The organism is Stenotrophomonas sp. STEN023 (assembly GCF_056760135.1).
In genome coordinates this window covers 1-53,889 of record NZ_JBRREF010000028.1, presented here as the reverse complement: position 1 = coordinate 53,889, position 53,889 = coordinate 1, and the positions used below count along the sequence as shown (strand labels likewise).

Sequence of the window (53,889 nt, the reverse complement as noted above, 5' to 3'; positions counted from 1 at the left end):
TGGTGTTGGGGGGGGGCTTGGGCAGTTTTAACCGCTACCACCGCGCCGGTCTCCACCCTTCAACCCCCACGCGGCTGTTTTGCCATGGCCGGGGCTGGGGGGGCCAAAGGGGGGTGGTCGTGACCACGCACGCCTGGCCACATGCAATTGCCTTGCAGGTGCAATACGGCTGTTACCGCTGATGCACACACTTTCCGCATACGCAGCGCCCGCACGCGGCGCCGGCCGATGTACGCACCGGGGATCCGCTGCATCGGCACCACTTTCCGCATTGAGAAGCCACTGATGTCTTCAAATCTTCCGGCGCTGGCTTGGGCGCCGCTACCGTTCTTCCTGTTGTGCGTGATTCCGCTGGCCAGCGCGCAGAGTACTCCCGCGACCACGGCGGATACGGCACAAGCTGCAGCGCCTGTGGAACCGGCGCCGGCCGCCCGGGTCACCATCAACGAGTACCTGGTGCGTGGCAACACCGTGCTGCAGGCGCGTGATATCGAAAAGGCGGTGACTGCCTATCTTGGCCCTGGCCGCACCATGGAGGATGTGGAGGCCGCGCGCAATGCCTTGCAGCAGGCCTACCAGGGCAAGGGCTACCAATCGGTCTATGTCGATCTTCCCGAGCAGCAGGTTACCGCTGGTGTGGTGATCCTGCAGGTCACCGAGACCCGCATTGGCCAGGTCAAGGTGGTCGGTGCCGAGCACAATGACCCGCAGCGTCTGGCCGCCCGCGTGCCGGCCCTGCAGGCGGGTGCGGTTCCGGATTTCGAGCGCGCGCAGTCGCAGCTGACCGAGCTCAACCGCAGCGGCAAGCGCCAGGTGGTGCCGCTGGTCAAGCAGGGTGCTGCCGACGGCACCATGGACGTGGAGCTCAAGGTCGATGACAAATCGCCGTGGCGCTACAGCGCGACGGTGAACAACGATCACAGTGTCGATACCGAGCCGCTGCGCAGCATCCTGACCGTTGGCCACGACAATCTGTGGCAGCGCGAGCACACCGCTTCGCTGACGTTCTTTGCCGCGCCGCAGGATCTGGACCAGGCCAATGTCTGGTCCGCTGCCTACGGCATGCCACTCGGCAGCCCGGACTGGATGCTGGAGTTCAACGGCTACCGCTCGGACAGCAACGTCGTCTCCACTGGCCAGACGAATGTCACCGGCAAGGGCCATGCGCTTGGCGTCAAGCTCAGTCATACCTTGCCGATGACCGGCGCGTGGTGGCACCAGCTCTCGGCCGGAATCGACTTCAAGGATCTGGACGAATCCGTGGCGATGGTGGGCCAGGCCTCGAACTTCGCGCCGCTCAAGTACGCACCGTTGACGCTGGCCTATAGCGGTTTCCGCCAGGGCGACAAGCATCAGCTCAACGTCGGCCTGCAGGCGGTGTTCGGTGCACGCAGCATGTTCGGTTACGGCAGCAGCGATGATGAGTTCGACTGGAAGCGCGCCTATGCCGATCCCAGTTTCTTTGCCCTCAAGCTCGAATTGAGCGACACCTACACGCTGGAAAGCGGCGCGCAGTGGTATGCGCGGTTGTCGGCACAGATGACCGACCAGCCCTTGGTGTCCGGCGAGCAGTTTGCCGCCGGCGGCATGTTCACCACCCGCGGTTACCGCTCGGCCGAAGGTATCGGCGACTACGGCGCGCTGGCCACGCTGGAGTGGCGTACCCGGCCATTGGGCCTGTGGGGCCTGCAGGACTGGCGCTTCTACGGCTTCGTTGATGGCGCCTGGCTGGGCTTGCGCCAACCCTTGCCCGAACAGGCCGACAGCGCCTCGATGAGTGCGGTCGGCGTGGGCAGCAGCCTGCGCATCGGCCAGCACTACAACCTCCGCTTCGATTACGGCCGCACGCTCAGCGACGGCCCGACCACGACCAAGGACGCCAACCGGCTGCATATCAGCGTTGGCGCCAGCTACTGATCCCGACATTCCACGACTTTCCGGAGATACCTTCAATGCAACGCTTCATTGCCCTGTTGTTGTTCTGCCTGAGCATGTCCATGCTCAACGTCGCGCATGCCGAAACCAGCTGGTGGCAGGCTGACTGGAAGTACCGCAAGCCGATCACCGTGGATGCCGGCCCGAACGGTGCTGCGCTGGGTGGTAATCTGGGCCGCACGCCCGTGCTGATCCGCCTGCATACCGGCAATTTCGCCTTCGACGGCGTTGCGCCCGAGGGCAAGGACCTGCGCTTCATTGGCGCTGATGGCCATACCGTGCTCAATCACCAGGTCGAGCAGTACGACGCGGATCTGGGCATGGCGCTGATATGGGTCGACGTGCCGACGATCAGCGGCACCGCTGCGCAGACACTGTGGATGTATTACGGCAACCCCGGCGCACCGGCTGCGGGCAATGGCCAGCGCGTGTTCGACCCGGACTACAGCGCGGTCTATCACTTTGCTGACAGCGCTGCCGAGGCGCGTGACACCACCGCCTACGTGAATACCTTGAGTGGCGAATTCAAGCCGGCCGACGGCGCCATCATCGGTCGTGGCGCACAGCTTGGTGGGGCGCCGCTGCACCTGCCAGGTGCGCCGTCGCTGGCCATTGCCGCTGGCGGCGCAATGACGTTCTCGGCGTGGATCAAGCCGGACCAGCTTGGCCCGGACCAGGCCATCTACGCGCGCCGCGAAGGCGGCAATGTGTTGCTGGTGGGCGTGGACAACGGCGTGCCTTATGTGCGGGTGAACCAGCAGCGCAGCCAGCCGGTGCCGGCACTGGTGAATGGCCAATGGGCGCATATCGCGTTAACTGCCGCCGATGGCGTGGTGACCCTGTATGTCGGCGGCCGTGAGGCAGTGCGGATGGACGCAGCCTTGCCAGCCCTGGCCGGTGAAGCACTGCTCGGTGGCGACGCCGTTGCTGCTGACGCGGTCGGCGACGCCGCTGCTATTCCCGCCGCGCAGCCGTTCATTGGCGCGGTCGATGAAGTGCGCGTGTCCAAGCTCGCACGTCCGGCAACAGCCTTGTTGGCCGATGCCACTGCGCAGGGCGCCGAGTCGCGCCTGATCGCCTTTGGTGAGGACGAGCAGTCGGCTGGCGTCAGCCACTTCGGTTTCATCCTCAAGGCGATGCCGGTCGACGCCTGGGTGGTGGTGATCGTGCTTGGCCTGATGCTGCTGCTGTCGTGGGCGATCATGATCGCCAAGAGCCGCTACTTCGGCACCGTGGCCAAGGCCAACGAGCGCTTCACCTCGCAGTACAAGAAGGTCACCGGTGCACCGGTCGCCTCGCTGCAGGAGTTGGAGCGCACCGGCACGCTTGCACCGGAGATCCGCGAAAGCTCCACGTTGTGGCGCCTGTACCGCATTGCCATGGACGAAATGGACGGCCGCGGTTCGCATCATCACGGTTTGACTGCCGCTGCGATCACCTCCATCCGTGCATCGATGGACGCCGAAGTGACGCGCGAGACCGAGCGCATGTCCAAGCGCATGAACTGGCTCTCGACCACGATCGAAGGTGCGCCTTACATCGGCCTGTTCGGTACCGTCATCGGCATCATGCTGGTGTTTGCGGTGGCTGCCATGGCGGGTGCGGTGGACATCAACTCGGTGGCGCCGGGTATGGCCGCTGCGTTGCTGTGTACCGCAGCCGGCCTCGGCGTCGCCATCCCGGCGCTGTTTGGCTACAACTGGCTTGCCTCACGCGCCGAAGCCATTGCCGCCGACATGTCGGTGTTCGTCGACGAGTTCACCGCACGCCTGGCCGAAGAGTTTGACCGCAGCACGCCGGCGACCGCGGCACGTCCGGTCCAGGGCTGAGGAGATCATCATGGCCAGGGCTAAGCGGTTCGGCATCAAGAAACGCGAGAAAGGCATCAACGTCACCCCGTTTGTCGACGTGCTGCTGGTGGTGCTGGTGATCTTCATCCTCACCAGCAACGCCACCATTCCAGGCATCGAGGTCAACCTGCCGAAGGCCAGCTCCAGCATGGCGCTGGAGAAACCCAAGACCAAGGCGATCACGGTCGACAACGCCGGGCAGATCTTCCTGGATGCCTATCCGGTGAGCCTGGCCGAGCTGGAAGACCGCCTGCGTACCGAGAAGGCACTGAGCCCGGACTTTCCGGTGATCGTGCGTGGCGATGCGCAGGTGCAGTACGCACGCGTGGTCGAGGTACTGGACCTGCTGCGCAAGATCGAGCTGACCCAGGTCGGCCTGGTCACCGGCAAAGTGCAGGGGTGAGGGCGTGACTTCCCTCCACACCCACAGTGATGGCGCGGCACCGGCGTGGCGACGCTGGTGGCCGCTGCTGGCGGTGATCGGCGGCATTGGCGTGCTGGCGCTGCTGGTCTGGTTGTTGCTGTTCAAGAACACCGCCAGCACCCGCCGCCCGGTAGCCGATGTGCCGATGGTGATGCTGCCACCCCCTCCGCCGCCGCCACCGGAGCCCGAGCCGGAACCGCAGGACACGCCGGAAGAGGTGATGCCCGAGCCGGAACCGCTGGATGAGGTGCCCAAGCCCAGCGAGGAAGCGCCAACGCCCGACACCGCCGATCCGGTGACGATGGACGCCGACGCGCAGGCCGGCAGTGACAGCTTTGGCATCCAGTCCGGCAGCGGCGGTGGTCGCAGCGGTACCGGTGCCGGTGGTGCCGGCAATGCCAGCTACGGCCGCTATCTGGGCTACGTGCTGCAACAAGCGGTCGCCAGCGACGACAAGGTGCGGCGCCTGGCGTTCCAGCTGATGGTCAATGTATGGCTGGACGAAAGCGGGCAGGTGACGCGCGTCGAGCTGGCCCGCGGCAGCGGCAACGGCGAGGCCGACGAAGCGGTGCTGCAGGCGATCCGCGCGATCGGCCGCATCGACGAGCGCCCGCCGGCATCGCTGAGCTTCCCGGCGCGGGTACTGGTGCAGGGGCGCCGACCGGCCGGATGAGCATCCCGACTTCTTTCTTTCCCGATTCCTCCTTTCTGCGAGCAAGCCGATGACCTGTTCTACCTTCCGTTCCGCGCTGCGCGGATTGCGCACCACCACCCTCGCCACCGGCGTCGCGCTGGTGCTTGCCAGTGGCGCTGTGCACGCCCAGGCCGGTGCCGGCGACAGCACCATGATCAAGTTGATCCGTGGCTTGATGGACAGCGGTGCGCTCAAGCCCGAGGTTGGCGCCGCGCTGTTGCTGGAAGCACAGCGTGAAGGCGCACCGGCAGCTGCCACTGCCACCGCGGTGGCAGCGCAACCCGGCGATGTACGCGTTCCCTATATTCCGCAGAGCGTGCGCGATGAGATCCGCGAGGAGGTCAAGGCCAGCGTGATGGCCGAAGCCAGGGACGAGCGTTGGGCCGCACCTGACCAGGTGCCGGAGTGGACCCAGCGCCTGAAGGTGCAGGGTGATGTGCGCGTGCGCAACGAAAGCCGCCTGTATTCCCAGCGCAACAGCGACATCGAGGTGGACTGGGCGCGCATCAATGCCGGCAATGGCTATGACGTCAACGGCAATACCAACCTGGACCTGCCACCGCTGCGCAACAGTCGTCAGGACCGCAACAATTCCTGGCGCATCCGTGCGCGTCTTGGCGTGGTAGCCGAGCTGGGTGAGCACACCCGTGCCGGCGTGCGTCTGGCGACCGGCAACGACAACGGTCCGGTGTCCACCACCCAGACACTCGGTGGCGGCCTGGGCAAGAAGGACGTGTGGTTGGACCAGGCGTGGCTGTCGTGGTTGCCGCTGGCGGGCCTGGACATCCAGGGCGGCCGTTTCGGCAATCCGTACTGGTCCACCGATACCCTGTTCTCCAATGATCTCAACTTCGACGGCATGGCGATCAAGTACGCGCATTCCGTCGGTGGGGATGGTCTTTCACTGTTCGCAACACTGGGTTTGACGCCGCTGGAGTATTCCTCCGACAGCTTCCCCAGCACCAGCCAGAACAAGATGAAGAGCGAGAACAAATGGCTCAATGGCCTGCAGGTGGGCGCGGACTGGCAGTTCGGTGATGCGCAGAAGCTGCGCGCCGCAGTGGGCTACTACGACTTCCGCAATATCGCCGGTGAGTACTCACAGCCCTGCGCGCTGTATGCCGGTGCCGACTACTGCAGCAGCGACTGGACGCGCCCGGCATTCATGCAGAAGGGAAATACGCTGATGCTGCTGCGTAACATCGCGGTCAATCCGCTGGATCCTGCCAACACGCCGATGCCGCAATACGTGGGATTGGCTTCGGAGTTCGAACTGCTCGACCTCAACCTGGCATGGGAAACGCCGCTGTTCGACGGCATGGGGCTGCGCGTCGAGGGCCACGCCATCAAGAACCTTGCCTACGATCCCAAGCAGATGTGGAAGCGCGCACAGGGCGGCATCGTCACCAATCTTGGCGCGCCGGTGAATGGCGTGGCGGGTCCGCAGGACATCCGCAGCGGTGACATGGCCTATATGGCACAGGCAACGTTTGGCCAGCTGGCACTCAAGCAGGCCGGCGATTGGAACCTGGCCCTGGGTTACAAGCGGCTGGAGGCCGATTCATTGCCCGATGCCTATAACGACTCCAACTTCCATCTCGGCGGCACCAATGCCAAGGGTTACTACCTGGGTGGCTCCTACATGTTCGACAAAAACGTGTGGTTGACCGGGCGCTGGATGGCGGCCAAGGAAGTGACCGGCGCACCGCTGTCGATCGATGTCTTCCAACTGGAAGTGAACGCAGGCTTCTGATCCGCGTCCGCACGCTCTCAATCGGGGCAGCAGCTTCTGCTTCCCCGACATCACAACTGGAAGGACCTGCAAGATGACGACCGATACCGTACTCGACCAAGACACGACCCCGCCTGCAGATGCGCCGGCAGCGCAAGTTGAAAGTGATGCCGGCAGCGCGCCTCCCGCCTGGCCGATGCTTTACCGCAACCCGGTGGTGCTGTCCTCGCAGGCACATGGGCATTGGCGGCTGCGCGCTGGCGATGCCGCATTTGCCGCTGGCAGCCATTCCGTGCCGCTGATGATCGGCGAGTTTGCCGCAGCCTCGCGCGCCTACCCGATGGTTTTCGCCGGTGCGGAGCACTTGCCGGTGGCCGTGCTTGGCCTGGAAGCGGAGCAGAACCGCTTCGTCATTGCCGACCAGTGGCGGCCGGAAACCTATGTGCCGGCGTACCTGCGGCGCTATCCGTTCGTGTTTGCACGCACCAGCAATCCGGATGGCTATGTGCTTGCCATCGATGCAGATGCGGACATGCTGGTGCAGGAAGGCGAGGAAGGCCAGCCGCTGTTCGAAGGCGACCAGCCCACGGCGATTACCCGCCAGGCCCTGCAGTTCTGCGAAACCTTCACCCGCGAAGATGCCGCCACCCGCGCGTTCAGTGCGGCGCTGGCCGAGGCGGGCGTGCTGGTGCCGCGGCAGGCCGATGTAGCCCATGCCGATGGCCGCAGGCACAGCCTGCAGGGCTTCCATGTGGTCGATCCGGAGCGTTTTGCGGCCCTGCCGGACGCCACCGTGCTGCAGTGGCATCGCCAAGGCTGGCTGGCACCGGTGCACTTCCACCTGGCCTCGCTGGCGCGGTTTGCCGATCTGACCACGGACTGATCCTGTTCACGCGTGGCGCCGGGCAGCTGCCGTCGCAGTCCTTGTCGATTGCAGGCGACGAGGTTGACGGTGGTTGCCCGGTGACCACGCCCTTGCTGTGTATGCGTGGTCTTGAAGAAGTGCCTGCAAGCCTTCTTGCATGGTTGCTGGCGGCGGGCAGCCCGTCGCACCCAGGCGTGATCCGGGAGTGTCGAGGACATTGCTTGCACAGCACGCATGCAATGCTCGCAACGCCAGGGTCCGCTGGCCGCAATGCGTCCAGGCCTTCGACTCGAAGGCGACGCCGTTGCTGGATCGCCAGCAGATTTGACCCGCCCGCGCCACAGGTGCAAGCTCGGGCACAGTGCTGCGCAACTCAGGAGTCCCGATCATGACTGCTGTCGGTTCGATGAGTACCCCGGGCGACAAGTCGCCGCCCTCACATCTATGGCGCGTGTTCTGGCTGCAGGGGGTGATCCCCAGCAACCTGTTATGGGCCGCCGCGCTATGGGCGCTGGCGCAGGGCAGGACCAGCTTGCTGCTCGGCCTGTTCGCCGTATTGCTGCTCTACACCGGTTGGATCATTCCCACGGTGTGGCGGGCCGCGCCCAGCGCACACAATCCCAACTATGGCCTGGCCGCGCGTGGCCTCACCGTGGCGTGGGGACTGAACACCGTGCTGGTGGTCTTCTTCCTGTTGCTGCAGCTTGCGACCTGACCGGGTCGCAAACGGGCCAAGCGGGGTGCTAGTAGAACTGCACCGGCGCGCCGTCGCGGTCAAACGCGGCAAAGCGGCTGATCTGGCCATCGTTGACGGCATTGACCATCAGGCGCAGTGGCTGCGCGGCTTCATCACTGGAGGGAGCAATGCCGGCGCGGCCGTCCAGCGAGGCGACGAACACCAGGTCCCAGGCCAGGCCGGTGTTGGCGGATTCGGCGGCCAGTGCGGCGAACGAGGCGACTTCCTGCGGCGCCTTGTCCACGCACAGCACCGGGCTCAGGGTGCCGCCTTCGCCGCTGTCATGGCGCGCATGTTGATCGGCGGTTGGGGATTCAGGCAGGTCGGCTTTGACGAATACGAACAACAGGCGTTGTGGCTCGGTCTGCTCCAGCGCGGCTCGCAGTAAATCGTCGAAATCACTCAGCATCATGATCGTTTTCACAAGGAGGAAGCCATTGAGAGGCCATGCTGCCACAGCCGGGCAGGGTCTGGCGGAGGTCCGGATTGATTTAAGTCATGCCATCGCCGCAATGCCCCGCGTAGGCTGACAGCCTGTCAACGAAGGTGAGGGTATCCCGGCATGCCGGGCGAGCGTGCAAACGTGGAGTCAGAAGGTGAAACAGCCATGAGCCAACTCACCGACGGCTTCGGTCGCAGTTTTCCATACCTGCGTCTGTCGCTGACCGAGGCCTGCAACTTCCGTTGCAGCTATTGCCTGCCCGATGGTTACCAGGCCGATGGCCGCCCGCAGTTCATGGCGGTCGATGAGATCGAGCGGCTGGTGCGGGCGTTTGCCCTGTTGGGCATGCACAAGATCCGCCTGACCGGCGGCGAGCCCAGCCTGCGCAAGGACCTGACCCAGATCATCGCCACCGTGGCCAAGGTGCCGGGCATACGCAAGGTGGCCATCACCACCAATGGCTGTCTGCTGCCAAGGCATCTGCCCGGTTGGCATCGCGCCGGGCTTACCGCGCTCAACGTCAGCATGGACAGCCTGCAGCGCGAGCGCTTCCATGCCATCACCGGCCACGACCGCCTGCCCGAGATCATGGAAGGTCTGGCCATGGCGCAGGACCTTGGCCTGCAGTCGATCAAGCTCAATGCGGTGCTGCTGCGCGGCCTCAACGATGACGAGCTGCCGGCGTGGATGGAATTCCTGCGCGAGCGGCCGATCAGCGTGCGCTTCATCGAGCTGATGCGCACCGGCGACAACCGCGAGTACTTCGAGCGCCATCACCTGCGCGCCGATGTGGTCATCGAGCAATTGCTGGCCGCCGGTTGGAGCGAGCGCAAGCGTGGCGCCGATGCCGGCCCTGCGCGTGAGTTCAGTCACCCGCATCATCGCGGCAGCGTTGGCATCATCGCTCCGTATTCAAAGGACTTCTGCAAAGGCTGCAACCGCCTGCGGGTCACCGCGCGCGGCGATCTGCGCCTGTGCCTGTTCGGCGACTTCGGTGTGGCGCTGCGGCCGCTGCTGCAGTCCGACGATGACCAGGACGTGCTGCTGGCGCGCATCACCACCCAGCTTGGGCTCAAGGCAGCCGGGCATGGATTGCACTTCGGCCAGACCGGGCTTACCCCGCACCTGGCCTCGATTGGAGGATGAAACAAGCAATGAGTGGGCAGATAAGTGCGGCATTCCATATGGCCGATGTACGCGACAAGCGCATCACCCGCCGCCGCGCGGTGGCGGTCGGTGAGCTGATCGCCGGGCCTGTTGCCTACCCGTTGATCGTCGAGCGCCGCCTGCCCAAGGGCGATGCGCTGGTGATGGCTGAAATTGCCGGCCTGCAGGGCGCGAAGATGGCCTCGGCGTTGATGCCGATGTGCCACCCGCTGCCGTTGGAGCTGGTGCGTGTTTACTGCGCACCGGTGCCGGAGCGGCTGGCGATCCGGGTCTGGTGCGAGTGCGCCAGCGAAGCGCGCACCGGCGTGGAGATGGAAGCGCTGGCCGGCGTCAATGCCGCCCTGCTGACCTTGTACGACCTGAGCAAGCCGGTCGAGCCGGCACTGGAAATCAGTGGCATCCGCCTGCTGTTCAAGGAAGGCGGCAAGAGTGGCGTGTGGACCCACCCGCAAGGCATGGATGCCGGCGAACTTGAACGTTTCCGGCCGCGTCCACCCAGGACCTTGGACGCGGCGCGTTGCGCGGTGATCACCCTCAGTGACCGCGCCAGCCGCGGCGATTACGTCGACGAGTCCGGGCCGGTGCTGGTCAAGGGTTTGCAGGCCTTGGGCGGTGAGGTGGTCAGCAATGAAATAGTGGCCGACGGCATCGAACCGCTGGTTGCGCGTCTGCGCGCGCTGGCCGCCGATGGTGTCCGCCTATGCCTGTGCACCGGCGGTACTGGCCTGGGCCCACGTGATCTGACTCCCGAAGCCTTGCAGGCATTGGGTGGACGCCCGGTGCCGGGACTGGCACAGATGCTGCGCGGGCTCAGTGCCCAGCACACACCGCTGGCCTGGTTGAGCCGCGCTGAAGTCGTGCAACTGGACGATCTACTCGTCATTGCCCTGCCAGGCAGCCCGCGCGCTGCCGCACAGTGCATGAACATCCTCACACCCGTGCTCGGCCATGCCTTGGCGATGATGGACGGGGGCGCACACGCATGATCAGTTATGCGCAGGCCCTGCAGCAGTTGCTGGCAGCCGCACCGGCAGCGCTCAGCGAACAGGTGTCCATCGATGCCGCCGCCGATCGGATACTGGCGACGCCGGTAAACAGCGCGCAGGACCTGCCGCCGTTCGACAACGCTGCGATGGATGGCTTCGCGCTGTGCGCGAACGGGCAACCGGTGGCGGCGGGCAGCGTGCTACAGGTGCAGGGTTGGCAGGCTGCAGGCGACACCGCTGCTGCAGACGGCGATTCCGCGCAGGCCTGGGAGATCATGACCGGCGCACGCATGCCGTCGGGTCTGGACAGCGTGGTGCCGATCGAGCAGGTGGAAGTGCTGGATGCCGTGGATGGCCGACCCACCCGGGTGCGCCTGCAGGCACTGGTAAAGCCCGGTCAGCACGTTCGGCTTCGCGGCCAGGATGTGGAACAGGGCGAAACCGTGCTGGCTGCGGGAGCGCTGCTGGACGTCAATGCGATGACCTTGCTGCATGCACTCGGCGTTGCCACCGTGCAGGTACAACGACAGCCGCAGGTTGCGGTGATCAGTACCGGCAAGGAACTGATCAGCGATGCGAGCGCAGAGCTGCAGTCCGGACAGATACGCGACAGCAACCGCCCGTTCCTGGTCAGCCGCCTGCGCGCTGCGGGTGCGGAGGTGGTCTGGAACGGCGTGGTCAGTGATGACGTTGCCGCCTTTGATGCTGCGCTGGATGCAGCGCTGGCTGCAGGTGCGCGCGTAGTGCTGAGTACCGGCGCGGTATCGCAGGGTCGCTACGATTTCATTCCCGATGCGCTGCGTGCACGCGGTGCCGAGATCATTTTCCACAAGGTCGCGATCCGTCCGGGCAAGCCGCTGCTGTTCGCGCGGCTGGCCGACGGCACGCTGTACTTCGGCCTGCCGGGCAACCCGATTTCCGCTGCGGTAGGCCTGCGCTTCTTCGTCGAGCCGGTAGTGCGAAAGATGCTTGGCCTGGCCGAAGAGGCCGTTCTGCAGTTGCCACTGCAGGCCGATGTACGCAAGCCACCGGGCCTGCGCTTCCATGCGCGTGCGCGTGTGCAGGCCGATGCGAGCGGGCAACTGAGTGTGCGTGTGCTGGCCGGGCAGGAGTCCTTCCGCCTCAAGACCATGTTGCACGCCAATGCGTGGGTGGTGCTGGAAGGCGAGGGTGATCTGGCCAGCGCCGGTAGTCTGGTACGTGTACAGGGTTGGGGCCACCGCGAGCCGGTGCAGCTCAGCCCGCAGGAGATGTCATGAAAGAGATAGTGGTGCAGCTGTTTGGCGCGTTCTCCGAGCTGGACCCGCAGCGCGAGATCAGCGTGCCGGTCGAAGGCGCGCAGGTCATCGACCTGCGCAGGGCGCTGCGCGCCTTGCTGCAGCAGCGCTTCCCGCAGTTCCGTGCCGGCCTGGTCGATTACTCGGCCTTTGCCGATGAACAACGCGTATTGCGCGATAACGATGCGCTGCCCGGCGATGGCCGCGTAGCCATCCTGCCGCCAGTAAGTGGAGGCTGAGATGAGCTTCGAAAGTGTATGGAAAGTGGTCGACCGTGCCGATGCGGCGATTGATCCGGCCGAAGGCATCGCCGCCGTGTCCGACCCGGGCTTCGGCGGCATCGATGTCTTCATCGGCAAGGTGCGTGATCTGAACCAGGGCCGGCCCGTGCTGGGCATCACCTACGACTTGTTCGAGCCGCTGGTCATCAACGAATTCCAACGGCAGATTGCCGAGATCAGTGCCGACTTTGGCCCTCGCATCAAACTGTACGTGGCACATGCCAAGGGACGGTTGGCGGTCGGGGATGTCGCCGTGGTCGTTGCCGCTGGCAGCCCGCACCGCGATGAAGCGTTCCGTGCCTGCCGGCAGTTGATCGAAGGGGTGAAGCACCGTTCACCGATCTGGAAGCAGGAGCATTACCAGGACGGCGACAGCGAGTGGAGCGAGGGCTGCAGCCTGTGCCAACCCGACACCGAGCACGCGCATATCGACGGACATGTCCACGACCACTCGCATTGAGCCGGCGCCGGTCGCCGGCATCGTGCTGGCCGGCGGGCTGTCCAGCCGCATGGGCCAGGACAAGGCGCTGCTGCGGTGGCGCGGACGGACCTTGCTTGAACACAGCTGTGCGCTGCTGCGTGCGCTTGGTGCCCAGCCGGTGAAGGTGAGTGGTGACTATCCCGGCTTCGATTCGGTGGCCGATGCGGTGCCGCGCTGTGGCCCGTTGGGCGGACTCTACAGCGTGGTGGAAACCCTGGCCGATGGACCGGCATGGGTGGTGCCGGTGGATATGCCGCTGTTGGATGTGACATTGCTGCGACAGCTGCGCGAGGCGGGCACGGCGCCATGTGTGACGTATTCAGAAGAACCGGTGCCAATGTACTTGAACATCGACGGCACTTGCCGCAGTCTGCTGTTTGAAATGGTCACGGGTACAGACGGGCCACGCTCGCTACGGATGTTCCAACGCCGCCTCGGTGGCCTGGAACTGCCGCTGCCAGCCGGTGCCGACGCCCGCCTTGTGAACTGCAATACCCCCCGCCAATGGGAGGAAGTTGCGTCATGAAAGTCCAGATCCAGTCGCAGTCGCTACGGCTGCGCATTGATGAAAGCGAGCTGGCACGCCTGCTCGCTGGCGAGGTGCTGGAGAACCAGACCTGGCTTGGTACGCCCGGAGTCCTGTCGCAGCGCCTGCAGCTGCACGACATGGCGGAGGCGCTGCTGGATGGCGATACCCATGCATTGATGATCACCCTGCCGCGTGAAGACGTGTTGGCGCTGCAGGCACGTTTACCGTGCCGTGACGGTTTGGGCTTCATGCTGCCGACGCAGGCACGGCCGCTGCAACTTCAGTTCGATGTGGATGTACGTGACAGCGTGCGTCAACGCGGCGTGCAACGTCGCAATTCGTCCGACACTGTAAGCATCAGTTGATATTTGTCAGGTAGGTGGCGCGAGAGCGCCATTGGATTGATCAAGATCAAGACTGCCCCAGGGGGCGCCGGGCCTAATGACGCCGTGGCGACTGGGCAAGCAACCGCACAGCAAGCCAGCGCCGTATCAAACAGCCTTGGAGCGATGCATGAGTGCCAGTCGCGATGTAGCAAAGCAGAGCAGTTCCGGTCCCGGTCGCGTCATCAGCGATTGGAGGCCAGAGGACCCTGAGTACTGGGAGCGCACCGGCAAGAAGGTCGCCACCCGCAACCTGGTGATATCGATACCGTCACTGCTGCTGGCGTTCTCGGTATGGGTGCTGTTCTCGGCGGTGACCATCAGCCTGCCCAAGATCGGTTTCGCTTTCACCACTGACCAGCTGTTCTGGCTGGTGGCCCTGCCCAGCCTGTCCGGCGCGACACTGCGCATCTTCTACTCCTTCGTCATCCCGATCTTCGGCGGCCGTCGCTGGACCGCGTTGTCGACCGCATCGCTGCTGCTGCCGACCCTGTGGCTGGGCTTTGCGGTGCAGAATCCGGCCACGCCGTACTGGGTATTCGTGCTGATCGCCATCCTGTGTGGCTTCGGCGGCGCGAACTTCTCCTCATCGATGTCCAACATCTCGTTCTTCTATCCCAAGCAGCGCCAAGGCATGGCCTTGGGTTTGAATGCAGGCCTGGGAAACGTCGGTGTGTCGGTATCGCAGGCGGTGGTTCCGCTGGTGATCAGCGTTGGCGTGTTTGGCGCCATGGGCGGCGCACCGCAGGCCGTGGCCGATGGCGGCGCGCCCCTGTTCGTGCAGAACGCTGGTTTCATCTGGGTGCCGTTCATTGCGTTCTTCGCGATTGCCGCCTGGTTCGGCATGAATGATCTGACCAGTGCCCGCTCCTCGTTCTCCGAGCAGGCGGTGATCTTCCGCCGCAAGCACAACTGGCTGATGTGCTGGTTGTACATCGGCACCTTCGGTTCCTATATCGGTTTCTCCGCCGGCTTCCCGATGCTGGTCAAGAGCCAGTTCCCGGATGTGAATCCGTTGGCCTACGCCTTCATCGGCCCATTGCTGGGCGCGCTGATGCGCTCGGTGGGCGGCAGCATGGCGGACCGCTGGGGCGGCGCACGCCTGACCTTCTGGGTGTTCGCGCTGATGATCGCAGCCGTCTTTGGCGTGCTGCACTTCCTGCCGAGCAATGGCCAGGGCGGCAACTTCGTCGGCTTCCTGCTCTCGTTCATGGCCTTGTTCGTGCTCAGCGGCATCGGCAATGGCACCACCTTCCGGATGATCCCGGTGATCTTCCGCACCCTGCATGAGCGCCTGTCCGCCAATGAAGGCGCCGAAGGCAAGAAGGCTGCGGCCCACCAGGCCAGCATCGAATCCGCCGCCGTTGTCGGCTTCTCCGGCGCCATCGGTGCCTATGGCGGCTTCTTCATCCCCAAGAGTTACGGCTCTTCCATCACCTTGACCGGCAGCCCGGATATGGCGCTGTACGGCTTCATTGCGTTCTACATCACCTGCCTGGCGGTTACCTGGTGGTGGTACTACCGGCGCGGGGCTGAAACCCCCTGCTGAGAAAGCAATGCACCGCAGCCAGATGCAACACACAGCCACGATGCAGCAGTTTGCGAACGGAGATTCACCATGAGCTATTTCCTTGATCGCTTGCAGTTCTTCAAGCGTGATCCACAACCCTTCGCCGATGGCCATGGGTTCAGCAAGAGCGAAGGGCGGGACTGGGAAAACAGTTATCGCGCGCGCTGGCAGTACGACAAGATCGTACGTTCCACCCACGGCGTGAACTGCACTGGCTCCTGCAGCTGGAAGATCTACGTCAAGAACGGCCTGGTCACCTGGGAAACCCAGCAGACCGACTACCCGCGCACCCGCCCGGACCTGCCCAATCACGAGCCCCGTGGCTGCCCGCGTGGCGCCAGCTATTCCTGGTACCTGTACAGCGCCAACCGGCTGAAGTACCCGCTGATCCGCGGCACCCTGCTGCGCATGTGGCGGCAGGCCCGCAAGACCATGTCACCGGTCGAGGCCTGGGCCGGCATCGTGCAGGACCCGACCAAGTCGCGTGAGTACAAGCGTCGCCGCGGCATGGGCGGTTTCGTGCGATTGAACTGGGACGAGGCCAACGAGATCATCGCCGCCTCCAACCTCTACACCACCAAGGAATACGGCCCGGACCGCATCGTCGGCTTCTCGCCGATTCCGGCAATGTCGATGGTGTCCTACGCGGCCGGTGCGCGCTATCTGTCGCTGCTCGGCGGTGCCTGTCTGTCTTTCTATGATTGGTACTGCGATCTGCCGCCGGCCTCGCCGCAGGTGTGGGGCGAGCAGACCGACGTGCCGGAATCGGCCGATTGGTACAACAGCCGCTACATCATCGCCTGGGGCTCGAACGTGCCGCAGACGCGCACCCCGGATGCGCACTTCTTCACCGAGGCGCGCTACAACGGCACCAAGACGGTGTCGATCTGCCCCGACTATTCCGAGCTGGCCAAGCTCACCGACCATTGGCTGCATCCCAAGCAGGGCACCGATGCCGCGCTGGCATTCGCCTTCGGCCACGTGATCCTGCGTGAGTTCCACGTCGACACGCCCTCGCAATACTTCCAGGACTACTGCCGCCAGTACTCGGACATGCCGATGCTGGTGCGCGTCGAGCGCCGCGCCGATGGTCGCCTGGTGCCGGGCCACTTCCTGCGCGCCAGTGAGCTGGGTGGGCTGGGCGAGAGCAACAACCCCGAGTGGAAGACGCTGGCGTTCGATGAGAACAGCGGCGATATCACCGTGCCGAATGGCTCGGTCGGCTTCCGCTGGGGTGAGAAGGGCAAGTGGAACATCGAGGAAAAGGCCAGTGATGGCCATGACACCCGCCTGCGCCTGAGCCTTGCCGACATCCACGACGGCATCGAGGCGGTGAGCTTCCCGTACTTCGGCGGCATCGAGAGCGATGGCTGGACCGCTGCACCGGCCGAGGAAGTACTGGAGCGCAACATCCCGCTGCGTCGCCTGCCGCTGGCCGATGGCGGTGAAGCACTGGTGGCCACGGTCTATGACCTGCTGCTGGCGCAGTACGGTGTTGATCGCGGCTTCGGCGGCGGCAATGTCGCCAAGAGCTTCGATGACAACGTGCCGGGCACGCCGGCCTGGCAGGAGCGCATCACCGGCGTGTCACGTGCCGAGGTGATCGAGATCGCCCGTGAGTTCGCCCGCACCGCCGACAAGACCCATGGTCGCAGCATGATCATCGTCGGCGCCGGCATGAACCACTGGTTCCACAACGACATGAACTACCGTGGCCTGATCAACATGCTGGTCATGTGTGGTTGCGTGGGTCAGACCGGTGGCGGCTGGGCGCATTACGTGGGCCAGGAAAAACTGCGCCCGCAGACCGGCTGGCAGCCGCTGGCCTTCGGTCTGGACTGGAGCCGCCCGCCGCGGCAGATGAACGGTACTTCGTTCTTCTACTTCAATACCGGGCAGTGGCGTTACGAGAAACTGCAGGTCGACGAACTGCTGTCGCCGCTGGCCGATGCCTCCAAGTACAGCGGCAGCTTGGCCGACCTCAACCTGCGCGCGGTGCGCATGGGCTGGTTGCCGAGCGCACCGCAGCTGGACCGCAATCCGCTGCAGCTGGTGCGCGAGGCCGAACAGGCCGGCATCGCGCCGGCCGACTACGCACTGTCCAAGTTCAAGGACGGCTCGCTGGACTTCGCCTTCGCCGATCCGGATGCCGCGCAGAACCACCCGCGCATGATGTTCATCTGGCGCTCCAATCTGCTCGGTTCCTCCGGCAAGGGCCACGAGTACATGCTGCGGCATCTGCTCGGCACGCGTCATGGCCTGCAGGGCAAGGATCTTGGCGAGATGGGCGCGGTCAAGCCCGAGGACGTGAAGTGGCATGACGAAGCCCCGGAAGGCAAGCTCGACCTGCTGGTGACGCTGGACTTCCGCATGTGCACCACCGCGCTGTACTCGGACATCGTGCTGCCGACCGCCACCTGGTACGAGAAGGACGACCTCAACACCTCGGACATGCACCCCTTCATCCATCCGCTGTCCAAGGCGGTGGACCCGGCCTGGGAATCGCGCAGCGACTGGGACATCTTCAAGGGTGTCGCACGCACGCTCAGCGACATGGCACCGGGCGTGCTCGGCGTCGAAAAGGATCTGGTGCTGGTGCCGACCCTGCACGACACGCCCAACGAACTTGGCATGCCGTTCGGCGTCGCCGACTGGAAGAAGGGTCAGTGCGAGGCCATCCCCGGCAAGACCATGCCGAGCATGGCGGTGGTCGAACGCGACTACCCCAATCTCTACCGCAAGTTCACCTCGCTGGGGCCGCTGCTGGACAAGCTCGGCAACGGTGGCAAGGGCATGAGCTGGGATACCAAGCACGAGGTGGAATTCCTCGGCAAGCTCAACCACACCGTGCTGGACGAAGGCATCAGCCAGGGCCGCCCGTCCATCGACACGGCGATCGATGCCTGCGAAGTGGTGCTGCACCTGGCACCGGAAACCAATGGCCATGTCGCGGTCAAGGCCTGGGAGTCGCTGGGCACCTTCACCGGCCGCGACCACACCCATCTGGCGCTGGGCAAGGAACACGAGGCGATCCGCTTCCGTGACATCCAGGCGCAGCCGCGCAAGATCATTTCCTCGCCGATCTGGTCCGGTCTGGAAGACGACAACGTCAGCTACAACGCCGGCTATACCAATGTGCACGAGCTGATTCCGTGGCGCACCGTCACCGGTCGCCAGCAGTTCTACCAGGACCACGAGTGGATGATCGATTTCGGCGAGGCCTTCATGAGCTACCGCCCACCGGTCAATACACGCACGGTGGAACCGCTGCTCAACAAGCGCCAGAACGGCAACAAGGAGATCGTGCTGAACTGGATCACCCCGCACCAGAAGTGGGGCATCCACAGCACCTATAGCGACAACCTGATCATGCAGACCCTGTCGCGTGGCGGCCCCATCGTCTGGTTGAGCGAGGACGACGCACGCAATGCCGGCATCGAGGACAACGACTGGATCGAGCTGTTCAACGTCAACGGTGCGATCGCCGCGCGTGCGGTGGTCAGCCAGCGGGTGATGCCGGGCATGGCGATGATGTACCACGCCCAGGAACGCATCATCAATGTGCCGGGCTCGGAGATCTCCGGCACCCGCGGCGGCATCCACAACTCGGTGACCCGCATCGTGCTCAAGCCCACCCACATGATCGGCGGTTACGCGCAGCTGGCCTGGGGCTTCAACTACTACGGTACCTGCGGTACCAACCGCGACGAGTTCGTGATCGTGCGCAAGATGGACAAGATCGATTGGCTGGATGACGAGCAATCAAACTCGAATGCCTCGGGCGCTGCACGGGAGGTGGTGTGATGAAAGTACGTGCCCAGATTGCGATGGTGTTGAACCTGGACAAGTGCATCGGCTGCCACACCTGCTCGATCACCTGCAAGAACGTGTGGACCTCACGCGAAGGCGTGGAGTACGCCTGGTTCAACAATGTCGAGACCAAGCCCGGCATCGGCTACCCCAAGGAATGGGAGAACCAGGAGAAGTGGAATGGCGGTTGGGTGCGCAACGGCAGCGGCAAGCTGGTTCCGCGCGCCGGTGGCCGCTGGCGGATGCTGGCCAAGATCTTCTCCAACCCCGACCTGCCGCAGATCGACGACTACTACGAGCCGTTCGACTTCGATTACCAGCACCTGCACGACGCGCCCGAGCTGAAGCATCAGCCGACCGCGCGTCCACGCTCGCTGCTGACCGGCCAGCGCATGGAGAAGATCGAGTGGGGCCCGAACTGGGAGGAAATCCTTGGTTCGGAGTTCTCCAAGCGTTCGCGTGACTACAACTTCGACAAGGTGCAGAAGGAGATCTACGGCGCCTTCGAGAAGACCTTCATGATGTACCTGCCGCGCCTGTGCGAGCACTGCCTCAACCCGGCCTGTGTCTCGGCCTGCCCGTCCGGTGCTATCTACAAGCGCGAGGAAGACGGCATCGTGCTGATCGACCAGGACAAGTGCCGTGGTTGGCGCATGTGCGTGTCGGCCTGCCCGTACAAGAAGATCTATTACAACTGGAAGAGCGGCAAGTCCGAGAAGTGCATCTTCTGCTACCCGCGCATCGAGATGGGCGAGCCCACCGTGTGTTCGGAAACCTGCGTGGGTCGCATCCGCTACCTGGGAGTGATGCTGTACGACGCCGACCGCATTGCCGAAGCTGCTTCGGTCGCGGCGGAGAAGGACCTGTACCAGTCGCACCTGGACATCTTCCTGGACCCGTTCGACCCGGCGGTTATCGCCGCTGCGCGCGCCGAAGGCATCCCCGACAGCTGGCTGGAATCGGCCAAGCAGTCGCCGGTCTACAAGCTGGCCATCGACTGGAAGCTGGCACTGCCGCTGCACCCGGAATACCGCACCTTGCCGATGGTCTGGTACGTGCCGCCGTTGTCGCCGATCCAGTCGGCGGCCGAGCGTGGTCACGTCGGCATGAGCGGCGAGCTGCCGGATATCGCCTCGCTGCGCATCCCGGTGCGTTACCTGGCCAATCTGCTGACGGCTGGCGACGAAGCCCCGGTCATCCGCGCCTTGGAACGGCTGATGGCGATGCGTGCCTGGCGCCGCGGCAAGAACGTGGATGGCGTGGAAGACATGCGCGTGCTCGAACAGGTCGGTTTGACCCCGGCCCAGGTGGAAGAGATGTACCGCTACCTGGCCATTGCCAACTACGAGGACCGCTTCGTCATTCCGAGTGCGCACCGTGAGTACGCCAACGATGCCTTCGGCGAACGTGGCGGCTGCGGCTTCACCTTCGGCAATGGTTGCAACGGCGACAGCCCGGCCGACCTGTTCACCCAGCGCAAGAGCACCACCTTTGCGGTGCATCCAAATCGCCAGCACCGGCACGAGGTGACGAAATGAGTGTGCTCAAGCTGATTGGTGTCCTGCTGGACTATCCGCGTGACGAGCTTTGGCAGCATGGCGAGGAGCTGCTCGAGGCCTGCGACGATCCGGCGCTGTCGCCGGCCCGTCGCCGGCAGTTGCAGACCTTCGTCCGTGACCTGCTTGCTACCGACCCGCTGGACGCGCAGGACCGCTGGCTGGCCACCTTCGACCGTGGCCGCTCGATGAGCCTGCTGGTGTTCGAACACATCCACGGCGAGTCGCGTGACCGCGGCCAGGCCATGGTCGACCTGATCGATGCCTATCGCAAGAACGGTTTCGAGCTGGATGCGCGCGAGCTGCCGGACTACCTGCCGCTGCTGCTGGAATACCTCTCGCACCGGCCGCAGGCCGAGGCCAAGGACTGGCTGCACCACATCGGTCACATCGCCGGCATGCTCGCCGCACGCGCCGCCGAGCGTGAGCTGCCGCATGCAGTGTTGCTGGAAATCCTGGTCGAGGCCGGCGAGGGCAAGGTCAACCTGGCCGTGCTGCGCCAGCGCGCAAGCGAGGAAGTGCGCGACGACACCGTCGAAGCCATGGACCAGCTGTGGGAAGAAGAGGCGGTGCGCTTCGGTGCCGATGCGCCTTCGCAGGAGTGTGATCCACCCCATCGTTCACCGGCACGCGCGCAGCCGCGGGAGATCCAGCCATGAATTACCTCAATCAATTCGCCTTCCAGTTCTATCCCTACATCGCGGTGGCGGTGCTGTTGATCGGCAGCTGGGCACGCTATGACAAGGCCATGTACAGCTGGCGTACCGGCTCCACCCAGTTGTTGTCCGACCGCGGCATGCGCTTTGGCAGCAACTGTTTCCACATCGGCATCATCGCCATCCTCGGCGGTCACTTCGTCGGCCTGCTGACCCCGCATGCGCTGTACGAGCCCTTCATCACTTCCTCGCAGAAGCAGCTGCTGGCGATGGTGGTGGGCGGCTTCTTCGGCGCCCTGTGTTTCGTCGGCATCACCATCCTGCTGGTGCGGCGGCTGACCAATGCGCGGGTGCGTGCAATCGGCAGCTTCGGTGACACCCTGGTGCTGGTGCTGCTGTTCGCCCAGCTCTGTCTTGGCCTGTACAGCATCAAGGTCTCGGCCGGCCATCTGGATGGTGGTGTGATGGTGATGCTGGCCGAGTGGGCGCAGCACATCGTCACCTTCCGTGCCGGTGCGGCCGATTACGTCGAAGGCGTGCATTGGGTCTACAAGGCGCACATTTTCCTCGGCCTGACGCTGGTGTTGATCGCACCGTTCACCCGTCTGGTGCATGTGTGGAGCGTGCCGATCAGCTACCTGTGGCGCCCGTACCAGGTGGTGCGTCGCCGCCAGGCCACGCTGCGCTACGGTCCGCGGGAGTAATTCATGGGCAGCCTGCCACGCATTCTCCCCATCACCGTCATCGATTCGCAGACACCGGTGCCGGCCGAGGCCGGCCACCATCACGACGCCGATGAGGGCCCGCGCAGCCTGGGCCAGCCGGCACCGTGCAGCCTGTACGTGCAGGACACCGCGATCAGCGAGGCCGATATCGCCCGTGAGATGCAATACCACCGGGCGATGCGCCCGGAGCAGTCACGTGCCGATGCGGCGCGTGCACTGGTGGTACGCGAGCTGCTGCGGCTGGAAGCCGAGCGGCTTGGCCTGGCCGATGCCCCCGGCGTCGGCCAGGAGACCAGCGAGGAAGCACGCATCCAGCAGCTGATCGAACAGACGCTGGTAGACCGCGTGCCCAGCGAGGACGACTGCCAGCGCTATTTCGCGCAGAACCCCGAGCGCTTCCGCTCACCGGACCGCATCCGCGTACGCCACATCCTGCTGGCGGCACCGGCTGACGATATCGCCGGCCGGCTGAAGGCACGCACCCAGGCCGAGAAGCTGATTGCAGAACTGCTGGAGGAGCCGCACCTGTTCGCCGATCTGGCCGCGCGTCACTCGCAGTGCCCGTCCAGCAGCGAGGGCGGCGAGCTGGGTTGGTTGCAACGCGGCCAGACCACGCCTGAGTTCGATCGCCAGGTATTCCGCCTGCGGCAAGGCTTGGCGGGCTTCCCGGTGGAGTCACGTTGGGGCTACCACGTGGTCAGCGTTGATGTGCTGGAAGCAGGCGTAGCGCTGAGCTTCGAGCAGGTACAACCGCAGATCAGCGACTACCTCGAACTGCAGGTACGCCAGCGCGACGTGCAGCAGTTCCTGCTCGAACTGCGCGAGCGCTACCCGGTGCGCGGGCTGGAAGACATCGAAGCACAGGCTGAGTAAGACGTAATCCCCCAGGAGCGGCAATGAGCCAGAATTTGCAGAACATCAGCAGCGGCGAACAACAACGTGCGTTGTGGCTGAGTACCTTCGCCTTCACCGTGTGTTTCGCGGTGTGGATGATCTTCGCCATCATCGGCATCCAGATCAGCGAGCAGCTGGGCTTGAACGACACCCAGTTCGGCCTGCTGATCGCCACCCCGGTTTTGACTGGTTCGGTGATCCGCGTCTTCCTCGGCATCTGGTCCGATCAGTTCGGCGGCCGCAAGGTGATGACCCTGGTGATGCTGTGCGGTGCGGTGGCGACCTGGCTGCTGACTTATGCACAGACCTACCCGCAGTTCCTGCTGGCAGCGTTGTTCGTCGGCATCGCCGGCGGCAACTTCTCGGTCGGCGTCACCTATGTGTCCAAGTGGTTCCCGCCGGAGAAGCAGGGCACCGCATTGGGCATCTTCGGTGCCGGCAATATTGGCTCGGCGGTAACCAAACTGCTGGCGCCGCTGGTGATGGTGGCCTCGGGTTGGATGATGGTGGCCAAGCTGTGGGCGGTCGGTCTGGCAGTCACTGCCGTGCTGTTCTATCTGTTCAGCAAGGAAGATCCCTCGCTGGAAGACCGCCGCCGCAGTGGCGTCAAACCGATGTCCTTCGCCGAGCAGATGGCACCGCTGAAGAACCTGCAGGTGTGGCGCTTCTCGCTGTACTACTTCTTCGTGTTTGGCGGCTTCGTCGCGCTGGCACTGTGGCTGCCGCATTATCTGGTCGGCGCCTACGGCATGGATGTGGGCACGGCCGGCGTACTGGCAGCGTGTTACTCGATCCCGGCCAGCCTGTTCCGGGTGGTGGGCGGCTGGATGTCCGACCGCATCGGTGCACGGCGGGTGATGTACTGGACGCTGGGCGTATCGGTGATCTGTACCTTCATCCTGGCCTATCCGGATACCCGCTACATCGTGCAGGGCATACACGGCGAGATCAGCTTCCACCTGGCGATCAGCGTGACCCTGTTCACCGTGCTGGTGTTCGTGCTCGGCTTCTTCATGTCGCTGGGCAAGGCCGCGGTCTACAAGCACATCCCGGTCTATTACCCGCAGCACGTGGGTTCGGTGGGCGGCGTGGTCGGCATGATTGGCGGTCTTGGCGGCTTCATCCTGCCCATCGTATTCGGCGCCTTGAACGATGCGCTTGGCATCTGGAGCAGCTGCTTCATGCTGCTGTTCGTGCTGGTCAGCATTGCCTTGGCGTGGATGCACTTCGCCATCCGTCGGATGGAGCGTCGCAACTTCCCGCAGCTCGATCGTGAGACCGACCTGCCTGAAGCCATCGACGCCGCCGCCGCGGAGAAACAGCGGCGGGCTTGATCCAGATCAGTGAAACCCGGCGGTCGCTGCGCGAGGATGCTTGCATGTCAGTAGAGACCGCCGGGATGGATGACGCCACATTGCATGTTGCATTGCTGCAGCAACCCGCGCACGTGCTGTTCCCGGCGCCGGCGGAGCTGAGCCCGGGCTTCGCCGAAGCCGGTTGGCGTGCGGCCATGCAGGCCAGCAACGAGCATCTGATTCCGCGTGCGTTGACCCTGGGTTTCTGCGCACCCCCGCATGAGCTGGAACGCGCCGAGAACGTGCTGGACGCGTTGCTGGTGTGCCTGCGCCTGCATGCCAACATGCTGGCCAGCGATCGCGAAGTGGCGGCCATGGTGCTGCAGCCAGGTATCGTCGAGCATCTGCCGCCGGCCCTGTTGGGTCGCCTGCTGGATGCGGTGCCGGAGCAGCTGTGCACCATTGCGCGGCCGCAGGTCGAGGTGCGGCTGGATGCGGCCAGCGATGTCGCACCGGCTGCATTGCGTGAGGTCGGCTGTACCCGGATGACGGTGATCGACCATGCCGGCGTCGATGGCCCGGCAATGCTGGCGCAAGCCCAGCAGGCCGGGTTCACCGCCTGCTATTACCAGCTGCGCGTGCCGTGCTACGCCGATGTGTCGTTCCTGCAGCGGCTGCAGCGCGTGCTGGAGCTGGCGCCCGAACGCATCATCCTGCCGTCGCCGGCCTTGCTGCCCGAGTACCCGTTGCCAACCGACTGGCTGCAGGCCTGGCGGTTGCTGCGTGCAGGCGGCTACTTGGCGCTGGGCGGCGACCACTACCAGCGGCCGGACCTGCCAATGCCGCTGCGCAACGGCGACGGTCAGCGTCATTGCGACCTGCTCGGGGTGCCGCGGCGCGAGCGCCATGACCTGCTCGGCATTGGTGTGGGCGCCTGCAGCCAGATCGGCGATGTCATCTGCCGTATCGAGCCGGAGCCGCGCAACTGGCGCGCCTGCCTGGTGGTTGGCCAGCCGGGCATATCCTCCGGACTTATTCTTTCCGAGCATGAACGCATGACCGATGAGGTGGTGCAGAGCCTGGTCTGTGACCACGCGCTGGACATGCGCGCCTTCGAATGGCGCAACGCGCAGCCATTCGACGCCTGTTTCGAGCACGCATGGGAGCGCGTCGGCATGTTCATCGAACGCGGCTGGCTGCGCCGTGACGGCGACATGTTGTTGATCCAGAACGAAGGTGAGCTGCTGTGGCGTATGATCGCAGCGTGCTTCCGCCCCTTGGCTGCTGTTGCTTGAAAACGGAATGACGTCACCTACACCCCCACCGCGCGGCCCCTTGGGCACTGCGACGCCGAATCCAGCCGCTGCCGGCGACGGTGACGCGCTGCATTTCTGCACGACCTGTGCGTTCTCCGATGCCTGCAGCTCGCAGGGCTATGACAAGACTGCGCTGAATGAGCTGCACGTGATGGTCGATCACGTTGGGCCGTACCATGCGGGCGATTACATCTTCCGTGCGGGTGAGCCCTTCGATTCCATCGCTGCGGTGCGCGCCGGCATGGTCAAGACCTTTGTCGATGACAGCCTGGGCAACGAGCAGGTGCTGGGCTTTGCCTTGCCCGGTGAAGTCATCGGCTTGAACGCCATCCACGGTTCGCGTTATCCCTGCAATGCGGTGGCGTTGGATACCGTGCATCTGTGCCGTATCTCGTTTCCGCGCATCAGCCTGCTGGCCAGCCGCATGCCCGGCCTGCAGGCCAAGCTGTTCAGCCTGCTCAGCGCCGAGATCGGCAAGGCGGCGCTGCTGGCCGCCAATTACCGTACCGAGGAGCGCATGGCCGCGTTCCTGCTGGATATCTCCAGCCGCTACGCGCGACGAGGATTTTCAGCGCAGCGCTTCAACCTGACCATGACCCGCACCGAGATCGCCAACTACCTGCGCATGGCGCCGGAAACCGCCAGCCGAGTGTTGCGGCGGTTGAGCGACGAAGAAGTCATCGCGGTGAAGCAGCGCGAGATCATCCTGCTGCAACCCGAGCGGTTGGCGCTGATGGCGGCCACCGATGACGCAAGCGAATGATGCCCAACCGAGGATGCATGCATGAACAAGCTGTGGGCGTTGTTGTTGCTGGCGGCCACGTTGCCGGCAAGCGCTGCGGAACTGACGGTTTCGGCGGCTTCCAGCCTGACCGAAAGCTTCCGCGAGATATCCGCTGCGTATGAGAAGGCCAACCCGGGCACGAAGGTTGATTTGAACTTCGCTGCCTCCGGGACGCTGCTGCAGCAGATCGCACGCGGCGCACCGGTCGACGTGCTGGCCTCGGCCGACCAGGCGACGATGACGCAGGCCAGCACCGAAGGTCTGATTGATCCGGCGACACAGCACGTATTCGCACAGAACAGCCTGTGGGTGGTGGTGCCGCCGCAGGCCGGCAACAAGCCGACCACACTGGCGGCGCTGGCCAAGGCCGATGTGAAGCGCGTCGCCATTGGCAACCCCGACAGCGTGCCGGTTGGTCGCTATGCACGCGGCGCGCTGCAGCAGGCCGGTGTGTGGCCGGCAGTGCAGGCCAAGATGATCAGTACCCAGAACGTGCGCCAGTCACTGGATTATGTGGCGCGCGGTGAAGTGGACGCCGGCTTCGTCTACGCCACCGACGCACAGGCGATGAGCGAGCGCGTGCAGCGTGCCTTCCAGGTGCCGGTTGCCGGTGGTATCGCGTATCCGCTGGCAATGGTGAAGAGCAGCCGCAATGCCGCCGAAGCCAGGCGCTTCATCGCTTTCGTGCGCTCGGCGCAGGGCCAGGCGATTCTGCACAGGCATGGGTTTGGCAGCCCTTGATGGTGGATCTGGACTGGAGCGCGCTATGGTTGTCGCTGAAGGTGGCCGGCTGGGCGACCGCGATCAACCTGGTGCTCGGTGTTGGATTTGGCGCCTTGCTGGCGCGACGGCGCTTTCCCGGCCGTGAGTTGCTGGACACGATATTCACCTTGCCGATGGTGTTGCCGCCCACGGTGCTGGGTTACTACCTGCTGGTACTGATCGGCAGCAAGGGGCCGCTTGGTGCATGGCTGGAGAGCAGCTTCGGTATCAATCTTGTTTTCACCTGGCAGGCAGCGGTGATCGCTGCTGCGGTGGCCTCGTTTCCGCTGGTGTTCAAGCCGGCGCGTGCGGCATTTGAAGACGTGGATGGGCAGCTGGAACAGGCGGCACGCACCCTGGGTGTGTCCGAGCTGGCGCTGTTTTTCCGGGTAACGCTGCCATTGGCATGGCGCGGCATTCTTGCTGGCCTGTTGCTGGCGTTCGCCCGCGCGATGGGCGAGTTCGGCGCCACCATCATGGTCGCTGGCAGTATTCCGGGGCGTACCCAGACCTTGTCCATCGCCATTTACGAAGCTGTGCAGGCCGGCAACGACGGCCGTGCCAATGCCTTGGTGCTGCTGTCCTCGTTGGTCTGCATCAGCGTGCTGCTGCTCGCCGCGCGGCTGGTGGGACGGCGGCAGGAGGGTGCACGCAATGTGGCTTGAACTGGATATCCGTCGCCAGTTGCAGGCGGCAGGCCAGCAGTTCCAGTTGCAGGCGGCGCTGCGTTGCACGCAACCCAATGTTGTGTTGTTCGGCCCATCCGGCGCCGGCAAGAGTTTGACCTTGAAGGCGGTAGCCGGACTGTTGCGGCCGGATGCCGGTGTGATCCGCATGCACGGGCAGGCGCTGTTCGATGCGGCCGCAGGCATCAATCTGTCACCGCAGCGGCGGCGTATCGGCTATGTGTTCCAGGACTACGCCTTGTTCCCGCATCTGACGGTGCGGCAGAACGTGGGCTTCGGCCTGCAGCAGGGTTTGTTGAATCCGTCGCGCGCCCGCCGCGTCGATGTGGTGGAGCAATGGCTGCAGGCATTCCGCATCGATCACCTCGGTGACCTGCTGCCGTCGCAGATCTCCGGCGGCCAGCGTCAGCGCACCGCCTTGGCACGGGCACTGGTAACCAAGCCGCAGGCACTGCTGCTGGATGAGCCGTTCGCCGCACTCGACCACGCCTTGCGTGCGCATCTGCGCCAGGAACTCGAGACCGTGCTGGATCAGACCGGCATCCCGCTGCTGCTGATCAGCCATGATCCGGAAGACGTGGACATGTTTGGCCAGCAGGTGGTGCATCTGGCCGATGGCCGCGTGCAGGTCTGAGCGACGCTCAGTCCGGCTTGCCGTCCGCACGCGGGCGCCAGTAGATCCACCCCAACCGCAGCAACCACGGTGCAAGCACCAGCAGCCAGCCGGCAGCGGCCACGGCATGCCAGCGCCAGGGATCGTCCAGCAGCGGTGCGAGGATGCGCAGCACTGCGACCAGTTGCAGGCCGAGCAGGGCGATCCAGGCGACCACCGGCATCACCAGCGCCCGTCCGGAGTGGCCTTGGGTCACGCGCGTGACCATCGCCACCAGCAGGCTGCCGAACAGGCCTATCGCCAAGGCATGCAGCGGTGCGCGTTCCAGCCAACCAACGTGGCCGCCGAGGGCGGCGATGTCCTGCAGCAGATACAACAGCATCGCCAATGGCCACCACGCCAGCCCGTAAAACAGCACGCTCAACAGCGGCGGCTTTGGTCCGCGCGGCCACCAACGCCACAGCGAATACAGTGACAACAGCAGCAGGCCGGCGTTGGCCAGTAGCATGACCAGCGGCTGCTGCAGGTTTTCCCCGAGCAGATGCAGCAGGCACAGCGCCCACAGGATCGCCAGCCATCGCGGTGGCCGCCACGGCTGATAACCAGGCACCACGTTGCCGGCGAAGAACGGAAACATGCGATGGGCGACGCTGGCGTAGACCGGCAGCAACAGCCCGAAGGTGCCGATCGAAACGCTCAGCGCCTGCCAGCGGCCATCGCCGCCTGCGGCGGCGATGGCGAAGCAGAGCAGGCCTATCCAGCCCATCAGCAAGCCGGACCAGCACGACCACGCATGCCAGGTGCGGCCTTTCTCCTGCAGCAGCAAGCGGCCGAGTGCGAGCAGGCCGAACGCCCAACCCAGCAACGCCAACAGCAGGGCCAGCCACACTCCCGGCTGCCAGCCGAGGCCGGCAGCAAGCAGCGCGATCTGCGCCCCAAACAGGCCACCGCCGACCCCGGCGTACTGCCAGCGCGGCAGTGCTGGCAATCCCATCCAGCGCGGGAACACGGTCAATAGAAAGCCGAAGATGAAACTGGGTAGCACCAGGTACTGCATCCACAGCCCGTGCAGCCAGGCCGGCGGCAAGCCGGGCGCTGGCAGGGGTTTGCCCAGCTGCAACCCGCCCAGCCACAACGCCCACCAGCCCATCGCCAGGCCGAGGTTGGTCACGCCAATGAAGAACAGCAGCCGGTGCGGCGCGTTGAAGATGTGCAGGCGGTTGGGAGTGGTGTTCACGACGCGAGTATCCGCCCGCTGCAAGCCGGCCGTACTGATCAATGTCAACGTCGGTGACGGCAGGCGGAACCCTGGGTAGCGATTCCACAAAAATCAAATTCGGTGCTGCAGCGCAGCGTCATCGTTCTGGCCAGCGTCGTCTGGCGTGCTATGCAGGCCAGCCTGCCTGTTGCGTGCATCCAGTGTTTTATCCGTATAGCGCGGGCATATCCCAATTCAGCGTCATGTGCGGGATCTGCCATATGAAATCCTTACGTCATAGTGCGCTTGACAGTGTTTTTTTCCAGGCTATATCTTTGCCGAACCGGGCACAACTGCATCAACGTCGATGCGGGTGTGCCAACCAGATTGAGTAGCAAGAGCAAATGGGCTCTCCCGGAATTCTCCGGGAGGGCCTTTTTTTGTCCTAGAAAACCATCAGGAGAGGCAAATCATGCGTCATGGTGATATTTCCAGCAGTGATGACACGGTTGGCGTAGCGGTAGTCAACTACAAAATGCCGCGCCTGCACACGCGTGCAGAGGTATTGGCCAATGCCCAGAAGATCGCCGACATTGTTGTTGGCATGAAGCAGGGCCTGCCAGGCATGGATCTGGTGATATTTCCGGAGTACAGCCTGCAGGGAATCATGTACGACCCGGCCGAAATGATGGAAACCGCGGTGTCCGCACCGGGCGTGGAGACCGAACTGCTTGCCAGCGCGTGTCGCAAGGCCAACACCTGGGGCGTGTTCTCGCTTACCGGTGAGCGCCACGAGGAACACCCGAACAAGACGCCGTACAACACCCTTGTGCTGATCAACAACAAGGGCGAGATCGTGCAGAAATACCGCAAGATCATTCCCTGGTGTCCGATTGAAGGCTGGTATCCGGGCGGGCAGACGTATGTCAGTGACGGTCCGAAGGGCATGAAGATCAGCATGATCATCTGCGACGACGGCAACTACCCGGAGATCTGGCGTGATTGTGCGATGAAGGGCGCCGAGCTGATCGTGCGCTGCCAGGGCTATATGTATCCAGCAAAAGAGCAGCAGGTCCTGATGGCCAAGGCCATGGCCTGGGCGAACAACAGCTACGTTGCCGTGGCCAACGCGGCAGGTTTCGATGGGGTCTATTCCTACTTTGGGCACTCCGCGATCATCGGCTTCGATGGTCGTACGCTGGGCGAGTGCGGTGAGGAGGAGATGGGCATCCAGTACGCGCAACTGTCGGTGTCGCAGATCCGCGATGCGCGTGCCAATGATCAATCGCAGAACCATCTGTTCAAGCTGCTGCACCGTGGTTACACCGGCTTGCAGAACTCAGGCGAGGGCGACAAGGGCCTGGCCGAGTGCCCGTTCGAGTTCTACAGGACCTGGGTCAACGATGCGGAGCAAGCCCGGGAAAACGTTGAAAAGATGACCCGTTCCACGGTAGGCGTGGCGCAATGCCCGGTTGGGCGTCTGCCTTACGAGGCAAGGGAAAAAGAGGTCTGAAACCGCCGCAAACAAGCGTGATGCGCTGTTGCCGGAATGCGTTCGGCAACAGCGCAGCTGCGCCTCGTCCTGCAACTGCAGAAGGAGTGAAGCAATGCCGTTTCTAACCGATATGCTGGAGCAGACCCAGCGCAAGCGCGCACTGGACGGCGTACTTTCCGTCGAGAACAGGGCCCCGGACGGCCTTGTCCAAGCGCACCTGTGCGCAAACAGTTCGCTGGAGAGCCGGTATCGCTTCGATATCGGCGTCATCATGGCCAGCCTGCGCAGCGAGATCCTGGGCCAGGACGCAGCACTGCAGTCGGTCGAGGACATGCTCAAAGTGGTGCGGGCGGATATCACCGACCCACGCCGGCCGCTGTTTACCGCCTTGTTTCTGGGGCCAACCGGCGTGGGCAAGACTGAAATCGTGCGGGCGCTGGCTCGTGCATTGCACGGCGATGCCGATGCGTTCTGCAGGGTAGATATGAATACCTTGTCACAGGAGCACTACGCCGCCGCGCTGACCGGCGCGCCTCCTGGCTACGTCGGCGCCAAGGAAGGAACCACGCTGCTGGACCAGGAGAAGCTGGAGGGCAGTGTTGGTCGTCCCGGAATCATGTTGTTCGACGAGCTGGAAAAGGCCAGTCCGCAGGTAGTGCAGACACTGCTCAATGTGCTCGACAACGGGATGCTGACGGTGGCGTCTGGCGAGCGCACCTACAGTTTCCGCAATACCTTGATCTTCATGACCAGCAATCTTGCCGCACACGAAATACAGCGCTACGACCAACGCCGTACAGGCTGGCGAGGTCTGATCAGCGGAGCGACGGCGGCGTCGCGGCAACGTGCCGTGGACGGCTTGGTCCGCGCCAGGCTGCTGAAGGCTTTCGCACCTGAGTTCATCAATCGGATCGACAAGGTCATCACCTTCAACTGGATAGAGCAGGGTGTTGCCGAGCAGCTGGCCGTGCTTGAGGTCAAACGACTCAATCGACGTCTGCAGAAGCATGGTTGTACGTTGGAAGTAACGCCGCCGGTGCTGGCAAGAGTCATCGCCAAGGGCTTCGACAGGCAGTTTGGCGCGCGTGCGCTTCGTCGCAGCATGCGCCAGCATCTGGAGGTGCCACTGGCCGGTTACCTTATCGATCACCATGCCCGGACAGCGGCAGCTGCGAACATCGTCTACAGCGCCGTGCTGGAGCACGGTGAGGTCCACTTTCTGCGCCGCTGAGCGACGCCAAACCGGGAGCAGTGCAGCATGGCAAAAAACAGCGATCAGCCAGGCTTGGGGCTTCTGTTCTCCGAGACAGGCGTGACTGCCGACATCGAGCGCTCGCAACGGCACGGTGCGCTGTTGGCGGTCGATCAGCTCAATCGTGAAGGTGGCGTCGAAGGGCGTGCCATCGAGGTGCTTTCGCGTGATCCAGGCGGGGATCCCGACCGCTACCGGCTATATGCCGAAGACCTCATCCGCAATCACGGGCTGCAGATGTTGGTGGGCTGCTACATGTCGCATACGCGCAAGGCGGTGATGCCGGTGGTGGAGCGCATGGACGCGCTGCTGTGCTTTCCAACCCCGTACGAAGGTTTCGAGTACTCGCCAAACATCATCTACGGCGGTCCAGCGCCCAACCAGAACAGCGCGCCATTGGCGGCGTACCTGATCCGCCACTACGGTGAGCGGGTGGTGTTCATAGGCTCGGACTACATCTATCCGCGTGAAAGCAATCATGTCATGCGCCATCTCTATCGGCAGCACGGTGGCAAGGTGCTGGAGGAGATCTATATCCCCCTGTATCCCTCCGACGAGGACCTTGCGCATGCGGTGGAGCGCATCGCCAGGGCCAGGGCCGACGTGGTGTTCTCGACGGTTGTTGGTAGCGGCACCGCAGCGCTGTACCGGGCCATGGCGCGACGCTACGGGGACGCGCCGCGGCCGCCCATCGCCAGCCTGACCACCAGTGAGGCCGAGGTGGCCAGGATGGGCGCGGATGTGGCGGAGGGGCACGTGGTGGTAGCGCCCTATTTCTCCAGCATCGATACGGCGGAGAATCGAGCGTTCGTGAGCGCTTGCCAGGCATCGTTTCCACCGGAGGTAAGCATCACCGCATGGGCCGAGGCGGCCTACACGCAGACGCTGATGCTCGGCCGCGCAATGCAGAAAGCGCGCAGCTGGCGGGTGGAGGACGTACAGCCGGAGCTGTACGGGCTACGGATTCCGGCGCCTCAAGGCGAGGTATGGGTAGAGCCGCAGAACAATCACAGTCATCTGGCTGCACGGATTGCCGAGATAGACAGCAGCGGCGTCTTCCAGGTCAAGTGGCAATCGCCGGAGCCGATCCGCCCGGACCCCTATGTTGTGGTTCATAACCTGGATGACTGGTCGACCAGCATGGGTGGGAGCGTGCCGGCATGAGTGCTTCCACCATCCTGGCAAGCTTGCGCGAGCTGCAGGTGATGGTGCTCAGCCCGCCATCTGAAGTGAGTGACACGCTGGTGTTGCAGCTGATCCGTATCGGCTGCTCGGTGCGTAACTGTTGGCCACCACCCAAGCGCTTCGATGTGGCGGTGGATGTCATTTTCACCGGCATCTTCCAGAACAGGCACCACGAGGACATCAGTGCGCTGATTGCCAGTGGTCAACCCAGCACCACCGTACTGACCTTGGTTGAGTACGAGAGCCCGGCGGTGCTCTCGCAGATCATCGAGCTGGAGTGTCATGGCGTGATCATCCTGCCATTGGATGCGCATCGAGTGCTGCCATCGCTGGTTTCCGCACGCCGCGTCAGTGGCGAGCTGCTGAAGCTCAAACAGAAAAATACCCAGCTGCAGGAAAAGCTCGCCAGCCAAGCGGACATCAACCGCGCCAAGGTGTTGCTGATGAGCCGGCATGGCTGGGAGGAGGGGCAAGCCCACGCATGGTTGTCGCAGGAGGCGATGAAGCAGCGCGAGTCGATCCAGAAGATTGCACAAGATGTGGTGAAAGCAACGAATCCGGCGGTACACCGCCCTGATGACAGCAGGAGTTGATCATGATGCTTGGGCTGGTATTGCTCTACGTGGGTGCGGTTCTGTTTGTAAACGGTGTGTGGCTGATGGACCGTATCAGTAGCAAAGAGGTGGCGGTCATCAATAGTCTGGTGGGCTGCCTGAGCCTGGTGGTGGCGCTGTATACGATCTTCGTTATCGCCGATATAAAGAGCGGTGCCTTCACCTTGCTGTTTGCCTTTACCTATCTGTGGGTGGCGGCCAACCAGTTGATGGGCAACGATGGCAGGGGGCTGGGCTGGTTCTGCCTGTTTGTCAGCATCACTGCTGCCACCGAAGCGGTGCGGGCGTTTGCCGCCCTGGATGGCGGGTTCGGGCTATGGAATGCGATCAACTGGAGCGCATGGACGGCGCTTTGGTTCAGCTATTTCCTGCTGCTGGGCTTGGCCCGCAGCATCCAGAAGCCAGTGGCCGGGTTTACCCTGTTGTGCGGGGTATTCACTGGCTGGTTGCCGGGGCTGCTGATACTGGGCCAGGTGATCAGGCTCTGAGCGCTGGCCTCCGGGGAAGGTGGCCCGATTGGCAGGCTTCCATTCGCCATACCTTTACGGCAACACTGCACTGGGCTGTCACCTGTTCCTGCGGGGAAGCGCAATCATGTTCCGAAGCCGCGTCGTAGTCTGGTCGGTGGTGCGCCGGTTCGCCTTGCTCGCGCTGGCAGTCACGCTTGCATCGCTGGCTGGGCTGGCCCTGCCAGCCACGGCGGTTGCCGCGAATGAAGCGGGCCAGGTTGAAGGGCCGGTTCCGGCGACGGTGCGTTACTACAACCGCGACATCCTGACCTTCCGCGGCGCTTTCATGGGCCGCTCGCCACTGCAGCGGGCGCAGGTCACCGAGCTCAACATCAAGCGGATCGTCGACGAGCCCGGCATGCCCGGCGTCAGCTTCAACGACACCGCCGATGGCGCGATCCTGCTGCTCGGGGGCGAGGTCGTCACCATCATCACCCCTGCCGATGTGGATGCCGCACAGGGCCAGAGTCTGGGCCAGGTGCGTGAGGAGGTTCGCAGCCGGCTCGGTGATGCGGTTGCCGCAGCCGAACGCGAGCGGGCACCGGGGCGGGTGCTCCGCGGCGTGCTTTACAGCCTTGTCGCCACGATGCTGGCGGGCGCATTGATATGGTTGCTGGCCTGGGCTGCGCGCAGGCTGCGTGCGGCGATGTTGGCATGGGTGGGAAAGAGGGCGGGCACGCTGCGCAGCGCACCGGTCAAGCAGATGCTGCACGGGGCAAATGCTTTGGCCGACTGGCTGTCGCGTGCGGTGCTGCTGGTGGCGGTGCTGGTGCTGGCCGAGGAATGGCTGCGCTACGTGTTCCATCAGTTCGATTACACCCAACCCTGGGCCACGGCGATGACGGTGTGGATCGCCGCCCAGGCCAAGGCCTGGTTGTGGGCGGGTGCGGCAGCGATTCCGGGGCTGGTCACCGCGGTCATCATTTTCCTGTTGGCGCGCTTGGCCAGCCAGATCGTTGGCATGCTGTTCCGCGGCGTACAGAACGGGCGCTTCCAGATCTTCGGCATCGACCGCCAGTTGGCCGAGCCGACCCGCAAACTGACGGTCGCGGGCATCTGGCTGTTCGCACTGGCGATGGCCTATCCGTATCTGCCCGGCTCCAGCAGCGACGCGTTCAAGGGCTTGAGCGTATTGCTGGGCGTGATGATCTCGCTAGGCGGCTCCAGCATTGTCGGCCAGGCCGCGGCCGGCTTCACCCTGCTCTATGCGCGGACGATGTCGGTCGGTGATCTGGTCAAGGTTGCCGATGTCGAAGGCCAGGTGCTGCAGATCGGCTTGTTCACCACCCGCATCCGCACCATTACCGGGGTGGAAGTCAGCCTCCCCAACATGCATGTGCTCAGCGGCAAGCTGCTGAACTACTCGCGTGACCCGCAGGCGGCGGGCATGTGGCTGGAGACCAGCATCACCATCGGTTACGACACGCCCTGGCGACAGGTGCATAGGCTATTGCTGGAAGCTGCGGGCAAGACCGCGCACGTGCAGCGGGTCCCGGCCGCGCATGTACTGCAGGCCGCGCTCAACGATTTCTACGTTGCATATGCCCTGCGCGTGCACATCATTCAGCTGCCGCTGCGTGCGCAGATACTCAGTGAGCTGCATGCCAACATCCAGGACGCGTTCAACGCTGCCGGGGTACAGATCATGTCGCCCAACTACATCGCCGATCCGGAACTGCCAAAGATCGTGCCGCCTGCCGATTGGGACCCGCAAGGCCCCTCGCCGTGATGGCCTGGCTGGCGTCGCGCGCCTGAACAGGCGGGCGCGCATGACTGACATGTGCCGGGCGTAAGCTAGCCGGGCAGCGCGGTGCAGCCGCCGCAACGGCTTGCTGGGGCGCTGGTTTGACGCGCTGCCGCAAGGCCTTTCCGCAGCCGCTCGCTAAACTACTTTCATTTGCAACGGAGATGGTATGAGCAGTTTTCGTCCGGTGTCGCTGATTGGCGTGCCTACCGATGTGGGTGCTGGTGCGCGCGGTGCACGGCTGGGACCGGAGGCGCTGCGCATCGCTGGCCTGCCGGAGGCCTTGGCCGAGCGTGGTGTCGATGTCCGCGACGTCGGCAATCTCGACGGCCCGCGCAATCCGTGGACTGGTCCGGTGCAGGGTTACCGTCACCTTGACGAAGTAGTCGCGTGGAACCATGCGCTGATGGAGGCCAGCTACGCCGAGCTGAAGGAGGGGCGTATGCCGATCATGCTCGGCGGCGACCATTGCCTGGGTGTGGGTTCGATCACCGCCGTTGCGCGCTGGTGCCGTGAGCAGGGCAAGCAGTTGCGTGTGCTTTGGCTGGATGCGCATTCGGACTTCAACACCTCCGATGTCACCCCGTCAGGCAATATCCACGGCATGCCGGTGGCCTGCCTGTGTGGCCTCGGCCCGGAAGGCCTTACCCATCTGGGTGGCAGCGCCCCGGCGATTGCACCGTGGCAGGTGCATCAGATCGGCATCCGTTCGGTTGATCCGGAAGAGAAGCGTCTGATCAAGCAGCATCGCGTAGATGTTTACGACATGCGTTACATCGACGAAGCAGGCATGAAGCGGACGATGGAAGCTGCGCTACATGGCATCGATGCCAATACCCATCTGCATGTCAGTTTCGATGTGGACTTCCTCGACCCCAGCATCGCACCCGGCGTCGGCACCACGGTTCCGGGCGGCGTCAATTACCGCGAGGCGCAGCTGGTGATGGAGATGATTGCCGACACCGGCTTGATGGGCTCGCTGGACATCGTCGAGTTGAATCCGCTGCTCGATCACCAGAATCGTACCGCCGAGCTGGCGGTTGATCTGGTGGAGAGTCTGTTCGGAAAATCCACGCTGATGCGGGATTGATGCAGCAGGACTGGACCAAGGCGACAAGGCGGGCTTGCCGTTACTTGCGGGAGCAACGTAAGCCGCGAAGTGGATGCTGCCGCAGCTCCAGGTGTTCCTGCCATCCGAGGATGTACGTGCTTCGCGGCTGACGCCGCTCCTACAAGGTGAGCTTTGCAGCTTTCTGTAGGAGCGGCGTAAGCCGCGAAGCTGATGGTGCTGCAGCTTCGGGTAATCCTGCCATCTGGGGATATACGTGCTTCGCGGCTGACGCCGCCCCTACAAGCCGTGGTTTTATGTATTGCTCGCGGTGAATTTCTCGCAGTACAGCTGCACGCCATCCAATGCCTGATCCTGCAGCCATTGCTTGATCGCCTCCACCATCGGTGGCGGGCCGCAGACATACATGTCAGTGCTTTGCTCGCGCAGCCCGGCCACGTCGAAATGCTCTGTGAGGAAGCCGCGCTTGCCTTGCCAATCGGCATCCGCTTCGCTCAGCACCGCGGTATGGCGAAAGTTGGGGATCTGCCCCGCATACGCTTGGATACGCGCGGTTTCGCACAGATCCGCTGCGCCACGCACGCCGTAGTACAGGTGCACCGGTTGCGTGCAGGCGCTGGCAGCCAGTTCATCCAGCATGCCCAACATCGCCGACAAGCCGGTTCCGCCGGCTACCAAGGTCAGCGGCCGGGTGACCTGCCGCAGGTAGAATGCGCCCAGCGGTGCCTGCAACAACAGCTCATCGCCAACCTGGCAGCGCTCACGCAGGTAGTCGCTCATCACCCCGGTGGGCAGCAAGCGGATCAGGAACTGCAGTTGCGCGGCCGGCCGATTGGCGAAGGAATAGGAACGCAGGCTGTCAGTTCCCGGAATCAACAGTCGTGCATACTGGCCCGGCAGGAAATCCAGCGCTTGCGGCAGCTGCAGGTGCAGGATCGCGGTGCTGTCCGAGATCTGCCGCACGGCGCTGACAGTGCTGCGGATCTGCACCGGCTCCGGCGCGTTGCACAGATCCGAATCAAAATCGAAATAGAACGCCGCGTCGGAGCTGACCCTGGTCTGGCAGCTGAGCATCCTGCGCTGCTGCAGGTCGATGCTGGAGAGCGCTTCGTCATCCACATAGTCCTGGCGATAGTTACCGGATTCGCAGCGACCCTTGCAGGTGCCACATACGCCCTCGCGGCAATCCATTGGAATCTTTATACCACTGCGCAAGGCCGCGTCCAGCAATACCTCGTTGGCGCCAACCGGGATGAAATGGGTTATGCCATCGGCAAAACTCAATGCCACTTTGTACGTCATCGATAGTCTCCGGTGGCTCAAAGGTGATAGAAGTCGAGCACCGAGTTGATGGTGTCGTTGAGCAGCAGGGCATGCTTGCGGGTAATCAACCAGCTGTCGCCAGTGGGCTTCAGGTGATAGTTGGCGTAACCGTAGAACTGCTCGGAGGTGGCGAGGCGATAGAACAGCGTCTGCCAGTTCAGGCGCACCTCCAGGTCGCCATCGGCGAGTTGGCTGATTCGCACGTTGTTGATCGAGTGCAGGGTGCGCGGCAGCGGCGTGGCCGACGCGGCCTTGCCGGTGCGCAGGCGGAATACACGATCCTCCAGCCCAGAGCGGTTGGCGTAGTAGATCAAGGACATCTCGCGCTTCGGATCCTGTGTGTAGACATGCTCGGAATCCCACTGCGGCAGGTGGAATTCGCTCTGCGGATCGAACAGCTGCAGATAGGCATCCCAATCCTTGGCATCACAGAGCTCAGATTTTCGGTAGAAGAACTGCTCGATGCGGTATTGCAGTTGCGCGTTCATTGCTCTGTCTCCGGCAGGGTCGCGGCTTTACGTTCAAGGCCATCGAGCAGGAATCGCTGCCAGTTGCGATGCTGGTTGACGTACAGGCCTTCATGGGTGAATTCGGTGCCGGTCATTGCCGGTTGGATACCTATGGCGTCGCTGTTCGGCGTTGCCCCGGTTTGCCAGCGATGGCTGCCACGCGAGATGTCGCTCCATCGCTCCAGTCGGGCTTGGAAACCACGTTGCGCTTCTCGGAACTCCACCAGGTCATCGGGCGTACCCATGCCCGACACATTGAAGAAATCCTCGAACTGGCGGATGCGGTTCTCGCGATCCGCCGCGGACTCGTTCTTGACGCCGATGCACTGGCTGATGATTTCGGTCTTGTTCCATGCAAGGGGGCGGATGATGCGCAGCTGTGAACTGATCTGGTCGAGGAAGAACAGGCTCGGGTACACGTTGAGATTGCGCAGGCGATGCATGATCCACTCGGCCTTGGCTTGCCCGTGTTGCTTGAGCAGGCGCGGCATGATGCTGGCGTAGCCAGGGCGTACGGCGGGGTTTGGCATGTCACTGAACAGAACGCTGTGGCCGTTGTCGAAGGCGAACCAACCATCATCGGTGTTGGCATCACCTGCACCGAGCTTGCTGTAGTCCAGCGTTGTGCCGGTCGCCGTGCCGTTCTCAGAATTGACCTGCTGGCGGTGTTGTACCGTGGCCACGTAGTTGTAGTGCACGGTGCTGACGTGATAGCCGTCAAGGCCGTTCTCGTTCTGCAGTTTCCAGTTGCCGTCGTAGGTGTAGGTAGACTTGCCGGGCAACACCTCCAGCTCGCCGCTTGCAGACTGCGCAAGCATCATGTCGAAGAAAACTTTGGAATCACCGAGAAATTCTTCCAGGCTGTCGCTACCGCCCACGTTCAAGCTGACGAAGACGAAGCCCTTGTAGCTCTGGATGCGCGCCCTCTTCAAACCACGGGTCGCCTTGTCGAAGCCCTCGGGGTACTCCCCGGGAGCCTTGACCTTGACCAGGCGACCGTCGCTTTTGTAACACCAGGCATGGAACGGACAGGTAAAGGTTGACTGGTTGCCCTTGCCTACGCGCGTCAATGTGGTGCCGCGGTGCTGGCAGGCGTTGATCAGTGCGTTGAGCTGGCCTTCGCCATCGCGGGTGATGATCAGGGGCTGGCGTCCAGCGCGCATTGTCACGAAGTCGTGCTTGTTGGCCAGTTCGCTCTCGTGACAAGCATAGATCCAGTTCTTCTCGAAGATCAGCTCCATCTCCAGATCGAACAGCTCCGGCTCGGTGAACATGTCCCTGGCGATGCGGAACACCTCGTCCGCGGGCCGGAAGTCCAGGCAGTTTTCGACGAACGCCTTCCACCTATCAACGCTATTTACAGCACTCATGGACGCACCTTTTCCGATTGGCTGATTGCAAGCCATTAAGGCGCGCGGCGCGGCAGCTGGCTATCCGCTTAATCGGCGAACATCGGCCACTTTGTCAGCAGTGGTTCTCCCCTGCGATGGCGATTGCAGCGGCAGGGCGAAGTGACACGGAGCGCTTTTGAGAAAAGACTTACGGCTATCCATTTAGTGGATCGCTACCATCCACTTGGCGGTGGATTTTGCTGGCGTTGCAGCGACATTTCCGCCCCGCTGCTGGATCGCGCCTTTGGCGCGAGTCGCTCACATACTCGCGGGTGCAAAGTGATGAACAGCAGTACACGTGGTGTTCGTATCGAGCGCTCCGACCTCGAGGGTGCTTGCAGTTGGATGTCGGCTATCTGCGGGCCGCATCGGCTGCAGACCACAATGCCGGAGCGCTTTCGTTTCAATCATGTGGCCAATGTGTTCAAGTCGCGGGCCACCACGCTGGGGGTGATCGAGTACGGTGCCGAGGTAAGCATCGGGATTGAAGATGTGGAGAACTTCAGCAGTTACAGCCTGAGTTTGCCGCTGGTGGGCGAGCAGGAGCTGAGCAAGAACGGAATACGGTTGAGTTCCAATAGTTCCCAGGCGGTCATTGTTTCCCCAAACGAACGGCAGGTCTTGGAGATATCAGATGATTGCCGCAAGCTGCAGGTGGTCATCACCCGTGCGGCCATGCGTGAGTCATTGGAACAGCTGCTGCAACGGCAGGTTGATTCGCCGTTACGCTTCGAATCGGTGATGGACGCGATGAATGGCGCTTCCGCATCGTGGTGGCGCATGGCCCGGCATTTCATTGCTGAGTTCTCCTCCGGGAGTGTTCTGTATGCGCAGGCCGCGTTCACCCGCGGGCTGGAATATTCGCTGATCTCCGGCCTCATCCTTGCCCAACCAAACAACTATTCAGCGGAGCTGCAGGATGTGATTGGTGCGAAGTTGCCGCACTATCTGTTACGCGCGCGTCGCTACCTGCATGCAAATGCGCGTGAAGCGGTGCGGCTGGAGAATGTCGAGGCCGCCGCGGGCGTATCGCGGTCGCGCTTGTTCGACGCGTTCGGCAAGCATTTTGGGCTGTCGCCCATGGCCTATCTCAAGAAGCACCGGCTTGTTGCTGTGCGCCGGGAAATACTGGAGCAAGGCTCCATCAGCAGCATCTCCGAGATTGCGCTTGGTTGGGGCTTTACCCACCTCGGGCGCTTCTCGGCGGATTACCGCAAGCTGTTCGATGAGTCGCCAAGTCGGACCCTGCGGCGCACCGACAGCTTCTCTTCCAACTGCAGGCGCTGACCGGATGCTGTCGGCGGCAATGCTCAAGTCCGCAGGAAGTCCAGAAGCGCAAGCTTGAAGCGCTCGGATGATTCGACATTGACAAGATGGCGGCCGGGGAGCACCTGCAGCCTGCCATTGACCACGCTATCGGCAATCGCCTGCAGGTCGGCAACCTGGCATACCTTGTCGTCGGCACCGGCGATGGCAAGCAGCGGCACCTTGATGCCGGCAACAAGCGGTCGCAGGTCGGCGTTGGCCAACGCAGCACAACAACCGGTGTAGCCGGCGATGGAGGTGCGCACGAAGCTGTGCAGTATCTCGTTGACGCGGGCCATTGACGTTTGCTGGAACGCCTCTCCAAACCAACGCTCAGCGGTCGCTTGGCGCAGTGGTTCCAGTCCATCGATGGCAATGCTGGTTGCACGGTCCTGCCAACTGCCCACGCTGCCAATGCGCGCGGCAGTGGCGCAGGCAATGACGTGTGTCAGGCGTTGCGGCGCATGCAGTGCCATCCATTGCGCGACCATGCCGCCGAGCGACAAACCGCAGAAGGCGAGCCGCTCGATCCGCAGGAAGTCCAGCAGGGCGATGGCGTCATCGCCCAGTTGGTCCAGCGAGTAAGGTCCAGGCGGTGCGCTGGACAGGCCATGACCACGACGGTCGTAGCGCAGTATCCGGTAATGGCCGGCCAGCGCCGCAACCTGCTCGTCCCACATGTGCAGGTCCGTGCCAAGTGAATTGCAGAACATCAGCCATGGGCCGCTGTTGCCGTCAACGCGATATTCCAGAACGTGCGTGCCGCGATCAAAGCTGGCCATTCAGACACGCTCCACGGCCAAGGCCAGGCCCATGCCAACACCCACGCACAGGCTTACCAGGCCACGTCGGCCGCCGCTGACCTGCAATTGGTGGGTGATGGTCTGCGCCAGGCGTGCACCGCTCATGCCCAGGGGATGGCCGAGCGCGATAGCACCGCCATTTGCGTTGACGTGTTCGGCGTCGTCATCGACGCCAAGCGCGCGCATCACTGCCAGGGTCTGGCTGGCAAAGGCTTCGTTGAACTCGATGGCGTCGAAATCGCTGATCTTCAGCCCCAGTCTATCCAGCAGGCGCGTACAGGCCTCGATTGGGCCGATGCCCATCAGGCGTGGCTCGACCCCGGCCGCCGCCATGCCAAGAATGCGCGCCCGCGGAACCAGGCCGTGCGCACGGATCGCGGCTTCGTCGGCGATCAGCAGCGCTGCTGCACCATCATTGATGCCGGAGGCGTTGCCGGCGGTGACCGTGCCCGCATCAAATAGCGGGCGTAACTTCGCCAGTGCCGCAGCGCTGCTGTCAGCGCGTGGGTGTTCGTCCTCGCTGACAACACCATCGGCTTTGCGGCCACCGCCAGACAGGTGTACGGGCGCGATCTCATCAGCGAAAAATCCACGCGCGATAGCGGCTTGTGTGCGCTGCTGGCTGCGCAGCGCAAACGCGTCCTGGTCGGCCCGGCTTATCGCGAACTGCGCGGCGACGTTTTCGCCGGTGCGCGGCATGGTCTCGGCGCCATACATCTGCTGCAGCTGCGGGTTGATGAAGCGCCAGCCCATGGTGGTGTCTTCCAACGTCTGCGAGCGGCTGAAGGCGGCATCCGGTTTGCCCATGACCAATGGTGCACGGCTCATTGATTCAACGCCCCCGGCAATGGCCAGTGACATCTCGCCACAGCGGATGGCGCGGGCAATGCTGCCTACCGCTTCCAGCCCCGAGGCGCACAGGCGGTTGTGGGTCACGCCCGGAACCTGCACCGGCAGGCCGGCCAGCAGTGCGCTCATGCGCGCGACGTTGCGGTTGTCTTCGCCGGCCTGGTTGGCGCAACCCAGCGCGACTTCATCGATGCGCGAAGCCTCCAGCCCTGGATTACGCGCAAGCAGGGCCTTGATAGGCAGCGCGCCGAGATCGTCGGCACGCACGCTGGACAATGCGCCGCCGTAGCGGCCGATCGGTGTCCGCAGGGCATCGCAGATGAAGGCCTGGTTCATGCCGTGATCTCGGTGGTGGGGGGGAGGATCACCACGCCGGTGAGGCGCTGGATGTCTTCGATGCCAAAGCCATCGGCCAGCTCGATCACGCGGGTTCCTTCGCGGCCCACGGCGAACACGCCATGGTCGCTGTAGATACGGGACACGCAGCCAATGCCGGTGAGTGGATAGCTGCAACGCGACACCAGCTTGCTACCGCCTTGGCGGGTCAGCAGGTCCATCATCACGAACACGTGTTTCGCCCCGATCGCCAGGTCCATCGCGCCGCCAACGGCGGGGATCGCGCCGGCTTCGCCGGTGCTCCAGTTGGCAAGATCACCTGTTGTCGATACCTGGAACGCACCAAGTACGCAGATATCGAGATGGCCGCCACGCATCATCGCGAACGAATCGGCATGGTGGAAATAGCAGCCGCCGGGAAGCAGAGTAACCGGCTGCTTGCCGGCGTTGATCAGGTCGGAATCTTCTTCGCCGGTTACCGGTGCAGGCCCCATGCCAAGCAGCCCGTTCTCGCTCTGCAGGAAGATCTCCTTGTCCGCAGGCAGGTAGTTGGCAACCTGGGTAGGCAGGCCGATACCGAGGTTCACATAGGCGCCTTCGGGAATATCGCGAGCCACGCGGCGGGCGAGTTGATCGCGGCTGAGCAGGCTCATGGCGTGACTCCTGCAGCAACCAGCCGTTGCACGAAGATGCCCGGCGTCACCACATGCTCCGGATCCAGTGCGCCCAGTTCGACGACCGCGCTGACCTGGGCGATGGTGGTGGTCGCTGCCATCGCCATGATCGGGCCAAAATTGCGTGCGGTCTTGCGATACACCAGGTTGCCCCAGCGGTCGCCCTGGTGGGCCTTGATCAACGCGAAGTCAGCGCGGATGGGCAGTTCAAGTACGTAGTCGCGGCCGTCGATGCTGCGTGTCTCCTTGCCCTCGGCAAGCTCGGTGCCGTAGCCGGTTGGGGTGAAGATAGCCCCCAGGCCGGCTCCGGCGGCCTGGATGCGTGCAGCCAGGTTGCCCTGAGGCACCAGCTCAAGTTCGATCTCGCCGGCGTGGTAGGCGGCATCAAAGTGCTGGGAATCGCTTTGCCGCGGGAACGAACAGATCATTCTGCGCACGCGCTTGTGTGCGATCAACGCTGCCAAACCAGCATCGCCGTTGCCGGCATTGTTGTTGACGATGGTCAGCGACTTCGCCCCTTGTGCGATCAGCGCGTCGATCAGTTCATCGGGCATGCCGGCACGACCGAAGCCACCGATCATCACGGTGGCGCCATCGAAGATATCCGCCACTGCGTCCATGCAATGGGCTACGGTTTTGTCGATCACGCGGACGTCCTTTGTGGTTCACATCTTTTGGTGTTGCAGACAGCGCAGGGAGAGGGCGGCTGCCGCCTTCTCCCTGATCCGGATCGATCACGCCGCGGCGCGCAGACGCTCGCAGACCTGGTTGTCGGCGCCGTCAACCAGCGCAGTCAGGTGAAAATCGAAGACAATCTCGGCGAAAGGCGCTTCCATCCCGGCCGCAGCGATGCTGGCTGCGTCGCTGCGCTCGGTGATGTGCGGCACCAGTCCGTCGCGGGTGGCGTAGGCGAAGTCATCATTGACCAGCGGGTCGCCTTCGATGTTGATCTGCGTGGTCAGCTTGCGATGTGCGTCGGCGCTGATGAAGAAGTGGATATGTGCCGGCCGCTGACCGTGGCGTCCCAGCGCGAACAACAGCTGCTCGGTAGGGCTGCCCGGCGGTACGCCGTAGCCATTGGGCAGGATGCTGCGGAAACGGTATTGGCCATTGGCGTCGGCAATGATGGTGCGGCGCATGTTGAAGCTGTCCTGCACGCCGGTCGGGTCGAAGTGCGAGTAGAAACCGCGGGTATCGCAATGCCAGACCTCGACGGTTGCACCAGGCTGGGGGCTACCATCGGCACCGTACACCGTGCCGTGCATCAACAGCGGTTGGCCATCGGTATCGCGACCGTCATCGAGCCGGGCGCTGCCTTGTGCCACTGGCGCGCCAGCTACATACAGCGGGCCTTCGATGGTGCGCGGAGTAGGGTTCTCGATGCCGAGCTGGGCGTCCTGTGCGTCCAGGCGTTCGTCCAGGAAATGATCCAGGCCCAACCCAGGCGAGATCAGCCCGGCCTGGCCGGCGGCACCGATCGCATTGAACCAGGCAATGCCGGCCCAGTACTCGTCCGGGGTGATGTCGAGGTCATCGATGGCCTTGAACAGGTCCGAGGTCAGCCGGTGCACGATCTGCTTGACCCGCGCATTGCCTTGCTCGTTGCCGAGTCCGCTGACGGTGCGAAGAAATTCCTGGATGTCAGGGCGGGCAAAGATATTCACGCTCATACGACTCTCTCCATTGGGTAGCGTTGGCTTCCTGGCGAAGGTTTCTGCAGGCAAGCGCAGCGGTTGGGGTATTGCAACTAGCGATCGTCCTGATGCAGCGAAGACGGATGCCGGCACAGCGGCGTCACCGCGATTCGCATGTAGGGGAACAGCGGCAAACTCGACAGCAGGGTGTGCAGTTCGGTGTTGTCGGCCACGTCGAAGATGCTGTAGTTGGCGTATTCGCCAACCACGCGCCAGATGTGGCGCCACTTGCCTTCGGCTTGCAGTTGTTGGAAATATGCTTTCTCGCGCGCCTTGAGGTCGTTGGCGGCATCGGTTGGCATATCCAATGGCAGATTGACGTCCATGCGTACGTGGAAAAGCATCGTGGTGTTCCTTCAATGGGGTCAGCGTGCAAGGCTGATCGTGCGGTGCAGGCCGCTGCGGGAAAAGCGTGCGATGCGCGCTTCGTCCAGCGCGATGCCCAGGCCGGGGCCGGTTGGAATTTCCAGCTCGAAATCGCGGTAGACAAGCGGTGTCTGCAGGATCTCCTCGGTCAGCAGCAAGGGGCCGAACAGTTCGGTTCCCCATTGCAGGTTGGCAAAGGTGGCAAACACCTGTGCACTGGCGATGGTGCCAACCGCACCTTCCAGCATGGTGCCGCCATACAGGCCGATACCAGCTGCATCGGCGATCGCCGCCACGCGCTGGGCCGCATACAGGCCGCCGCTCTGTTCGGTCTTCACTGCGAACACATCTGCGCCCTGCACGCGCGCAAGTTCGAATGCCGAGCCTGGGCCGGTAAGCGATTCGTCCGCCATCAACGCTACCGGGAAGCGCCGCACCAGCCGCGCCAGCGCTGCCGCTGTTGCCACCGGCTGCTCCACCAGCTCGCAGCCGGCATCGGCCAGCGCAGCCATGCCCCAGGCGGCGTCGGTTTCGCTCCAGGCCATGTTGACGTCGACGCGTACTGCGGCTTGATCACCAAGTGCGCGCTTGATCTGCGCAACGTGGGCGACATCGTCGCGGACATCGCGTGCGCCGATCTTCAACTTGAATACCTTGTGGCGGCGGCGTTCCAACATCGCTTCGGCTTCAGCGATATCGGTGGCGGTATTGCCCGATGCCAGTGTCCACGCCACCGGCAGGCTGTCGCGGCGACGGCCACCGAGCAGCTCGGAAACCGGCAAGCCAAGACGTTTGCCATGCGCATCGAGCAGTGCGGTTTCGATGGCGCATTTGGCGAAACGGTTTTCCTTGACCATCTTGTCGATGCGGGCCATCAGCGACTGCACGCCGGTGGCGTCCTGGCCGATCATCAGTGGCGCGAAGTAGCTATCTATTGCCAGCTTCATGCTCTCGGGGCTTTCGCCACCGTAGGCCAGGCCGCCAATAGTGGTGCCTTCGCCAATCCCGATCACACCGTCACTGCAGTACACACGCACCAACATCAGGGTCTGGCCATCCATCGTGGCCACCGATAGTTTGTGCGGGCGGATGGTGGGCAGGTCAATCAGCAACGTCTCGATGCGTTCGACGTATGCGGCGTTGGAGGCGAGCTTGGATGCGCAGTTCATGGCAGCTGTTATCTGCGGCGGGGCAGACTTCGTCCAACACCGTTTTCGTGTTGTCGCATACCGTTTCGGTATAATTGGTTGCAAGTTATTGATTAAATCAAAATATTGCACTGCAACATATCTAAAAGTGCATAACGTATTCCGGGCGACGATACACAATGGAAATGCGGCAACTACGTTATTTCTGCGCATTGGCGCGGTATCGCAGCTTTACCCGCGCTGCCGAATCGCTGCATATCGCGCAGCCACCGTTGAGTCGGCAGGTGCAGATGCTGGAAGAGGAGATCGGCGTCCAACTCGTGCATCGCGGGACCCGCCCGGTGCAGCTGACGGATGCCGGGCGCCTGTTCCATGAACAGGCGTTGCAGGTGCTGGGCAGGATCGAGCAGATGCTTGCTTCCACCCGTCAGCTCGGGCGTAACGAGCGGGTGGTGCTGTCCATCGGCTACGTTGCTTCCACGCTTTACAGTGACCTGCCGCTGCTGGTGCGCAGGCTCCGTGGCAGATGCCCTGAGCTGAACATCCAGTTGGTGGAGATCGCATCGATGCAGCAGGTACAGGCACTCAAGGAGCAGCGCATCGACATCGGCTTCGGGCGGCTGCGGCACCATGATCCGGTGGTTGCCTGTGATGTCATCCGCGAGGAGCGTTTGGCGCTGGCGGTTCCGCAGAGCTCGGCGTTGGCGGCCTCCGATGCGCCGCTTGCTTTGGCAGGGAAGGCGATCGAACGCCTGGTCATTTACCCGAAGGACACGCGCCCCGGTTTCGCTGACCAGGTGTTGGATATGCTGCATTCCAACAGCGTCGACGTCGGCGAAGTGCTTGAGGCCAAGGAGCTGCAGGGCGCGCTGGGTCTGGTAGCCGCGGAGATGGGTGTCTGCGTGGTGCCGGAATCATCTCGGCAGTTGCGCAGCGATATCCACTATCGGCTGCTCGCAGGTGAGCAATCGACATCGCCTGTCATCCTCAATTACCGCAAGGCAGACGCATCGCCGCACATCGCGTTGATCAAGGCTTTGGCGCAGGAGCTGCATGCTGAGCCAGCGCACTGACCGCGAGCTGGACCGGGCCATGTGATTGTTGGAACCCGCCGCGCAGATCCGTGGAGATATGCGCTTAACGGCGTTCCGACATCGCTGAACGTGTGCTGCGCGACTTCACGCGGAGCACACAGCCGAGCCGCCAGATTCGTCTTCACACGCGGACTGCCTGCCGCCGGTCACCGGCCACGGCATCTGCCTTGAAAGGGAGGAGACAACGAATGATGAAGCGACTGTTGATGTTGGCCCTGGTGGGCGCGTTCTCGGTTGGCATGCTCAGCGGCTGCAATACCGTGGCGGGCGCCGGCAAGGACATGCAGAAGGCCGGTGAGAAGGTCGAAGACAAGGCGCAGGATTGCAAAGACGGAAAGTGCTGATGAACACGCGGCCCGTTGTGGGCCGCACCGATGGAACCACCACAGGAGAAACACATGAAGCGTTTGGTTGCCCTGATGATGTTGTCGCTGTTCTCGGTCGCGGTGCTGGCTGGTTGCAATACCGTTGCCGGTGCCGGCAAGGATGTGCAGAAGGCCGGTGAGAAGGTCGAGGACGCTGCCAAGGGTAAGTGATAGCTGGCAACGCCCTGCAGAGAAATGAAGAGGCCGGCAATGCCGGCCTTTTTCATGCGCGGTGTCGTTAGCTGAAGCAATGTTCACCAAGGTCAGCAGCACACAACGAATCATGGACCTGATGCCAACGCCACGGCAGCCAAGCTGGTCCCACGCGAATCAACCGCGTATCCGCAGGAGAAACGTAATGAACAAAGACATCATTTCCGGCAAGTGGACCCAGCTCAAGGGCAAGGTACAGGCCAAGTGGGGCGATATCACCGATGACGATCTGAAGGTGGCCGAAGGCAACGCCGAATACCTTGCCGGTCGCCTGCAGGAACGCTACGGCTGGGCCAAGGACCGCGCAGAAACCGAAGTGCGCGACTTCCAGAAGGCGCTGCACAAGGACTATCCCGATTACCACTGATGTGGGGTGATTGAGAGAAGCCATTTGCCTCAATCAGAAACCGATGCCAGACCTCTGGCATCGGTTTCTTTTTTTTTGCCTTTTTGTAGGAGCGGCGTAAGCCGCGAAGCAGGGGGGCATCAGATGGCACAACTTGCAAGCGTTGGGGCAATGTCAGCTTCGCGGCTTACGCCGCTCCCACAAGATCGGTGTCGGGCAGGCGCGGCGATCAGCGCGCCGGCGGATCCGGCACGAAACCACTCGGGAACGCCTGCGGCGAGTTGTCTACCCGGTGGTAACCGCGCGGCAGTACGCCCAACGCCACCAGCCGCTGCCGCGAGTCGTAACGTACCTCGCTGACCTGCACCGGGTTGCGGCTGGCGCGCTCGAAGCTGGTCAGCGACGAGCTTGACCACTCTCGCTCACCGTGACCGGTGCCCAAGCGCTGCCGCGATTCGCTCTTGGCCATCGCGCTGGGTGCAGCGGCTTCGGCGGCGCGCCCACTTGCATTGGCACTTGCACTTGCTTCGGCACGGTCCTCGTACTGCGGCATCGGTCGCGGCGCAGGCCGTGGCATCGGCAGCGGGCGCACGTCATACAGCGGCCGGCGCGCCTCGTTGAACACCGCGATGCCGATCACTCCCACATTGGCCGGGCGACCGGTGCGGCTGGCGTAACTGTCGCTGGAGCTGGTGAACACGAACTGCGCCACCTCGGCATTGGATTTGCGCCAGCCGGTGATCTCGCTGCTCTGCCACGGCTCCAGCACATAGCCGGACTGGCTGGGCGAGGCGGTCTGGCCGGTGATGGCATTGACCCCGTCCACCGACAGCACCACCAGCACGCGTTGGCTGCTGCGGTTCTGCATGCGCACGCTGTAACGGTGACCGGGGCTGCCGGCTACCCATTGCTGGCCCCGGTGCGGATACAGGTCCAGCTCCTGCCCGTCGTCGCGGTCGATCACCGACAGCTGCACCGGGCCCTCATCTGCCGGCCGTACCGGGCTGAACCCGCATAGCGCGACAACCGACAACACACTGGCTAGAAAACGGTACATGGCAGGCTCCTTGGCGGGGTACGTGACCTGAAACGTCCGGGCGTGGGCAACGGGGTTGAGGGCGGGGACAGGCTGGGGCGGTTACACTGGCCCGGTTCATCCGCTCGTCAGCTTGGTTTACATGACTACCCGCGTCCTCACCGGCATCACCCCCTCCGGCACTCCCCACCTCGGCAATTACGTCGGCGCGATCCGCCCGGCCATCGCCGCCAGCCAGGCCTCGGATATCGAGAGCTTCTTCTTCCTGGCCGACCTGCACAGCCTGATCAAGGCGCAGGAGCCCGAGCGCACCCAGCGTTCGACCCTGGAGATCGCGGCCAGTTGGCTGGCCTGCGGCCTGGACCCGGACAAGGTGTGGTTCTACCGGCAGAGCGACATCCCGGAAACCACCGAGCTGATGTGGTTCCTCACCGTGGTCGCCAGCAAGGGCATCCTAAACCGCGCCCATGCCTACAAGGCCGCGGTGGACAAGAACCGCGAGGAGCAGCTCGACGACGACGCAGGCGTCAGCGCCGGCCTGTTCATGTACCCGGTACTGATGGCCGCCGACATCCTGATCTTCAACGCCAACAAGGTGCCGGTGGGGCGTGACCAGATCCAGCACATCGAGATGGCGCGTGATTTCGCCCAGCGCTTCAACCACGTCTACGGCAAGGAGTACTTCGCCCTGCCGGAAGTGATCATCGACGAACAGGTGGCCACCCTGGCCGGCCTGGACGGCCGCAAGATGAGCAAGAGCTATAGCAACACCATCCCGCTGTTCGTGCCGCGCGAGGAGCTGAAGAAACTGGTGTTCTCCATCCTCACCGACTCGCGCCTGCCCGGCGAGCCCAAGGACACCGAGGGCTCGGCGCTGTTCCAGATGTATCAGGCCTTCGCCAGCCCGGAGCAGACCGCAGCGTTCGCCAAGGCCTTTGCCGAAGGCATCAGCTGGGGCGATGCCAAGCAGCAGCTGTTCGAGCGCATCGATGCCGAGCTGTCGCCGCTGCGCGAGCGCTACAACGCCTTGATGGCCGAGCCCGAGAAGATCGAGGCGATCCTGCGCAAGCGCGGCCAGCAGCTGCGCGAGCAGTTCGCCATCCCGCTGTTGAAGGAACTGCGCCACGCCGTTGGCCTGCGTGACCTGTCTGCTGCCGGCGACAAGCCCAAGGCGGCGGTCGCTGCCAAGGCGGCGCTGCCGCTGTTCAAGCAGTACCGCGAAAAGGATGGCCGCTTCTACTTCAAGCTGCTCGACGGCGAAGGCGAACTGCTGATCCAGAGCGAGGGCTTCGATTCACCGCGTGATGCCGGTCAGCTGATCGCCGTGCTCAAGCAGGCCGAGCAGGGCGATGCACTGCAGAGCGAGCTGTTCAAGGTCGAAGTGGAAGTGGAGCCGGTGCTGGCGGCATTGCGCGAACTGCGCGAGGCTGCGGCAAAGGAATAAGCCCAAGTGGAGGAGCACGTCGATGGCCTGGTTGTCGTTGTTGTTGTTTCTCCCCTGGTTCTGCGTGATGGCGGCGCTGTACTGGTGGTTCCCGCGCCAGCCGCGCAATCGCATACGCACCATGTTTGATGCATCGATGCTGCTGCTGGCCCTGGTGGCCAGCATCGGCTTCATGTTGTGGGGTTACCACGTGGGTGCCACCGAAGTGGCCGAAGGCCTGTGGAAGCAGATACTGGCCGTGCTGTATGCCTACGGCGGCTTCCTGGCGGTGATGGTGCTTGCGCTGCTGTTGCGTCCACGCGTGCTGCATCCCTGAGCCGACGCGGCTGCGACAAAAGTCCGGGTTGAGTGGCGGCGGGGCGGCTGGCAGGATCGAAGCCAGTTTCTGCCGGAGTTCCCGCATGTCTGCTGCCCATGGCATCCACACCATCGATACCGCGTTCCAGCGCGATCACTTCGATGCGGCCTACCTGATCGTGCAGGACGGGCGCGGCGCGTTCGTCGACTGCGGCACTACGCATTCCCTGCCGAATCTACTGGCCTGTATTGCCCAAGCCGGTTTGCAGCCAGCGGACATCGACTGGCTGATCGTCACCCATGTACACCTGGACCATGCCGGCGGTGCTGGTGCGCTGATGCAGCAGCTGCCCAATGCCAAGCTGGTCGTGCACCCGCGTGGCGCGCAGCACATGATCGATCCGACCCGGCTGATTGCTGGTGCTACCGCGGTGTACGGCGAAGCCGAGATCGCGCGGAGTTATGGCCAGATCGTGCCGGTACCGGCCGAGCGTGTGGTGGTGGCGGAAAACGGACACCGGGTTTCATTGGCGGGCCGCGAGCTGGTCTGCGTGGATACACCTGGGCATGCACGCCATCACTTCTGCGTGTGGGATGCGGCCAGCCGCAGTTGGTTTACCGGCGACACGTTTGGTTTGTCGTACCGCGAGCTCGATCATGCCGGTGGTGCCTTCATCATCCCCACCTCGTCGCCGGTGCAGTTTGAGCCGGAGGCGATGCACGCCTCGATCAAGCGATTGATGCTTGAATCACCTGAAGGCATGTATCTGACCCATTACGGCCGCGTTGAAGGCACGGCGCGCTTGGCCAGGGAACTGCACGAGCAGATCGACGCGATGGTGGCGATCGCACAACGCTGCAATGGCGAGCCGCAGCGGCATCGTTTGCTGGTGGATGCGCTGGGCGCGTTGTATGTGGCGCGTTTGCGATTGCAGGGCAGCCCGTTGGATGCGTCGGAGGTGCTGCGCGTGTTGGCGATGGACATCGAGCTCAACGCGCAAGGTCTTGCCTGCTGGCTGGACCGCGAGAAGCGCTGAAAGCGCGCGGGTTTCCTGTGGTGGGGGGGGGGGGGGGGGGGGGGGGGGGGGCGGGCGCCGAAGGGAGCGCGCGCGGGCGGGGCGGCCCACGCCCGCGCCCCGGCCCACCCCGACCCCCCCGCCAGGCCACACACCGCCCCCGGC

The 53,889-nt window shown here is 63.6% G+C and carries 54 protein-coding genes; 41 read left to right on the top strand and 13 right to left on the bottom strand.

What is annotated here, in order from left to right; genetic code table 11:
• Positions 1-285 precede the first annotated feature (285 nt).
• The 7 genes from ACVOLV_RS10245 to ACVOLV_RS10215 all read left to right on the top strand — a co-directional run bounded on the left by ACVOLV_RS10245 (position 286) and on the right by ACVOLV_RS10215 (position 8,215).
• Positions 286-1,917 (top strand): ShlB/FhaC/HecB family hemolysin secretion/activation protein, encoded by a 1,632-nt coding sequence (locus ACVOLV_RS10245; protein WP_481554297.1) that lies wholly within the window; start codon positions 286-288, stop codon positions 1,915-1,917.
• 35 nt (positions 1,918-1,952) lie between these two features.
• On the top strand, positions 1,953-3,764 hold the full coding sequence (locus tag ACVOLV_RS10240; protein ID WP_481554296.1) for a DUF2341 domain-containing protein: 1,812 nt from the start codon (positions 1,953-1,955) through the stop codon (positions 3,762-3,764).
• Between the two features lie 10 nt (positions 3,765-3,774).
• Positions 3,775-4,188 (top strand): ExbD/TolR family protein, encoded by a 414-nt coding sequence (locus tag ACVOLV_RS10235; RefSeq protein WP_296248885.1) that lies wholly within the window; start codon positions 3,775-3,777, stop codon positions 4,186-4,188.
• A 4-nt stretch (positions 4,189-4,192) separates the two neighbouring features.
• On the top strand, positions 4,193-4,882 hold the full coding sequence (locus tag ACVOLV_RS10230) for an energy transducer TonB family protein (RefSeq protein WP_481554295.1): 690 nt from the start codon (positions 4,193-4,195) through the stop codon (positions 4,880-4,882).
• Positions 4,883-4,931: 49 nt separating this feature from the next.
• Positions 4,932-6,656: a putative porin gene (locus ACVOLV_RS10225; RefSeq protein ID WP_481554294.1), complete on the top strand. Its 1,725-nt coding sequence runs from the start codon at positions 4,932-4,934 to the stop codon at positions 6,654-6,656.
• 73 nt (positions 6,657-6,729) lie between these two features.
• Positions 6,730-7,518, top strand: coding sequence for a SapC family protein (locus tag ACVOLV_RS10220; RefSeq protein WP_481554293.1), 789 nt, complete (start codon positions 6,730-6,732; stop codon positions 7,516-7,518).
• 370 nt (positions 7,519-7,888) lie between these two features.
• On the top strand, positions 7,889-8,215 hold the full coding sequence (locus ACVOLV_RS10215) for a hypothetical protein (RefSeq protein WP_481554292.1): 327 nt from the start codon (positions 7,889-7,891) through the stop codon (positions 8,213-8,215).
• Between the two features lie 28 nt (positions 8,216-8,243).
• On the opposite strand, the gene ACVOLV_RS10210 is transcribed toward ACVOLV_RS10215, so the two are convergent.
• Positions 8,244-8,648 carry a ribonucleotide reductase subunit alpha gene (locus ACVOLV_RS10210; protein WP_481554291.1) on the bottom strand — a complete coding sequence of 135 codons (405 nt, stop codon included), beginning with the start codon at positions 8,646-8,648 and terminating at the stop codon, positions 8,244-8,246.
• Between the two features lie 195 nt (positions 8,649-8,843).
• Between ACVOLV_RS10210 and moaA the strand changes: the two genes are divergently transcribed.
• The 19 genes from moaA to ACVOLV_RS10115 all read left to right on the top strand — a co-directional run bounded on the left by moaA (position 8,844) and on the right by ACVOLV_RS10115 (position 28,470).
• Complete coding sequence (moaA, locus tag ACVOLV_RS10205; RefSeq protein WP_481554290.1) at positions 8,844-9,824, top strand: GTP 3',8-cyclase MoaA; 981 nt, start codon at positions 8,844-8,846, stop codon at positions 9,822-9,824.
• Positions 9,825-9,832: 8 nt separating this feature from the next.
• The gene (gene moaCB / locus ACVOLV_RS10200; protein ID WP_481554289.1) at positions 9,833-10,831 is read left to right on the top strand and encodes a bifunctional molybdenum cofactor biosynthesis protein MoaC/MoaB; all 999 of its coding nucleotides are present in this window, start codon (positions 9,833-9,835) and stop codon (positions 10,829-10,831) included.
• Positions 10,828-12,090, top strand: coding sequence for a molybdopterin molybdotransferase MoeA (locus ACVOLV_RS10195; protein WP_481554288.1), 1,263 nt, complete (start codon positions 10,828-10,830; stop codon positions 12,088-12,090). Before moaCB ends, ACVOLV_RS10195 begins: the two co-directional genes overlap by 4 nt.
• Positions 12,087-12,347 carry a MoaD/ThiS family protein gene (locus tag ACVOLV_RS10190; protein ID WP_481554287.1) on the top strand — a complete coding sequence of 87 codons (261 nt, stop codon included), beginning with the start codon at positions 12,087-12,089 and terminating at the stop codon, positions 12,345-12,347. Before ACVOLV_RS10195 ends, ACVOLV_RS10190 begins: the two co-directional genes overlap by 4 nt.
• 1 nt (position 12,348) lies before the next feature.
• Positions 12,349-12,849: a molybdenum cofactor biosynthesis protein MoaE gene (locus ACVOLV_RS10185; RefSeq protein WP_481554286.1), complete on the top strand. Its 501-nt coding sequence runs from the start codon at positions 12,349-12,351 to the stop codon at positions 12,847-12,849.
• Positions 12,827-13,396, top strand: coding sequence for a molybdenum cofactor guanylyltransferase (gene mobA, locus ACVOLV_RS10180; RefSeq protein WP_481554285.1), 570 nt, complete (start codon positions 12,827-12,829; stop codon positions 13,394-13,396). The genes ACVOLV_RS10185 and mobA overlap by 23 nt, the downstream gene beginning before the upstream one ends.
• On the top strand, positions 13,393-13,764 hold the full coding sequence (locus ACVOLV_RS10175) for a DUF7009 family protein (protein WP_481554284.1): 372 nt from the start codon (positions 13,393-13,395) through the stop codon (positions 13,762-13,764). The genes mobA and ACVOLV_RS10175 overlap by 4 nt, the downstream gene beginning before the upstream one ends.
• Before the next feature lie 148 nt (positions 13,765-13,912).
• Positions 13,913-15,331 (top strand): NarK family nitrate/nitrite MFS transporter, encoded by a 1,419-nt coding sequence (locus ACVOLV_RS10170; protein ID WP_481554283.1) that lies wholly within the window; start codon positions 13,913-13,915, stop codon positions 15,329-15,331.
• A 69-nt stretch (positions 15,332-15,400) separates the two neighbouring features.
• Positions 15,401-19,156, top strand: a complete 3,756-nt coding sequence (locus ACVOLV_RS10165; RefSeq protein ID WP_481554282.1) for a nitrate reductase subunit alpha — start codon at positions 15,401-15,403, stop codon at positions 19,154-19,156.
• The gene (gene narH / locus ACVOLV_RS10160; RefSeq protein ID WP_481515068.1) at positions 19,156-20,700 is read left to right on the top strand and encodes a nitrate reductase subunit beta; all 1,545 of its coding nucleotides are present in this window, start codon (positions 19,156-19,158) and stop codon (positions 20,698-20,700) included. The genes ACVOLV_RS10165 and narH overlap by 1 nt, the downstream gene beginning before the upstream one ends.
• Complete coding sequence (gene narJ / locus ACVOLV_RS10155; RefSeq protein ID WP_481554281.1) at positions 20,697-21,377, top strand: nitrate reductase molybdenum cofactor assembly chaperone; 681 nt, start codon at positions 20,697-20,699, stop codon at positions 21,375-21,377. Before narH ends, narJ begins: the two co-directional genes overlap by 4 nt.
• Positions 21,374-22,078, top strand: a complete 705-nt coding sequence (gene narI, locus ACVOLV_RS10150) for a respiratory nitrate reductase subunit gamma (RefSeq protein ID WP_004146540.1) — start codon at positions 21,374-21,376, stop codon at positions 22,076-22,078. The genes narJ and narI overlap by 4 nt, the downstream gene beginning before the upstream one ends.
• A 3-nt stretch (positions 22,079-22,081) precedes the next feature.
• The gene (locus ACVOLV_RS10145) at positions 22,082-22,972 is read left to right on the top strand and encodes a peptidylprolyl isomerase (RefSeq protein WP_481554280.1); all 891 of its coding nucleotides are present in this window, start codon (positions 22,082-22,084) and stop codon (positions 22,970-22,972) included.
• Between the two features lie 23 nt (positions 22,973-22,995).
• Positions 22,996-24,327 carry an MFS transporter gene (locus ACVOLV_RS10140; RefSeq protein WP_481554279.1) on the top strand — a complete coding sequence of 444 codons (1,332 nt, stop codon included), beginning with the start codon at positions 22,996-22,998 and terminating at the stop codon, positions 24,325-24,327.
• Positions 24,328-24,371: 44 nt separating this feature from the next.
• The gene (locus ACVOLV_RS10135) at positions 24,372-25,583 is read left to right on the top strand and encodes an oxygen-independent coproporphyrinogen III oxidase (protein ID WP_481554278.1); all 1,212 of its coding nucleotides are present in this window, start codon (positions 24,372-24,374) and stop codon (positions 25,581-25,583) included.
• A 7-nt stretch (positions 25,584-25,590) separates the two neighbouring features.
• Positions 25,591-26,367 (top strand): helix-turn-helix domain-containing protein, encoded by a 777-nt coding sequence (locus ACVOLV_RS10130; protein WP_481554277.1) that lies wholly within the window; start codon positions 25,591-25,593, stop codon positions 26,365-26,367.
• A gap of 21 nt (positions 26,368-26,388) precedes the next feature.
• Positions 26,389-27,129, top strand: coding sequence for a molybdate ABC transporter substrate-binding protein (modA, locus tag ACVOLV_RS10125; protein ID WP_481554276.1), 741 nt, complete (start codon positions 26,389-26,391; stop codon positions 27,127-27,129).
• A gap of 2 nt (positions 27,130-27,131) precedes the next feature.
• Complete coding sequence (gene modB / locus ACVOLV_RS10120) at positions 27,132-27,815, top strand: molybdate ABC transporter permease subunit (protein ID WP_197606690.1); 684 nt, start codon at positions 27,132-27,134, stop codon at positions 27,813-27,815.
• Positions 27,805-28,470 carry a sulfate/molybdate ABC transporter ATP-binding protein gene (locus tag ACVOLV_RS10115; RefSeq protein ID WP_481554275.1) on the top strand — a complete coding sequence of 222 codons (666 nt, stop codon included), beginning with the start codon at positions 27,805-27,807 and terminating at the stop codon, positions 28,468-28,470. The genes modB and ACVOLV_RS10115 overlap by 11 nt, the downstream gene beginning before the upstream one ends.
• Positions 28,471-28,477: 7 nt before the next feature.
• Here the strand turns inward: ACVOLV_RS10115 and ACVOLV_RS10110 are convergent, their stop codons facing one another.
• Entirely contained in the window at positions 28,478-29,686 is a 1,209-nt protein-coding gene (locus ACVOLV_RS10110) for an NnrS family protein (RefSeq protein ID WP_481554274.1), read from the bottom strand.
• A 433-nt stretch (positions 29,687-30,119) separates the two neighbouring features.
• Here ACVOLV_RS10110 and ACVOLV_RS10105 point away from each other — a divergent pair, with 433 nt between their 5' ends.
• The 7 genes from ACVOLV_RS10105 to rocF all read left to right on the top strand — a co-directional run bounded on the left by ACVOLV_RS10105 (position 30,120) and on the right by rocF (position 37,536).
• On the top strand, positions 30,120-31,160 hold the full coding sequence (locus ACVOLV_RS10105; protein ID WP_481554273.1) for an aliphatic amidase: 1,041 nt from the start codon (positions 30,120-30,122) through the stop codon (positions 31,158-31,160).
• Between the two features lie 94 nt (positions 31,161-31,254).
• A complete protein-coding gene (locus ACVOLV_RS10100; RefSeq protein WP_481554272.1) occupies positions 31,255-32,373 on the top strand; it encodes an AAA family ATPase in 1,119 nt (372 codons plus the stop codon).
• Between the two features lie 27 nt (positions 32,374-32,400).
• Positions 32,401-33,558, top strand: coding sequence for an aliphatic amidase expression-regulating protein AmiC (gene amiC, locus ACVOLV_RS10095; RefSeq protein WP_481554271.1), 1,158 nt, complete (start codon positions 32,401-32,403; stop codon positions 33,556-33,558).
• Positions 33,555-34,172, top strand: coding sequence for an ANTAR domain-containing response regulator (locus ACVOLV_RS10090; protein WP_481554270.1), 618 nt, complete (start codon positions 33,555-33,557; stop codon positions 34,170-34,172). Before amiC ends, ACVOLV_RS10090 begins: the two co-directional genes overlap by 4 nt.
• A 2-nt stretch (positions 34,173-34,174) precedes the next feature.
• On the top strand, positions 34,175-34,681 hold the full coding sequence (locus ACVOLV_RS10085) for an AmiS/UreI family transporter (RefSeq protein ID WP_481554269.1): 507 nt from the start codon (positions 34,175-34,177) through the stop codon (positions 34,679-34,681).
• A gap of 106 nt (positions 34,682-34,787) precedes the next feature.
• On the top strand, positions 34,788-36,431 hold the full coding sequence (locus ACVOLV_RS10080; RefSeq protein ID WP_481554268.1) for a mechanosensitive ion channel family protein: 1,644 nt from the start codon (positions 34,788-34,790) through the stop codon (positions 36,429-36,431).
• 184 nt (positions 36,432-36,615) lie between these two features.
• Positions 36,616-37,536, top strand: coding sequence for an arginase (gene rocF / locus ACVOLV_RS10075; protein ID WP_481554267.1), 921 nt, complete (start codon positions 36,616-36,618; stop codon positions 37,534-37,536).
• A 273-nt stretch (positions 37,537-37,809) separates the two neighbouring features.
• On the opposite strand, the gene antC is transcribed toward rocF, so the two are convergent.
• The 3 genes from antC to antA are packed head-to-tail and all read right to left on the bottom strand — an operon-like array spanning position 37,810 to position 40,717.
• Entirely contained in the window at positions 37,810-38,817 is a 1,008-nt protein-coding gene (gene antC / locus ACVOLV_RS10070) for an anthranilate 1,2-dioxygenase electron transfer component AntC (RefSeq protein ID WP_481554266.1), read from the bottom strand.
• 17 nt (positions 38,818-38,834) lie between these two features.
• Positions 38,835-39,326, bottom strand: a complete 492-nt coding sequence (antB, locus tag ACVOLV_RS10065) for an anthranilate 1,2-dioxygenase small subunit (protein WP_481554265.1) — start codon at positions 39,324-39,326, stop codon at positions 38,835-38,837.
• Positions 39,323-40,717: an anthranilate 1,2-dioxygenase large subunit gene (gene antA / locus ACVOLV_RS10060; RefSeq protein WP_481554264.1), complete on the bottom strand. Its 1,395-nt coding sequence runs from the start codon at positions 40,715-40,717 to the stop codon at positions 39,323-39,325. The genes antB and antA overlap by 4 nt, the downstream gene beginning before the upstream one ends.
• Before the next feature lie 186 nt (positions 40,718-40,903).
• On the opposite strand from antA, the gene ACVOLV_RS10055 reads away from it, so the two are divergent.
• On the top strand, positions 40,904-42,025 hold the full coding sequence (locus ACVOLV_RS10055; protein WP_481554263.1) for an AraC family transcriptional regulator: 1,122 nt from the start codon (positions 40,904-40,906) through the stop codon (positions 42,023-42,025).
• 23 nt (positions 42,026-42,048) lie between these two features.
• On the opposite strand, the gene pcaD is transcribed toward ACVOLV_RS10055, so the two are convergent.
• The 7 genes from pcaD to ACVOLV_RS10020 all read right to left on the bottom strand — a co-directional run bounded on the left by pcaD (position 42,049) and on the right by ACVOLV_RS10020 (position 47,934).
• Positions 42,049-42,825: a 3-oxoadipate enol-lactonase gene (gene pcaD / locus ACVOLV_RS10050; RefSeq protein ID WP_481554262.1), complete on the bottom strand. Its 777-nt coding sequence runs from the start codon at positions 42,823-42,825 to the stop codon at positions 42,049-42,051.
• The gene (gene pcaF / locus ACVOLV_RS10045; RefSeq protein WP_481554261.1) at positions 42,826-44,031 is read right to left on the bottom strand and encodes a 3-oxoadipyl-CoA thiolase; all 1,206 of its coding nucleotides are present in this window, start codon (positions 44,029-44,031) and stop codon (positions 42,826-42,828) included.
• Positions 44,028-44,684: a 3-oxoacid CoA-transferase subunit B gene (locus ACVOLV_RS10040; RefSeq protein WP_481554260.1), complete on the bottom strand. Its 657-nt coding sequence runs from the start codon at positions 44,682-44,684 to the stop codon at positions 44,028-44,030. Before ACVOLV_RS10040 ends, pcaF begins: the two co-directional genes overlap by 4 nt.
• Positions 44,681-45,352, bottom strand: coding sequence for a 3-oxoacid CoA-transferase subunit A (locus ACVOLV_RS10035; protein WP_481554259.1), 672 nt, complete (start codon positions 45,350-45,352; stop codon positions 44,681-44,683). The genes ACVOLV_RS10040 and ACVOLV_RS10035 overlap by 4 nt, the downstream gene beginning before the upstream one ends.
• Positions 45,353-45,439: 87 nt before the next feature.
• Positions 45,440-46,375: a catechol 1,2-dioxygenase gene (gene catA / locus ACVOLV_RS10030; protein ID WP_481554258.1), complete on the bottom strand. Its 936-nt coding sequence runs from the start codon at positions 46,373-46,375 to the stop codon at positions 45,440-45,442.
• Between the two features lie 77 nt (positions 46,376-46,452).
• On the bottom strand, positions 46,453-46,743 hold the full coding sequence (gene catC / locus ACVOLV_RS10025) for a muconolactone Delta-isomerase (RefSeq protein WP_481554257.1): 291 nt from the start codon (positions 46,741-46,743) through the stop codon (positions 46,453-46,455).
• Positions 46,744-46,764: 21 nt separating this feature from the next.
• Positions 46,765-47,934: a muconate/chloromuconate family cycloisomerase gene (locus ACVOLV_RS10020; RefSeq protein WP_481554256.1), complete on the bottom strand. Its 1,170-nt coding sequence runs from the start codon at positions 47,932-47,934 to the stop codon at positions 46,765-46,767.
• A 164-nt stretch (positions 47,935-48,098) separates the two neighbouring features.
• Between ACVOLV_RS10020 and ACVOLV_RS10015 the strand changes: the two genes are divergently transcribed.
• The 4 genes from ACVOLV_RS10015 (at position 48,099) to ACVOLV_RS10000 (ending at position 49,952) form a co-directional block, all read left to right on the top strand.
• Complete coding sequence (locus ACVOLV_RS10015) at positions 48,099-48,986, top strand: LysR family transcriptional regulator (RefSeq protein ID WP_481554255.1); 888 nt, start codon at positions 48,099-48,101, stop codon at positions 48,984-48,986.
• Positions 48,987-49,198: 212 nt separating this feature from the next.
• The gene (locus ACVOLV_RS10010; protein WP_296248941.1) at positions 49,199-49,351 is read left to right on the top strand and encodes an entericidin A/B family lipoprotein; all 153 of its coding nucleotides are present in this window, start codon (positions 49,199-49,201) and stop codon (positions 49,349-49,351) included.
• A 54-nt stretch (positions 49,352-49,405) separates the two neighbouring features.
• Positions 49,406-49,543 (top strand): entericidin A/B family lipoprotein, encoded by a 138-nt coding sequence (locus tag ACVOLV_RS10005; protein WP_481544666.1) that lies wholly within the window; start codon positions 49,406-49,408, stop codon positions 49,541-49,543.
• 187 nt (positions 49,544-49,730) lie between these two features.
• Entirely contained in the window at positions 49,731-49,952 is a 222-nt protein-coding gene (locus ACVOLV_RS10000) for a CsbD family protein (protein WP_481515056.1), read from the top strand.
• Positions 49,953-50,160: 208 nt separating this feature from the next.
• On the opposite strand, the gene ACVOLV_RS09995 is transcribed toward ACVOLV_RS10000, so the two are convergent.
• Positions 50,161-50,988 carry a hypothetical protein gene (locus ACVOLV_RS09995; RefSeq protein ID WP_481554254.1) on the bottom strand — a complete coding sequence of 276 codons (828 nt, stop codon included), beginning with the start codon at positions 50,986-50,988 and terminating at the stop codon, positions 50,161-50,163.
• 121 nt (positions 50,989-51,109) lie between these two features.
• On the opposite strand from ACVOLV_RS09995, the gene ACVOLV_RS09990 reads away from it, so the two are divergent.
• The 3 genes from ACVOLV_RS09990 to ACVOLV_RS09980 all read left to right on the top strand — a co-directional run bounded on the left by ACVOLV_RS09990 (position 51,110) and on the right by ACVOLV_RS09980 (position 53,745).
• Positions 51,110-52,411 (top strand): tryptophan--tRNA ligase, encoded by a 1,302-nt coding sequence (locus ACVOLV_RS09990; RefSeq protein WP_481554253.1) that lies wholly within the window; start codon positions 51,110-51,112, stop codon positions 52,409-52,411.
• Positions 52,412-52,433: 22 nt separating this feature from the next.
• Entirely contained in the window at positions 52,434-52,727 is a 294-nt protein-coding gene (locus ACVOLV_RS09985; protein WP_481554252.1) for a hypothetical protein, read from the top strand.
• A gap of 85 nt (positions 52,728-52,812) precedes the next feature.
• The gene (locus tag ACVOLV_RS09980) at positions 52,813-53,745 is read left to right on the top strand and encodes an MBL fold metallo-hydrolase (RefSeq protein WP_481554251.1); all 933 of its coding nucleotides are present in this window, start codon (positions 52,813-52,815) and stop codon (positions 53,743-53,745) included.
• Positions 53,746-53,889: the final 144 nt, after the last annotated feature.

What these genes read in the sequence shown, in the direction of transcription:
- ACVOLV_RS10135 (WP_481554278.1), top strand. Translation starts at nt 24,372, where the DNA reads ATGTCAGTAGAGACCGCCGGGATGGATGACGCCACATTGCATGTTGCA.
- ACVOLV_RS10140 (WP_481554279.1), top strand. Translation starts at nt 22,996, where the DNA reads ATGAGCCAGAATTTGCAGAACATCAGCAGCGGCGAACAACAACGTGCG.
- ACVOLV_RS10010 (WP_296248941.1), top strand. Translation starts at nt 49,199, where the DNA reads ATGAAGCGACTGTTGATGTTGGCCCTGGTGGGCGCGTTCTCGGTTGGC.
- ACVOLV_RS10195 (WP_481554288.1), top strand. Translation starts at nt 10,828, where the DNA reads ATGATCAGTTATGCGCAGGCCCTGCAGCAGTTGCTGGCAGCCGCACCG.
- ACVOLV_RS10100 (WP_481554272.1), top strand. Translation starts at nt 31,255, where the DNA reads ATGCCGTTTCTAACCGATATGCTGGAGCAGACCCAGCGCAAGCGCGCA.
- ACVOLV_RS10165 (WP_481554282.1), top strand. Translation starts at nt 15,401, where the DNA reads ATGAGCTATTTCCTTGATCGCTTGCAGTTCTTCAAGCGTGATCCACAA.
- ACVOLV_RS10090 (WP_481554270.1), top strand. Translation starts at nt 33,555, where the DNA reads ATGAGTGCTTCCACCATCCTGGCAAGCTTGCGCGAGCTGCAGGTGATG.
- ACVOLV_RS10015 (WP_481554255.1), top strand. Translation starts at nt 48,099, where the DNA reads ATGCGGCAACTACGTTATTTCTGCGCATTGGCGCGGTATCGCAGCTTT.
- moaA (WP_481554290.1), top strand. Translation starts at nt 8,844, where the DNA reads ATGAGCCAACTCACCGACGGCTTCGGTCGCAGTTTTCCATACCTGCGT.
- narH (WP_481515068.1), top strand. Translation starts at nt 19,156, where the DNA reads ATGAAAGTACGTGCCCAGATTGCGATGGTGTTGAACCTGGACAAGTGC.
- ACVOLV_RS10130 (WP_481554277.1), top strand. Translation starts at nt 25,591, where the DNA reads ATGACGTCACCTACACCCCCACCGCGCGGCCCCTTGGGCACTGCGACG.
- ACVOLV_RS10005 (WP_481544666.1), top strand. Translation starts at nt 49,406, where the DNA reads ATGAAGCGTTTGGTTGCCCTGATGATGTTGTCGCTGTTCTCGGTCGCG.
- ACVOLV_RS10235 (WP_296248885.1), top strand. Translation starts at nt 3,775, where the DNA reads ATGGCCAGGGCTAAGCGGTTCGGCATCAAGAAACGCGAGAAAGGCATC.
- ACVOLV_RS10245 (WP_481554297.1), top strand. Translation starts at nt 286, where the DNA reads ATGTCTTCAAATCTTCCGGCGCTGGCTTGGGCGCCGCTACCGTTCTTC.
- ACVOLV_RS10210 (WP_481554291.1), bottom strand. Translation starts at nt 8,648, where the DNA reads ATGATGCTGAGTGATTTCGACGATTTACTGCGAGCCGCGCTGGAGCAG.
- ACVOLV_RS09995 (WP_481554254.1), bottom strand. Translation starts at nt 50,988, where the DNA reads ATGTACCGTTTTCTAGCCAGTGTGTTGTCGGTTGTCGCGCTATGCGGG.
- catA (WP_481554258.1), bottom strand. Translation starts at nt 46,375, where the DNA reads ATGAGCGTGAATATCTTTGCCCGCCCTGACATCCAGGAATTTCTTCGC.
- ACVOLV_RS09990 (WP_481554253.1), top strand. Translation starts at nt 51,110, where the DNA reads ATGACTACCCGCGTCCTCACCGGCATCACCCCCTCCGGCACTCCCCAC.
- ACVOLV_RS09980 (WP_481554251.1), top strand. Translation starts at nt 52,813, where the DNA reads ATGTCTGCTGCCCATGGCATCCACACCATCGATACCGCGTTCCAGCGC.
- ACVOLV_RS10105 (WP_481554273.1), top strand. Translation starts at nt 30,120, where the DNA reads ATGCGTCATGGTGATATTTCCAGCAGTGATGACACGGTTGGCGTAGCG.
- modA (WP_481554276.1), top strand. Translation starts at nt 26,389, where the DNA reads ATGAACAAGCTGTGGGCGTTGTTGTTGCTGGCGGCCACGTTGCCGGCA.
- narI (WP_004146540.1), top strand. Translation starts at nt 21,374, where the DNA reads ATGAATTACCTCAATCAATTCGCCTTCCAGTTCTATCCCTACATCGCG.
- mobA (WP_481554285.1), top strand. Translation starts at nt 12,827, where the DNA reads ATGTCCACGACCACTCGCATTGAGCCGGCGCCGGTCGCCGGCATCGTG.
- amiC (WP_481554271.1), top strand. Translation starts at nt 32,401, where the DNA reads ATGGCAAAAAACAGCGATCAGCCAGGCTTGGGGCTTCTGTTCTCCGAG.
- antB (WP_481554265.1), bottom strand. Translation starts at nt 39,326, where the DNA reads ATGAACGCGCAACTGCAATACCGCATCGAGCAGTTCTTCTACCGAAAA.
- rocF (WP_481554267.1), top strand. Translation starts at nt 36,616, where the DNA reads ATGAGCAGTTTTCGTCCGGTGTCGCTGATTGGCGTGCCTACCGATGTG.
- ACVOLV_RS10000 (WP_481515056.1), top strand. Translation starts at nt 49,731, where the DNA reads ATGAACAAAGACATCATTTCCGGCAAGTGGACCCAGCTCAAGGGCAAG.
- ACVOLV_RS10170 (WP_481554283.1), top strand. Translation starts at nt 13,913, where the DNA reads ATGAGTGCCAGTCGCGATGTAGCAAAGCAGAGCAGTTCCGGTCCCGGT.
- narJ (WP_481554281.1), top strand. Translation starts at nt 20,697, where the DNA reads ATGAGTGTGCTCAAGCTGATTGGTGTCCTGCTGGACTATCCGCGTGAC.
- catC (WP_481554257.1), bottom strand. Translation starts at nt 46,743, where the DNA reads ATGCTTTTCCACGTACGCATGGACGTCAATCTGCCATTGGATATGCCA.
- antC (WP_481554266.1), bottom strand. Translation starts at nt 38,817, where the DNA reads ATGACGTACAAAGTGGCATTGAGTTTTGCCGATGGCATAACCCATTTC.
- ACVOLV_RS10040 (WP_481554260.1), bottom strand. Translation starts at nt 44,684, where the DNA reads ATGAGCCTGCTCAGCCGCGATCAACTCGCCCGCCGCGTGGCTCGCGAT.
- pcaF (WP_481554261.1), bottom strand. Translation starts at nt 44,031, where the DNA reads ATGAACCAGGCCTTCATCTGCGATGCCCTGCGGACACCGATCGGCCGC.
- ACVOLV_RS10115 (WP_481554275.1), top strand. Translation starts at nt 27,805, where the DNA reads ATGTGGCTTGAACTGGATATCCGTCGCCAGTTGCAGGCGGCAGGCCAG.
- ACVOLV_RS10240 (WP_481554296.1), top strand. Translation starts at nt 1,953, where the DNA reads ATGCAACGCTTCATTGCCCTGTTGTTGTTCTGCCTGAGCATGTCCATG.
- ACVOLV_RS10215 (WP_481554292.1), top strand. Translation starts at nt 7,889, where the DNA reads ATGACTGCTGTCGGTTCGATGAGTACCCCGGGCGACAAGTCGCCGCCC.
- ACVOLV_RS10085 (WP_481554269.1), top strand. Translation starts at nt 34,175, where the DNA reads ATGATGCTTGGGCTGGTATTGCTCTACGTGGGTGCGGTTCTGTTTGTA.
- ACVOLV_RS10220 (WP_481554293.1), top strand. Translation starts at nt 6,730, where the DNA reads ATGACGACCGATACCGTACTCGACCAAGACACGACCCCGCCTGCAGAT.
- moaCB (WP_481554289.1), top strand. Translation starts at nt 9,833, where the DNA reads ATGAGTGGGCAGATAAGTGCGGCATTCCATATGGCCGATGTACGCGAC.
- ACVOLV_RS10080 (WP_481554268.1), top strand. Translation starts at nt 34,788, where the DNA reads ATGTTCCGAAGCCGCGTCGTAGTCTGGTCGGTGGTGCGCCGGTTCGCC.
- ACVOLV_RS10185 (WP_481554286.1), top strand. Translation starts at nt 12,349, where the DNA reads ATGAGCTTCGAAAGTGTATGGAAAGTGGTCGACCGTGCCGATGCGGCG.
- ACVOLV_RS10145 (WP_481554280.1), top strand. Translation starts at nt 22,082, where the DNA reads ATGGGCAGCCTGCCACGCATTCTCCCCATCACCGTCATCGATTCGCAG.
- ACVOLV_RS10190 (WP_481554287.1), top strand. Translation starts at nt 12,087, where the DNA reads ATGAAAGAGATAGTGGTGCAGCTGTTTGGCGCGTTCTCCGAGCTGGAC.
- ACVOLV_RS10175 (WP_481554284.1), top strand. Translation starts at nt 13,393, where the DNA reads ATGAAAGTCCAGATCCAGTCGCAGTCGCTACGGCTGCGCATTGATGAA.
- ACVOLV_RS10020 (WP_481554256.1), bottom strand. Translation starts at nt 47,934, where the DNA reads ATGAACTGCGCATCCAAGCTCGCCTCCAACGCCGCATACGTCGAACGC.
- pcaD (WP_481554262.1), bottom strand. Translation starts at nt 42,825, where the DNA reads ATGGCCAGCTTTGATCGCGGCACGCACGTTCTGGAATATCGCGTTGAC.
- ACVOLV_RS10225 (WP_481554294.1), top strand. Translation starts at nt 4,932, where the DNA reads ATGACCTGTTCTACCTTCCGTTCCGCGCTGCGCGGATTGCGCACCACC.
- ACVOLV_RS09985 (WP_481554252.1), top strand. Translation starts at nt 52,434, where the DNA reads ATGGCCTGGTTGTCGTTGTTGTTGTTTCTCCCCTGGTTCTGCGTGATG.
- antA (WP_481554264.1), bottom strand. Translation starts at nt 40,717, where the DNA reads ATGAGTGCTGTAAATAGCGTTGATAGGTGGAAGGCGTTCGTCGAAAAC.